Below are 55,083 nucleotides of genomic sequence, written 5' to 3'. Positions count from 1 at the left end.
TATCTCGACATGGCCGACAAGTCGGACCCGATCGGCGGTGTCGGCCCTTCTGACCTGATCACGGTGAACAACAAGTGGATCCCGGAACTCGACGTCACCTACTTCTTCACGCCGCACATCGCCACCGAACTGGTGCTGACGGTGCCGCAGAAGCAGGACGTCTACCTGGGCGGCAGCAAGATCGGCACGTTCTCGCACCTGCCGCCGAGCCTGCTGGTGCAGTACCACTTCCTGCCCGAAGGCACGTTCCGCCCGTACGTGGGCGCCGGCGTCAACGTCACGCGCATCTGGGGCGCCAACCTCGCCGGCAACACGCTCTCGCTTGACCGCTGGAGCGTCGGGCCGATCCTGCAGATCGGCATGGACTACAAGCTGACCAAGAACTGGTTCCTCAACGCCGACATCAAGAAGACCTGGATCTCGACGGACGTGAAGGCCGCCGGCGTGAAGCTCTCGAACGCGAGCCTCGATCCGTGGCTGTTCAGCATGGGCGTGGGTTACCGCTTCTGAGGCAGTCGCCAGTCCGCGCGGCACGCGCGGACGGTGGCAATGACAGTGACGGCGGCGCGCGGAACTCCGGTCCCGCGCGCCGCCTGCGCTTTGCGCCGGATTACCGGAACGCCGGCTCGTCGAAGCTGCGCAGCTTGCGCGAGTGCAGCTGCTCGGCGCCGGCCTCGCGCAGGATGCGGATCGCTTCCAGCCCGATGGTCATGTGCTGGCTCACGCGCTGACGGTAGAACGCGTTGGCCATGCCGCGCAGCTTCAGCTCGCCGTGCAGCGGCTTGTCGGACACGCACAGCAGGGTGCCGTAGGGCACGCGCAGGCGGAAGCCGTTGGCGGCCACGGTGGCGCTTTCCATGTCGATGGCGATCGCGCGCGACTGGTTGAAGCGCGCGTACAGCGACTTGGACTTGAGTTCCCAGTTGCGGTCGTCGGTGGAGACCACGGTGCCGGTGCGCATGCGCGTCTTCATCTCGTTGCCGGACAGGCCGGTGACGCGCGCCACCGCTTCCTGCAGCGCGACCTGGATCTCGGCGATGGGCGGCACCGGCACCCATGGCGGCAGGTCGTGGTCGAGCACGTGGTCGTCGCGCACGTAGGCGTGCGCCAGCACGTAGTCGCCCAGCTGCTGCGAGCGGCGCAGGCCGCCGCAGTGGCCCACCATCAGCCAGCAATGCGGGCGCAGCACGGCGAGATGGTCGGTCATGGTCTTGGCATTGGACGGGCCCACGCCGATGTTGACCAGCGTCACGCCGAGGCGGTCCTCGCGCACCAGGTGGTAGGCGGGCATCTGCGGCAGCGCGCGCGGGCGCTGGGCGTCGTCGGGCTCGGCCGCGCCGCGCGCCTGCACCACGTCGCCGGGCTCGACGAAGCGCACGTAGCCTTCGGCGCCCTCGTCGTCCGCGGCCGCCATCAGCGAGCGGCCCAGCGCGATGAACTCGTCGACGTAGCGCTGGTAGTTGGTAAACAGCACGAAGCGCTGGAAATGCTGGGGCGCGGTGCCGGTGTAGTGGTACAGCCGCTGCAGCGCCAGGTCCACGCGCTCGCCGGTAAACAGCGACAGCGGCCAGGCCTCGCCGGGCACGGGCTCGAAGGTGCCGTTGGCGATGGCGTCGTCGATGCGGCTCAGCTCGGGCAGCACGAAGGACGCTTCGAGCTCGCGCGCCTGCGTGTAGCTGATGTCGGTGGTGGAAGCCTCGATGACGAACGGCAGCGGGATCGGCCGCCGGCTCACGCCGACCACCACCGGCACGCGGTGATAGCGCAGCAGGCGCTCGATCTGGTCGCGGTAGTAATCGGCCAGCAGGTCGGGGCGCGTGACCGTGGTGCCGTACACGCCGGGGTAGGCCACCGTGCCCCACGAGGGCCGGCTGTCGGTCACCATGGTCTCGAGGTTGACCGAGATGCCGAGGTAGGGATAACAGGCATGCGCCGCGGACGGCAGCGGCTGCCCGTGCGCGAACGCATCGAAGCGCGCGCGTATCGCGCTGACCGAGGCCTCGTAGATTTCGAGGATGCGGGCGAGCGCCGCGTCGGCGTCGCTGAACTCGGCCAGCTGATCGGCCGGGTGGGCGGAAGAGAAGATCGAGGCATTCATGGCAAACATGATACCCCGGCGCAAGACGGACGCAACATGGCGGGTCCGCAAATTGACGGGCCTGCGCGCGCTCGCTACACTGCCAGCAGTCTTTGGCGGCCCCCGCGCCGCCCTCGCCTCGAGACGCCCCCCGACAGAAGGGCTGCGCCGAGTTGCCGTATGTGCTTGCATGGGAGCCCCGATGGAAATCCGCAATCTGCTGCCCGACGAAATCGAGGCGGCCAGACAATTGCTTGCGGCCAACGGCTGGGCACACCGGGTTGCCAACACCGAACGCTTCGCCCGCCTGATCGCCAATTCGCAGCGGGTGGCGGTGGCGGTCGACAACGGTGAGATCGTCGGCTTCGCGCGCGCGCTGTGCGACGACATCTCCAACGGCTACCTGTCGATGGTGGCGGTGGCGCCAAGCCACCGGCGCCGCGGCATCGGCCGCGCGCTGGTGCGCCACATCGTCGGCAACGATCCCGACATCACCTGGGTGCTGCGCGCCGGCCGCTCTTCCGAGGCGGCCTTCTTCGGCCAGCTCGGCTTCGTGCCGTCGCTGGTGGCGATGGAGCGGCGGCGCCTCTGAGCCGCGGCGCCATGTCTTCCACGGCGGGCGGCGCGCCGGAGCCCGGCTTCAGGCACTAGCGGCGGAGCATCGCGCCGCCGCCGCGCATCACCGGTCGCCGCGCACCGGCCCGTACTCCACCGGCACCCAGGCGTAACCATGGCCCTCGGCCCGCACGTGGCCGATGCCCGGGAACGGCAGATGCGCGCCGGCCACCCACAGCTTGCCGCGCGCGGCCTGCGCGAAGATCGCCTTGCGCGCTCTCACGGCCTGGCGGCTGTCCACGTCGAACTCCATCGCCACCTCCGGCCGGCGGAACTGCACCGCATGGCTGTGCACGATATCGCCCCACACCAGCATGCTCTGCTCGCCTGACTTGAACAGGTAGCCGCTGTGGCCCGGCGTGTGGCCATGCGCCGGCACCGCGCTGACGCCGGGCACCAGCGCATCGCCGGCGCCGTAGGTGCGCAGGCGGCCGGCGGCCTGGTAAGGCGCGACGGCGGCCCGCGCCATGGCGAAGGTCGCCTGCGCATCCTGCGGCGCGCGCGCGGCGGTGGCTTCGTCCAGCCAGTACGCCGCGTCGGCCTTGTCGACGTACACCGTGGCGTTGGCGAACACCGGCTTGCCATCGGCCATCAGGCCGCAGGCGTGGTCGGGATGCAGGTGAGTGAGCAGCACGGTATCGACCTGGCCGGGCTCGTAGCCCGCGGCGCGCAGGTTCTCCACCACGCGGCCCAGCGTGGGGCCGAAGCAGGCCGCCGTGCCCGTGTCGACCAGCACCAGGTTGCCGCCGGTGTGGACCAGGTAGGCATTGACCGCGGTCTGCATGCCGGGCGTGGTCGCCACGAACATGCGCGCCAGCAGGCGCTGTACCTCGCCCGGGCTGCTGTACCGGTAGATCCTGGTATCGAGGTCGACATAGCCGTCGTACAGCGCGGTCACCTCGAACTGGCCCAGCATCATGCGGTAATAGCCGGGCACCTGCGTCTTCTGCTGGGCCGGCGGCGCGGACGCCGCCGGCGTCTGGGCCAGCGCGGGCGCGCAGGCCAGGGCCAGCGCTGCGGTCAGGGAAGCCGCCGTCCGGCGGCGGCGCAGGGAAGAAAGCAGGGTCATTCAGCGCTCCAGAGAATTGGGGGCGGCAACGATCGCTGCATTATCCCCGCAAAGTGCGCTACGCGGCAGACCGCAGGTACGCCAGCACCGGCTCCAGTCCGGCCAGCGCGGGCGCGGCGGCACTGGCCTGCGCCGCCGTGCACCACGGATAGGGCAGCCGCGCCAGCCAGCCGTCGATCACCGGCAGGGCGGCATCGGCGGGCAGGACTTCCATCGCCTCGATCACGATCTCCAGCGCCTGCACGCGGCGCTCGCCGGCCGCGCCGCCAAAGGTCCAGGCATAGCTGCCGCAGCCTGCGCGCACGCCGCCGCTGGCCTTGTCGGTCATGCCGACCAGCCAGTCGCAGCGGTAGGCGTCGGCGTCCGCCGCGGGCGGCGCCCCGGCCAGGCAGAGGGTGTAGACGTTGTCATAGGTCTGGCCGAAGCGCCGCACCAGCACCTCGGTGATCGCGGCCAGGCCCTCGCTGCGCGCGGGGAAGGCGATGGCCTCGGACTTGACCGTCATCTCCAGCACCGCGCCGGGGGCGAAGGCGTGCGCCATCCGGTGCGGACGGTTTTCGTCCTTGGCCCGTATGTAGGTGCCGATCAGCGACTGCGCATCGAGGGATGGCGGGAATGCCGGAGCGGGAGAGGATTGCATGCTGTGCCTGATGTGGGTGACTTGCGGATCTGCGCGCATGGTAGCCCCTGGCGGCGGCCCGCGGCGGCGCGCCCCTGCCGGCAGCAAGGTTGCCCCGGGCACGCCGCCGGCCGCCTTCCCGCCACGCTTCGTCCTGCCCTCGCCCCGCCGCCCGGCGCCTGGATGTCTGCGCCCCGATGCTTTTCGTCACGATCACGTCATCAAGCGGACATAGATTGATGCCCTGCCGCCTGCGGCGCCAACAGCACATGGCGGGCAAGAACAACGACACGGGTGAGAGGGAACACATGATCAAGCGAAAACACTGGGCGCTGGCCGCCTGCACGCTGGCAACGATTGCGCTGACCGCCTGCGGCGGCGACGGCGACCAGGCGCAGGCAGCGCCCGGCGGCGGCAATGGCGGCAACGGGGGCAATGGCGGCGGCACGCCGACGCAGCCGGCAGCGCTGACGCCGCTGTCCGGCGGCGCGCTCTACGTGGGCGCGGTGAGCTTCGGCGACACCGTCTCGGTCGAGCTCGACAAGCCGGCCACCGGCCAGCTCACGCTGCGCTTCCTGGATTCGAGCTACGGCCTCGCGGGCGCGCTGACCGGCAGCTACACGCTCGGCGGCGGCACCTACACCGTCACCCGGCTGACCGCCGCGGGCACCGACGTGCCGGCCGGCCTGGCCAGCGCCGCCGGCGCCATCCGCTTCTCCTTCGTGCTCGATGCGGGCGTGCTGTCGGGCTCGCTGGCCCAGGTGCCCAACCTCGTCGCCGGCGGCGGCGCGCTGCTGCAAGGCTACGTCAGCGCCGCCAACAAGGGCGCGCAGCTCAGCGAGATCGCCGGCGTCTACAGCTACCTGCGCCAGGCCGGCGCCGTTTCCGCGGCCGGCCAGGTCAAGATCAATGCCGACGGCACCGTGCGCGCCTGCGCCGGCGCGGGCTACGCCGACACCTGCGCCGGCGGCGAGAGCGGCAGCCTCGCCGTGGACGCCGACCAGCAGCGCTTCCCCGGCGCCTTCTCGCTCACGCTCGGCGGCGCCAAGGTCGGCCGCGTGTTCGTGGCGCGCCAGGACGGCCAGGCCACGCTGTTCGTCGACGAAGCCGCCACCAACGCGGACAAGAGCGCGCGCAACGGCAGCTGGGTGCTCAAGAGCGCGCAGACGGTCGCCGCCGGCGCCGGCGACGGCGACTGGACCTGCGCCGAGCCCGAGCTCGACGACAGCAACGCGCCGACCGGCCGCACCCGCCACAACATCGTCTCGCTCGCCGGCACCCGGCTGGCCGCGGACAACATCCCCACCGACGTCGCGCTGAGCTACAACGTGGCCGCCAGCGGCACCGCGGCCGCCGGCCTGATCTCCGGCACCTGGCAGGACACCGCCGGCACCCAGCCGCGCGCCGCCGCGCTGGCGCTGCTGCCGGTCAGCGCCAGGCTCGCCTACCAGCTGCGCGACGTGCCCGGCACCACGCGCCGCCTGCAAGGCGTGTGCACGCCGATGGCCGCGGAAACCACCACCACCACGTACCTGAGCGCCAAGGCCGGCGACCTCGTGCAGGTGACCCTGGCCGACCTGCGCCCGACCCAGCCGGCGATCGGCTACGACCAGATCTACTACAAGCTCGGCCGCTACGCCGCCGATCCGGCCAAGAAGTTCGACGACGCCTGCGAGACCAACGGCCAGAACAAGGCCAAGACCACCAGCGGCGCCTCGCGCCTGGACGATCTCACCTCCTTCACCTGCACCAAGGAGGTCGGCAACAAGCCGGCCGACATGAAGACCATGGTGATCGGGCCGTCCGGCAAGCCGTACCTGACCGACGGACACCACACCTTCACCAGTATCTGGGAAACCCCCGACGGCGGCCCGCAGGCCAAGATGTGGATCCGCGTGCAGGACAACCTGTCCACCCAGGACCGCGCCACCTTCTTCCGCACGCTGCGCGAGCGCAAGCTGGTCTGGCTCAAGGACACCGCCAACCGCCCGACCACGCCGGCCGAACTGCCGCCTTCGCTGGGCCTGAAGAACGGCCTGGACAACGACCGCTACCGCTCGCTGGTCTACTTCACGCGCGACATCGGCTACGCGCAGCCGGCCGACGCCACCGAGTTCACGGAGTTCTACTGGGGCGACTGGCTGCGCCAGAAGGTCAACCTGGACAGCTACCAGCTCAACGACACCGCCAGCTACCTGAGCGCCGTGCGCGCGGCCGCCGGCGCGATGGTCGCGCTGCAGCCCACCGACCTCGTCAGCAACGGCAAGACCGCCGCGGCGCTGGGCGGGCTGACCGTGTTCAACGAGACCGAGTTCACCGCGCTGTCGCAGCCGGTGACCGCCGCCAAGCCGGGCAAGCTGCCGTACGCGGTGGCCTACCGGGCGACGCTGCAGCCGTAAGCAAGTCCATCCTGGCCGGCGCCGGCGATTCGAGGCCGGCGATTCGGGACCGGCCAGGGCGGAACACCGGGGCGCCAAAAAAAACTGTCCCGCCTCCCTTGCCGGGAGGCGGGACCACAGTGCAAGCCGGGCTGGCCAGCGCAACAACGCAACAGCGCAGGCCGGCAGGCCCGGCCCCTGCTCTAGAAAATCATTCCGGCTGGATATTGGCCGCCTTGATGATCTTGCCCCACTTGGCCGATTCCGCCGCCTGGAACCTGGCCAGCTCCGCGGGCGTGCTGGTGAACACGTCCGTGCCGGTGGACTGGTAGAAGCTGGCCGCGGTCTCGCTCTTCGCCGCCTTCACCAGCATCGCGTTGAGCTTGGCGACCACGGGCTGCGGCGTCCTGGCCGGCGCGTAGGCGGCGAACCAGTAGCTCATTTCGTAGCCCTTCACGCCGGCTTCGTCGATGGTCGGCACGTTGGGCGCCAGCGGCGAGCGCGTCTTGCCCGACACGCCCAGCGCCTTGAGCTTGCCGCTCTTGACCTGCGGCAGGCCGGTGGCGGTGTCGGTGATCATCATCTGGATCTGGTTGCCGAGCAGGTCGGTCACCGCGAGCGGGTTGCTCTTGTACGGCACGTGCAGCAACTGCACCTGCGCCATCTGCTGGAACAGCTCGCCGGCGATGCGCGACGAGGAGCTGCCGCTGCCGAAGCTCAGCTTGCCCGGCTCCTTCTTGGCCAGCGCGATGAAGTCGCTCACGCTGTTGACCGGCAGTTGCGGGTTCACCACCATGATCTGGCCGCCGCGGCCCAGCGCGCTCAGGGGCGCGTAGTCCTTGACCGGATCGTAGGGCAGCTTCTTGAACAGGTGCTCGTTGGCGGCGTGCGTGGTGTTGGTGGTGATGAGCACCGTGTAGCCGTCCGGGCTGGACTTGGCCACGTCGCTGGCGGCGATGAAGCCGTTGGCGCCGGGCTTGTTGTCGACCACCACCGTGACCTTGGCATCCACCGTGATGGACTGTCCGATCGCGCGCGCGAGCTGGTCGGTCGCGCTGCCCGCGGCGAACGGCACCACGAAGCGGATCGGCTTGTCCGGAAACTCCGCGTGCGCCGGCCCCGCCAGCAGCGCGAGCGCGGCGGCGGCGATGCCGGTGGCCGCCCTGAGGGCGGGAGCGGGCTTGGTGTATGCGGACATCTTCATCTCCAGTTGGAATTCTGATTCGTTGCGGGTTGTGGTTATGGATGGTGCGGCACGGATGGCGAAGCGGACCGGCCGGCGCCGGCCAGGCGCGGCGGCAGGGGAATCTGAAGCTGCAGCAGCAGGAAGGACAGCGCCTTGCCGTGCGTGTCGAGGTTGAGCGCGTCGTTGACGCCGCCGTCCAGCACGCCGTCGATGACGAAGTTCATGGCTTGCAGCGACGGCACCAGGTAGCGCCTGACCGACGCCGGCTGGCGATGGCGGAACAGCGCCGCCACCGCGTCCTCGGTGACGTGGGCCGCGAGATGATCGAAATCGCGCGGGTCGTAGGCGATCACGCTGATGTTGGAGCGGTCGCCCTTGTCGCCGGTGCGACCGTGCGCGAGCTGGTAGAGGGCGATGCTGTCGGCGGTCGTGGTGGCGGTGGCGGTGGCGGTGGCGCTGGTGTGGGCAGGGTTCATGGCAGCAAGGTATGGCTGGCGGTGACGGCGCCGCGCGGCACCAGGCAGGACATGGCGTTCAGGCGCGCGCGCAGCGCGGTGCGCACGCCGCCGCCGCCGGCGGGGCCGCAGGTGTAGAGCGCGTTGACTTCGCGCAGCAGCGCTTCGGCCACCGGCTTGTCCTCGTGCGCGAGCGCGGCGCGCAGGCGCACGTCGCGGGCCTGCGCCTCACCGGGCTGGGTCTGCTGCACCAGCTGGCCGGCGTCGTCGGCGAATACGCTGCACACGCCGATCAGGTCGAAGCGCATCGGCACGTCGTGGCCCAGCAGGCGCATGCGCTTGCGCACGATGTCCGCCGCCAGGCGCGCGCGCGCCGCGGCGTTGGGGCCGGCGTAGGAGATCTCGCCCTCGGCGATCCAGCCGCCCTCGCAGAACAGGTTGGCCTTGAGGTGCTCCGGCCGTTCGCGGCCGCGCACGTTGCGCACCGCCACGCGGTCGGGGCCGAGCTGCTCGACGGTGGCCGCGCTGATGTCGGCGACCACGTCGGGCGTGAGATAGGCGGCGGGGTCGTGCACTTCGTACAGCAGTTGTTCCTTGACGGTGCGCAGGTCCACGCAGCCGCCGGTGCCGGCGGCCTTGCCGACCTCGATGTTGCCGTCGGCATCGAGGCGCACGATCGGGTAGCCGACCGCGTGCACGTCGGGCACGTCCTTCATGCCCGGATCGGCGAAATAGCCGCCGGTGACCTGGGCCCCGCACTCGAGCAGGTGGCCGGCCATGGTGGCGCGCGCCAGGCGGTCCCAGTCCTGCCACGACCAGCCGAAATGCGCCATGGCCGGGCCCACGGCCAGCGCCGGGTCGGCCACGCGGCCGCAGACCACCACCTGGGCGCCGTCCGTCAGCGCGTCGGCAATGCCGCGCGCGCCGAGATAGGCGTTGGCGCAGACGAAGCGCGCCTCGGGAAAGCCGCCGCCGACGATCTGCCGCAGCAGCGCGCGGCCGGCATCGTGCGAGAGATCGTCGCCCTCCACCACCGCCACGCGCGGCGGCGCGAGGCCGAGTTCGGCCGCCAGCGCGCGCACGCGCCGCGCGGCGGCGCGCGGGTTGGCCGCGCCGAAATTGCCGACGATGGGAATGCCGTGGGCCAGGCACAGCCCCAGCACCGGCGCCAGCAGCGCGTCGAGCAGCGGCTCGTAGCCGTGGGCGGGGTCGGCGCGCCGCGCGAGCTGGGCCAGCGCCAGCGTGCGCTCGGCCAGCGTCTCGAACATCAGCACGGCGGGACCGCCCGCGGCGATCATGGTGCGCACCACGGGCAGCGCGGCATCCGTGCGGTCGCCGGAAAAGCCGGCGCCGGAGCCGATCTGCAGGGTGGCGCTGGCGGGTACGGAAGCGGTCATGGGATGAGGCCTGGTGAAACGGGCGCGGGCCCGCGGTGCAAGGTCGGCGCCCGAAGGCGCCCTGCGCAGATTCTAGGGCCGGAGGGCAGCGCCGAAAAACGGATAATTTGGATTAATCTATCGGCTTTCCAGATAAAAAAGCCGGCCCCGGGAATGCGCCCTCGCGCCCCGCCGCCGCCTGCCGCGATGAACCTCTCCGTCAAGCACCTGCGTGCCTTCGTGGCGCTGGTCGCGCACCGCAACTTCACGCGCGCGGCGCAGGCCTGCCACCTGTCGCAGTCGGCCTTCAGCGCGCTGATCCAGACGCTGGAGGAACAGGCCGGCACGCGCCTGTTCGAGCGCACCACGCGCCATGTGGAACTGAGCGTGGAGGGGCGCCGCTTCGAAGAGGTGGCGGTGCGCCTGCTGGCGGATTTCGAGACCGCCTTCGCGGAACTGCGCGACCACGCCGAGCGCCGCAAGGGGCGCGTGTCGATCGCCGCGCTGCCCTCGCTGGCGGCGGGCGACCTGCCGCCGCTGCTGGCCGCGTTCCACCAGCGCTATCCGGGCATTTCCATCGAGCTGTTCGACCTGCTGGCCGACGGCTGCATCGAGCTGGTCCGGCGCGGCCGCGCCGACTTCGCGCTGGCGCCGGCGCCGGCGCAGGACAGCGACCTGCGCGTGGAGCCGCTGGTGGCCGACCGCTTCCACCTGGTGTGCCCGGCGGACCATCCGCTGGCGCGGCGCCGCCGCGTGGCACCGCAGGCGCTGGCGGGGCTGCCGTTCATCCAGTTGTCGCGCAACAGCAGCGTGCGCCAGCACCTCGACGCGGCGCTGCACCCGCTCAAGCTCAACGGCGTGATGGAGGTGGAGCACCTCGCCACGGTGGCGGCGCTGGTGGCGGCGGGGCTGGGCGTGACGGTGGTGCCGGCGCTGGCGCTGTTCCAGTTCCAGCAGGACGGCCTGGCGATCCGGCCGCTGCAGTTGCCGTCGCTGGTGCGCGACATCTGCCTGGTGCGGCTCAGGGAGCGCGGCGACTCCGCCGCCGCGGCGGCGATGATCGAAGCCGTGCAGGCGCACTTCGGGCGCGCCGGGCGCCGCTGAACGGCGCGGCGGCGCTCAGAAGTGCGCCAAGTAGCCGCCGTCCACCGCGAGCACGTGGCCGGTGACGTAGGACGCGGCCGGCGAAGCGAGGAACACCGCCGCGCCCGCGACCTCCTCCGGCTGGCCCCAGCGGCCCAGCGCGGTGCGCTGGCGCAGCCATTGCGCCACGCTCTCGTCGGCCACCATCGGCTGGTTGGGCTCGGTGGCGAAGTAGCCGGGCGCGATGGCGTTGACGGTCACGCCGTCACGCCCGAGGTCCGCCGCCATCGCGCGCGTGAGCGCATCGAGCCCGCCCTTGGTGGCGGGATAGAGCACGTCGTTGGCGCGCGCCACCTGCCCCGCGATCGAACTGACATTGATGATGCGGCCGTAGCCGCCGCGGCGCATCAACCGCGCGGCATGGCGGCACAGCGCATAGGGCGCGACCAGGTTGGTCTCCAGCATCTCGCGCAGGTCGGCGGCATCGAGATGCGCCATGTTGCTGCGGTTGCGCGCGCCGGCGTTGTTGACGAGGATATCGAGGCGGCCATGGCTTGTCTCGATGTTCGCGAAGGCCGCCGCGACGGCGGCTTCATCGGTGATGTCGAGCACCAGCGGCTCGGCGCCGCCGTCAAGCCGCGCCACGGCCGCGTGCACGCGGTCGGCATTGCGGGCGGCGACGATCACGTGGGCGCCGGCCTGGCGGAGGGCGGTTGCGATGGCCAGGCCGAGGCCCTGGGCGCCGCCGGTGACCAGGGCCAGGCGGTTGGTTAGGGAGAAGGGGGAGGTAGTCATTTTGTGACTATACCTCAGGGGGGATATGGGGGGCGTGGTTGGTTTCTTATTTTTTTATTAAAATTTTAATCTCTTAATTACTTTTTTATTTTTTTAAAAAATTTAACTTCAAATTCAAAGTCAACTTCAAAGTCAAAGGCTTTCGCTCCCCCGGAGCGACCTACTTTCTTTTTTCCGAAAAGAAAGTAGGCAAAGAAAGCGGACTGCCTGGCCGGCAGGGGCAGAAACGTTGGGTTTCTGATTGTCTGGTGGTTTCGTGGTGGGGCCTGTGGTTCTGCTGGCATCCTGCCGTTACCGGTTCCACTCACCACGATCCTGCTGACGGTATTGGTTTCGGGGTCAGACCTATGATGGCGAGCGCACTGCCAGTTCGGCCATCTGCCGTTACCGACTTGGGCGGCCACGACATAGCACCCTCATGGTTTCGTGGTGGGCGTGGTGGACCGGGGCTACGTTTCAAACTGGAGCCACCGCGCCCACCACGAAACCAGTGCCAGTCCTATGACGTGGCATTCGCCCCGGTCGCGGCAGCAGCTTGAACGACCTGGGTCAACGCCATCATGCAGCGCCACCACGAATCGAACACCACCCGCGACGCCGCAGGCGAGCAAACCGGTAGCGTCAGCAGTCTTATCGAAGCCGTCGCGACCACCACGAAACCCAAATCAGATTTAAAGTCTGAGCGCCCAGCCTTCTGCAAGAATCGCTTTCTTTTGGTTACTTTTCTTTTCGAGAAAAGAAAAGTGACACTTACATGTGTGCGAATGGGCTACCAAGCCCAAGCCGCCAGGCCCACAGCGGCAAGCACACTCCAAAATACGCCAAAATAAACCAAAGCCCGAGCCGCCAAGGCCCACAACAGCCCGAACAAGAAAAAACCCACCAAGCAAACCCTTTAAGGAAAAGCCGGCACCGCCGGATCCATCCCCGCAAACCTCGCCTCCGGATGCGAAGCCTGCAACAGTGCCTCGATCTCCTCGATGCGTCCGCGCGAGACGTCGACCATCAACAGGATCTTCCCTTCTTCGATGTCTTTCTCGAACGCTTTGTGCCGGCTGTTCGGCGCCGAGCAGCCGATCATGCTCGAAGCCCATGCCCCGAACGCGGCGCCCAGCACGGCGAGCACGCCGACCAGGCCCCATTGCGGCGTGTCGCTGACGATCGGGAACAGGGCCACCAGCGCGCCGGCGATGATGCCGATGCCGCCGCCGACCATCAGGCCCATCTCGGCGGCATGCACGATGTCGGAGGTCTGGAACAGGTTGGCTTCGTGCAGGCCTGTCATGTCGGCGCCGTCGCGCGCGATGAAGTGGATGTGCTTGTTTTCGACGCGTGCCAGCAGCAGGTCGTCCATGGTGCGGCGGGCACTCTCCAGATCGGGCAACAACCAGAAGATGCGTTTGCGCATGACTGTCTCCTCGCTTCAGGTCACTCCAGGCCATTCTCGGGCCGTCCCGGCAGCGCTTTGCATGCGGAGTCGCCGTCACGCCGGCAAGGCCCGCCAGGCGAAGGTGCATCCGTATCCGCCCAGGGGACGGGTTCCTTCAGTTGTACGCCAGCCGCGTGGCCAGCGCAAGGCGGCCCCGGCCGCATGCCAGCCCGGCGTCACCCGGTGTTCCGCCATGTGCGCCACGCTGTGCGCGGCCGCGCTCAGAACGTGATCGGCAGCCGCACCGTGACGGTCAGGTTGGGGGTGTCGGCGGTCAGCCCCGCGCCGACCGAGACGTTGAGCGTGTAGCGGCTGTTGAAGCGGTACGAGTAGCCCACCAGCAAGGTGCCCTGCGTCACGCGCACGGAGCCCGCCACGGTCTGGCCGTTCTGCTTGGTCGGCCAGATGATGCTCTGGTCGTAGCCGATGCTGAACGACGCATGTTCGTTGAGCGACAGGCCGATGCCGAAATTGAAGCCGAAGATGTCGCCCGGGGCGATCTTGCCCAGGTTCTCGCGCTGGCCGTCGAGCACCAGGCGGCTGACGTCGTTGCGGGCGAAGTTGTGCAGGTAGCTGAAGGTGCCGAAGAACACCGCCGGGTCGCTCGGCAGCAGCCACGTGATGCCGGGCTGGATGGCCTGGAAGCCGGTGCCGGTGGGCAGGCCGAGCGGCAGGCCGGTGCCGGTGGTATTGCCCACGCAGCGGGTCACGCAGTCGGTCACCACGTCGAACGGGCTCTTGCCGGTGTTGGACTTGTAGCGCAGCCAGCCGACGAAGTACGGCATCTTCTCGTTGCCGTAGTTGAGCTGGTAGCGCAGTGTCGCTTCCACGTCGCCGAGGCCCTTGCCGCTGGCGTTGAAGACGTTGTCGACCGCGGTACCGGTAAACACCTCGCGGCTGACGGTGGAGCCGGAGCTCTGCACGTAGGGCACCTTGGCTTCGATTTCCAGCCGCTTGGTCAGGCCGTAGCGGAACGCCATGGTCTCGATGTAGGTCGAGGTCTTGACCTCGCGCACGTCGATCAGCCCGATCAGCAGCGCCGGGATGATGGTGTAGCCGACCAGCGCCACGCGGTCGTTGGACGAATAGCCGTACTGGAAGCTGGGCTCGACCACCAGCTTGCCCGCCGGCGTGAGCACGCCGGGCTGGTCGAAGATCGGCGCGATCGCCGGCGGCGCGGTCTTTTCCTCGGGCGGCCGGCCCACCGGCTGTTCGTCGCCGGCCTGCGCGAGCTGGGTCTGCGCGGCCTGCGCCGTGGCGGCCTGCTCCATCGCGGTGTTGCCGCCGTCCTGCGCGCCCGGCCTGGCCGGCGCGCTGGCGGCGTTGGTGGCCGCGTCCTCGCTCGTGCTGGCCGGCGCGGGGCCGGTGCCGGGCGCGCGCTGGCCGCCGCGCTTCCTGGCCAGCACGTCCGTGCCGAGCACGCTGCGCAGTTCGCGGATGGTGGCTTCCTGCTCCGCCATCGAGCGCTTCATCGCCTCGAGCACGGCGGCCTGCTCGGCCACCTCGCGCCGGAGCTGCTCCAGCTTTGCCGCGGCGGGTCCTTCGTCTGGTGGAGTCTGGCCTTGCGCCATGCTCCCGAGCAACAGCAATGTCGAGCATCCGGCCTGCCGGATGCCGCGCAGCGACCCTGTTTTCATTTCGCCTTCCTCCCCCGGTCGGCGGACTGTTTGGTGCAGGAGTCCGCAACCTGCTTACCGCATACAGCCTCTCTTCTTGCTTGTATTGCTCACTGCTTATTACCTACTGCTTATTACCTACTGCTTATTGCCTGCTGCTTGCCTGCTGCTTTTTTGCCTGCTGCCTGCTGCCTTTTCATCTGCTCCTTCTGCCATGTGCCCGCCTGTTTGCCGGCCGCCGGGCCGCCTTCACCGCAGGCCGGTGTTGCCGAGCAAGGCGTTGGTCAATGTCTGGTTGGCCACCTGCGCGCGGAATGCCTGCAAGGTGTTGACTCCCGCATTGATCGTCACCAGGTTCTGGATCGACTGGTTGTTCAGGGTGTTCTGGATCACCGTCGCCGGCGACCCGGCCAGGGCGCTGGCGGCGGCGCTGTTGCCCGCGCCGTTCTGTATCAGGCTCATGACGCCGTTGGTCGTCACGGTGGCCGCGCCCGCGGACACCATTGCCGCCGGCAGGCTGGTCATCGCGGTGCCCGCGGCGGCGGCGGCGTTGCCGCTGCTGCCGCTGCTGCCGCCGTTGCTGCCGTTGCTGCCGCCGGCGGTCGCCGGGTGGGAGGCCAGCGCGTTGTTGACCGTGGCGGCGGCCGCTGCCCCGGCCCCCGTGGCCACGCCCAGCGCCGCCGCCAGCCGCGTGGCCTGGTCGGTGGTGATGCGGCTCAGGTTGGGAATGGTCAGGCTGGTCGCCACCACCAGGTCGCCGTTGATGTACACGGCGCGCTGGATGCCGAACGAGACCTGCAGGTTGGAGCCCACGTCGAAGCCGCCGCGCAGGTCGTCGAGGCGGTCTTTCTCCACCGGCTTCCAGCTCGCCATGGTGCTGCGCGCAGCACGCACCGGCGGCGCCTGGCTCTCGGGATCGCGCGGCGCGCCGGACTGTACCGCCGCTGCCACCACGGCCTCGAGCGGGAGCGGCCGGGGTTGCGCGGCGCGCGGCGCGGGCGCTGGCGGCATCGACACCGGCACGGATGCGGCGGCATCGGGCAGGCGCGGCGCGGCGGGCGCCGGCAGCGCTTCCTGCGCCACCGCCGGCGGCGCCTCGCGCGTGTCCGCGGCGCTCGCGCTGGCGTCGTCGCCGTCCACGCCGTCGGCACCGGCCATGTCCGCGGCGTCGCGGCCGGGCTCCGGCGCCGGCGTTGCGGCTACGGTTTCCGCGGCCGCCATGGCCGGCGTGTCTTGCGGCGCCGGCGTCCGGCCGGACATGCCGTCCAGCGCCGCAGCCAGCGACGGGTTGACGGATTCCGCGGGCGCGGCGGGGCCGGCGGCATCGCTGGCGCCATGCATATCCGGCACCGGGAGCCCCGTGTTTTCGTCGGCCCGCACGTGGCCGGCGCAAGCCAGCCCGGCGCCGAGCAGCACCATCGCGGTGGCCGGACCGGCGCCACTGCGGCGGGACTGCGCGGGCTTCGAGGATGCCTGGAACATGATCGTTCCTTAGAAATCGCTACCGCCACGCGAGGGCATGACAGTGAAAAACAGACTATCCCGGTTGATACCCATGGAGTAAGGGCCGCTCGGCGCCACGCGCCAGTCGGCCGCCAGGTTGAAACGCGCGGATTCCTCGCGGTTGTGGATCACGAACAGCAACTGGCTGTCCCAGATGGATTCGAAATGCTCGCGCGAGATCGCGCGCGTGCCGAGCGCCGGATCGCCGATCAGCACGCGGTTGCCGTGGATGCCCTTGACCACCACGAAATGGTGGTAGCCGTTCTCGACCACCAGCACGATGGCCGGGATCTGGGTTTCTTCGAGCTTGGACAGGGGCAGCTCGTAGCCGTCGGCGAGAAAGCCGCGCGACTCGAGGAAGCGCTTCATGTCCAGCAGCGAGAAGCCCTCTTGCCGGATCTTGGCCTGGTCGCCGTTGACGTACATGTTGGCGAACACCACCTGCTCGGTCACCGGGTAGCCGTACTGGTAAGTAAGCAGCGTGGCCACCGCCGCCGAGCCGCAGCTGAAGTCGTACTGCTGGCGGATGGTGGTCTTGTAGCGCGCTTCCTTGAGGCTGGTGACGCGCACGCTGAAGAAATTGCTGCCGTCGGCCGGGACGATGGCATCGTCGGCGCGCGCCACCGGCGCGCCTGCCGCGGCCAGCGCGAGCGCGGCCAGCAATAGCAGCTTGCGCAGCGTCATGGCTTGAACTGGACGTTGATGATCGTGGCGTTCTGGATCAGCACGTTGGAGCCCGAGTTCTGGATCACGGTGGGCAAGCCCGCGGCGCTGGCGAAGGAGCCGTCGGCAATGCTGTTGGCGCCGCTCATGATGTGGCTCGCGCTGTTGTCGGCCACGGTGCCGGCCAGGCGCATGTCGTTGGCCACCAGTTCGGAGCCGCCGCGGATGCCGTCCAGCCGGTTGCTGGCGACCGGCTTGCCGAGGCCGGCGAACACGCCGCGCGCCGGCGCGGGGGCAACCTGATCCTGGAGCGCGGCGCCCGTGTTCATGGCGCTGGCGGCGTTTGCCGCAGGCGCTGCGGCCGAGGGCCCGGCGGGCAACGGGTCGGCCAGGGCTTGCAGGCCCGGCCAGACCAGGACGGCTGTCGCCATGACGGCGGCAGCAAAGCGGACCGATCGCATATTGGTGTCTCCTTCGGCCTCTTGCCTGCCGCCCCCATCCGGACGGGCAAGCGGGAGACGAGTGGACGCTTCGTCGAACGGGCATCCTCGCGCTGGCAACGCGCGGGGATGCCCTGAGTTGCCGGCTTGGGACCGTGCCGGCGGGGCGTGCGCGCGGGCCATCCACCCGCGCCGCGCCGCCGCCGCGCAACCGCCTTACTTGCCGACCGCCAGGTTGGCCTGGACGTTGACGCTTTGCTGCACCAGCGATGCCATACCGCTGTTCTGGTTGGCGATCATGATGCCCGCGGCCGACTGGCCGACGCTGCTCATCATGTTGGACATGTTGAAAGTGCCGGCATCGACGTAGTTGGTGCCGCCGGCGCCGCCGGCTCCACCCACCGCGCCATTGCCGACGCCGCCCGTGCCGCCATTGCCCACGCCACCAGCGCCGCCGGCGCCGGAAGTCGCGCCGAGCGCGCCCGAGCCTGCCGTCGCGCTGCCGTTGCTGGCCTGGGTCGAGGCGCCGCCGCTGCTGGCGTTGCCGCCATTGCCGCCATTGCCGGCCACGCTGTTTTGCGCGCCGCCATAGCCGCCCGTGCCGGACCCTGCGCCGCCGCTGGCCGTCGCCGCGCCGCCGTTGCCGGCACCGCCGTAGCCGCCCGTGCCGCTGCCGGCGCCGCCGGTCGGGCTGGCCGCGCCGGAGGTGGAGCTGCCGCCGTTGCCGCCGGTCGCGGTGCCGGTGCCGGCCGTGGTGGTGGTGGTGCCGGTCGAGCCTGCGCCGCCCGCGGCGGCCGTGCTGCTGCCGCTGCCGCCGCCGTTGCCGAAGAAGCCGCCGTCGCCGCCGCCGCCCGAGCGCGAGCCGCTGCTGCCGCCCAGGCCGGCTGCCAGGCCGCCGGCGCTGCCGCCGCCGGCGCCTGCGCCGCCGCCCCTGCCGGAGCCCGACAGGCTGGCGCCGAGCGCGTCGCCGCCGTAGCCCTTGCCGCTGCCGCCACCGGCGCCTACGCCCACGCTGGCGCTGAGCGCGCCGCCGCCGCTGCCCTTGGCATTGCCGCCGTCGCCGCCATTGCCCTTGGCGTCGCCGCCGCTGCCGCCATGGCCGGCGTTGGCGCTGCCGGCCGAGGCATAGCCCGCGGTGGCGCTGCCGTTGGTGGCGGAGCCGCCGCTGCCGCCGCCGCCGCCATTGCCGCTGTTGCCGCCATTGCCGCCCGAGCCGCCCTGGCCGGTCCCGCCATAGCCGGTGCCGCCCTTGCCGCCCCAGCCGCCATTGGCGCTGCCGTTGTTGGTGGCAACATTGCCGATGCCGTGGACCACGACGCCGGTGACCGCGCCCGACAGCTTGCTGATCGCGATGGCCTTGCTGCTGTTGAACGCGTTGCTGAAGTTGGCGGTGGCGGTGCTGCCGTTGTTGGCGCCGGCGTTGCCATAGCCTTCGTCGAAGGTCACCTTGCCCCGGTTGTCGGCGTTGGTCTTGTTGGTGGTCTTGTTGGAAGAGAAGCTCGAGGTCTTGCTCGAATTACTGGTGAAGTTGCTGGTCTTGTTCGATGTGCTGTTGTCCTGCCAGGCGCTGGAATTTTCGTTCGCCGAAGCGCCCCCGCCGGATTGCGTGGAGTTCGCAGTGGCCGTCTGCGTGTTGTCGCCGTTCCACTTGACGTCATTGTTGTTCGTCGGGTTGGCCATGGCCTGACCGCCGGCCCCAAGGGCTAAGGCAATCGCCGACGCAAGTAAGGTCTTTTTCATACAAAGCTCCCAGGAGGATTTCACAGCGGCTCGGCCTCTGGCCGCCGCTCGGGGAGAACAGCGGCTGGAGGTGCGGGTCCGGCCTTGCAGCCAAACCAGCCTCCCTTTCCGCATAATCGGTGCCAGCGCCATGCGGGCGCGCAGTAATCCCTTGAAATACAAGGGCTGCCAAGCATTCGCCTCAGGCCGGGAACCTTGGGCGCGCGGCCCATACACGTGCCGGCGCTGTGAGCCGCACACGACATGTCACACAGTTGTGACAGCGCGCATCGAACGTCACCGCGACCGGTTCTGCCAGGCGCAGGAATAATCACGGCCTGTCAGGCTCTTGAGGCGGTTTCTAAGGAAAACCCTTGGCGGCAAGCGCTGTATCGGGCCTGAAACAGGCGCCGCGGGCGGTGCGCTGGCCGCCGCACCGGGGACGGCGCGGGGCAAGCGGCGGCGTGCAGCGGACCGGCCGCGAAGGCCGCCGCGGAATGCTGCGGGGGCACAAACATTACGCCGACCGATTGCGGCGCACGCGGCATATGCGCTGCGTGCGCGCAACGATTGTGGCGGGTTCATGCGTGGAATCAGGCACAACTGCGGACATGACTAGGCTCTATGTCTGATTTAAAGTACATTAAGCCTATTGAAGACTTGTTACCCATACGCAAGGGAAACCATGAGTGAAGCCGTCGTTCCCCTGTATCACCAGATTTACGTGGTACTACGCCAACAGATCGTGGAAGGCCGGTTTGGCCAGGGCCCCTTGCCGGGCGAGATCGACCTCGCCAAGCAGTTTCACGCGTCGCGCGTCACCATGCGCCGCGTCTTCGACCGCCTGGTGCAGGAAGGCCTGGTGCGCCGCCATCGCGGCCTGGGCACCTTCGTCAATCCGCACCCGATCAAGCCGGTCACCGTGGGCGACCGCCCCGGCAGCCTGCTCGACAACATCATCGACATGGGGCAGAAGACCTCGGTCAAGGTGATCTCGATCGACGACGTCCACGCCACGCCGGAAGTGGCGGAGGCGCTTGGCCTGCAAGCCGGCGATCCGGTGGTCAAGGTGGTGCGGGTGCGCCACTACGGCAGCCGCCCGCTGTCCCACATCACCACCTACCTGCCGGCCGAGCTGGGCCGCGGCCTGACGCGCAAGGACCTGGAAACCACGCCGATGCTGCGCCTGCTGCAAGGCACGGGCGTGCAGCTCGGCCGCGCCAGCCAGACGTTGTCGGCCCGGCTGGCCGATGTGGTGGTGGCGCCGCTGCTGGACGTGCCCGTGGGCGGCGCGCTGCTGGCGGTGCGCCGCGTGGTGCTGGACAAGGCAGGCCGACCGGTGCAATTCCTGCTGGGCCAGTACCGCCCCGACCGCTACGAATACCGCATGGAGCTGTCCCCGGCCGGCGGCGACAGCGCCAACGTCTGGGTGGAGAGCGAGGCGCGCACGGGACTACGCGATTAGGCCGGGACGGGCGATACTGCGCGCTCCCGATCTTTCCCTGAAGGAATTCGCGATGCCAGCTCCCTCCATGGTCCGACCGCCGCTGCTCCACCGCCTCCTGCGCTTCCTGGTTTCCCCGCATTCCTCGCGTTTGCGCCGCGCGCGGCCTCCGCGCCCCACCGCGCTGCTGGCGCTGCTGGTCGCCGCCCTGGCGCTGGCGCCCGCGGCGGCAACCGCGGCGCAGATCGCCGGCGGCAAACCCATCCGCATCCTGGTCGGCGCGCCGGCCGGCGGCACCACCGATACGCTGGCGCGCACCATCGCCCAGGAAATGGCGCGCGAGCTGGACCAGAGCGTGGTGGTGGAAAACCGGCCCGGCGCGGGCGGCAACATCGCCGCCGACCTCGTCGCCAAGAGCGCGCCGGACGGCACCACCCTGCTGATGAGCTTCACCAGCCACACCATCAACGCCACGCTGTACAAGAAGCTGCCGTTCGACCCGATCGAGGACTTCACGCCGATCACGCTGGTCGCCAGCGTGCCGAGCGTGCTGGTGGCCACGCCCGGCCTGCCCGCCAACAACATCCCCGAACTGATCCGGCTGGCCAGGAGCCAGCCCGGCAAGCTGAACTTCGCCATCGGCTCGGTGGGCTCGTCGGTGCACCTGGCCGGCGACATGTTCAAGATGATGACCGGCACCTATATCGTCAATATTCCCTACAAGGGCACCGCGCCGGCCATCACCGACCTGCTCGCCGGCCAGGTGGACCTGATGTTCGCCAGCACCCTCAACGTGCTGCCCCACGTCAAGAGCGGCAAGCTCAAGGTGCTGGGCGTGACCAGCCCCGCGCCGCTGCCGCAGTTCCCGGGCGTGGCGCCGATCGGCAACACCGTCAAGGGTTTCGAGTCCAGCGCGTGGTTCGGCCTGTTCGGCCCGGCCGGGCTGCCGCCCGATGTCGTGCAGACGCTCTACCAGGCCGCCCGCAAGGGCCTGGACGCGCCCGCGGCGCGCAAGCGCCTGGAAGCGGACGGCGCGCAGCCGGTCGGCAGCACGCCGCAGGCCTTCGCGGCGTTCGTGCGCGAGGACGTCAAGCGCTGGGCCAGGGTGGTCAAGTACTCGGGAGCCACGCCCGAATGAAAACGCTCGCCGGGCCCGCCCCCGCGCCGGCCACGCTGGCCCAGAAACTGGTGGCGCGGGCCGCCGGGCTGGACGCGGTCACGCCGGGCACGGTGGTGACCTGCAAGGTGGACCTGGCCATGTCGCACGACTCCAGCGGCCCGCGCCGCGTGGCGCCGCTGCTGCGCGAGCTGGGCGCCAAGGTGTGGGACCCCGAGCGCTACGTGGTGGTGACCGACCACTACGTGCCCGCCGCGGATCCCGAGGCCGAGGCGATCGTGCGCTTCACGCGCGACTGGGTGCGCGAAGCGCGCCTGCCTCACTTCATCGACGGCAAGGGCATCTGCCACGTGGTGCTGCCCGAGCACGGCCATGTGCTGCCCGGGCGCTTCATCGTCGGCGGCGACAGCCACAGCCCCACCGGCGGCGCCTTCGGCGCCTACATGTTCGGCATCGGCGCCACCGAGATGGCGGGGGTGCTGGCCACCGGCGAGATCTGGCTGCGCGTGCCGCACACCATCCGCCTGCAGTGGGACGGCAGGCTCGGCGCGGGCGTCTGCGCCAAGGACATGATGCTGTTCCTGTGCGCCCGCCTGGGCCTGGGCGGCGGCCGCTACGAGGCCATCGAATTCGCCGGCGAGGCAGTCGCCGCGCTGCCGATGCAGGAACGCATGACGCTGTCCAACATGAGTGCCGAGCTGGGCGCGCAGACCGGCCTGATCGCGCCGGACGCCACCACCATGGCATGGCTGGCCGGGGCCGGCGTGCCGGGCGCCACGCTGGACGCCATCGCGCCGGCGCACTGGCGCACCGACCCCGGCGCCGCGCTGCTGGAGAGCCAGCGCTTCGACGCGGCCACGCTGGCGCCGCAGGTGGCCGCGCCCCATTCGCCGGCCAATACCGGCCCGGTGGGCGACGCGGCCGGCCAGGCGGTGGACATCGCCTACCTGGGCGCCTGCACGGGCGCCAAGCTCGAAGACCTGCGCATGGCGGCGAGCGTGCTGCGCGGGCGCCGCGTGGCGCCGGGCGTGAGCCTGCAGGTGGCGCCGGCCTCGCTGCGCGACCAGCAGCAGGCCGAGCGCGAGGGCACGCTGGCGGCCTTGCTGGACGCCGGCGCGCACCTGCTGCCCAACGCCTGCAACGCCTGCGCCGGCTACGGCGCGTCGCGCTTCGCCGCCGGCAGCCGCGCCATCGCCTCCACCGCGCGCAACTTCGCCGGCCGCATGGGCGACGGCGGCAGCGCCGTCTGGCTGGCGTCGCCGCTGACCGTGGCGGCTTCCGCCGTGGCCGGCCGGATCACCGACCCGCGCGAGATGCTGGCATGAACCCGGTCCCGCCCCCACTTCCGCCCGGCGGCCGCATCTGGCGCTTCGGCGACAACGTCGACACCGACCAGATGGCGCCGGGCGCCCATATGAAGGGCGGCATCGAGGAGATCGCGCGCCATTGCCTGGCCGCGCTGCGCCCGGAGTTTCCCGCCGCCGTGCGGCCGGGCGACTTCGTCGTGGCGGGGCGCAATTTCGGGGTCGGCTCGTCGCGCGAGCAGGCGCCGCAGGCGCTGCTCCAGCTCGGCGTGGCCGCCGTGATCGCGCCCTCCTTCGCCGGGCTGTTCTACCGCAACGCCATCAACCTCGGCCTGCCGGTGCTGACCTGCGCCGATACCTCGCGCCTGGCCGACGGCGGCCACGCCCGGCTCGACCTCGGCCAGCCCGCGCTGTTGCTGCCCGACGGCAGCCCGGTTGCCTGCGATCCGATTCCCGCGTTCCTGCGCGCCCTGCTGCAGGCCGGCGGGCTGGTGCCGCACCTGAAGGCCCGGCTGGCCGCGCAGCAGGGCTAGTGCCCGCGCGGGGCCGCGGTCACGCCGGCCGCCCGCACCCGCTCTCGCGCAGCAAGGCCGTGACCTCCTCGTCGGTGGTCTGGCGGAAATCCAGGTAGAAGGCGCCCACCGCGCCGAAGCTCGCCGGCACGTTGAGGCAGATCACCTGGTCCGCCGCCGTGCGCAGGCTGGCCTGCCCCTCCACCGAAGCCACCGGCACGGCCGCCACCACGGTGCGCGCGCCGGCGCCGCGCACGCCTTCCAGCGCGGCGCGCATGGTGGCGCCGGTCGCCACGCCATCGTCCACCACGATCACGGTGCGCCCCGCCATGGCCGGCACCGGCGCGCCGCCGCGGTAGCGCTGCTGGCGGCGCGCGATCTCGTCGAGCTGGCGGCCGCGCTCCGCGTCGAAAGCGCCGCTGTCGAGCGCGCGCCGGGTCCACGGGTCGTCATTGGTCACGGTATGCGGGCCGCCGCCGGCGGCGTCGCCCTCCACCACCGCGCCCAGCGCCAGCTCGGGATAACCGGGCGCGCCGATCTTGCGCACCAGCAGGATGTCCAGCCGGCCTTCGAGCAGCCGCGCCACCTCGAAAGCCACCGGCACGCCGCCGCGCGGCAGCGCCAGCACCAGCGGCGCCTCGCCCAGCGCCGCGGCGCCGTAGCCGAGCCCGGCCAGGTGCCGGCCAAGATAGACCCCCGCCTCGCGGCGATCGGCAAAGCACGGCGGCAACGGCATCGGGCGGGACATGGCCTGACCTCCGGGTTCGGTGGCGCGCGGTGGACCGCGGTGATGAACGACAGCGTGAGACGAGGAACTGCGCGGACAAGGCCAAATATAGGCGCCGCGGGCACGCGAATGAAGGCGGGTTTGCACGCGCCGGCCACGCGGGCGCGGAAATAAGCGTGCGGCGGCGGCTGCACGGCGCGGTCATGGCAGGCATTTCAGGTGATGCCTGCTGCGCGGATGGCCGCGATTGAATGCAATCCTGCAACAGTGTGTTTTGCCGGAGCTGGATTTTCTTTCCGGCGTAGTTGGCTACCATGGCCCGTACCGATGGCAGCCACACCGACACGCTGCCGTCTCCACGGCGCGGCCTTCCTCGATCAGGGCGGCGCGCAGGCATGACAGGCTTTTCGGCAGTGTCATGCGAAACACACAGCGAGAACCACCATGAGCACGCATCACAAATCCGCGCACGAAACCCAACGCACCGACGGCGCCGCGACCGACGCGAACAGCCTGGGCCTCGACATCCCGTTCGGCTCGCTCGAATCCGCCGCGCTGGCCGAGCTGCCGTACACCTTCCGCCCCGTCGGCACCTGCACGCGCTACTACAACGAGTGCTTCAGCTAAGCAAGCCAGGCAGCCCGGGCACGAACGGCAACGCCGCATGAAGTGCACCTGCCCAGGCGGCAGGCGCACTGCATGCGGCGTCTTGTTTTTGTTCTCTCTTCTTTTACTGGCTGTACTGGCTTCCTGCCGGGTCCGGCGCGCTCAGCGGGTCCGCTTGGCGTCTTCCCGGGCGTCCCCGTACGCGGCCTGGGTCTTGCCCGCGATCTGCTGTGCCTTGCCCTTGACCTCGGTGCTGGCGCGGCCGCTGACCTTGCCAGCCACTTCCTTCACCTTGCCCTTGGCTTCCTCGATACGGCCCTTGACCTGGTCCTTGTTCATGGTGTGCTCCGGTTGGCGGCGGTACAGGATGAACCGCCTTCTTGCGGCGGGCCGCGGCAAGCTGCCGTGCCCCGCGCCGCGCCCATCTGCATGAGCGGGAAGGCGCTGGAACCAGCTTAGGACGCGGCCCGGCCCGCCTCTGTCAGGCAGCGGCTGTAAGGCGTGTAGGACGGATGCCCGCCGGGCTGCGATGCCGGCGCCCAGGCCGGCGCGCAGGGAGTGGAAAACGAAAACCGGGGGAACAATGAAAAGAGCGCCTCGCGTTTAGTCACGAGGCGCTGGCCGGCAAGGGGATTCCCGGCAGGGAGTCGTATAGCCCGACGGGGAAGCAAGGCTATGGCTCGAATTCTATATCATTTTTTTCACTTCTGAATAGGGCGAGAATTTCATATTTACGTATCGAGCACCGCTTCGCGCGACGGGTCGTGCGGCTTGTGACTGCGCCATGACGGCACCGGCGGAGCGGGGGGAAGCGGCTCGAGGCGGGAGGGCAGCCATTCGCGCAGCGCATCCATCGTCATCGGGCGGGCAAAGAGGTAGCCCTGGCCCAGGCGCACGCCCTTGTCCGCCAGCGACGCGCGCTGCCGTTCGCATTCGATGCCTTCCGCCACCACCGCGAGATCCAGCGCCTGCGCAAAGCTGAGCGTGGCCTCGACGATCTGCTCGCTGACCTTGTCGCCGGGCTCGGCCTGCACGAACAGGCGGTCGAGCTTGAGGAAATCCACTTCGAAGCGCTTGAAATACGCCAGGCCGCAATAGCCGGTGCCGAAGTCGTCCACGGCCAGCTTGATGCCGCGCGCCTTGGCGCGCTGGATCGCGCTGCGCTGGTGCTCGGCCAGCGTGACCGCATCGCGCTCGGTGATTTCCAGCACCGGCGTCACGTTGGCCTGCAGCAGCGCGAACAGCGCCGAGTCGTCGGCCCAGAAGGCGGCGTCGTCGAAGTGCTCGGCGGTGATGTTCAGGGCGATGTGGAAAGCCGGCGCCAGCGTCAGCGAGGCGAACTCGCGCAGCACCTGCGGGATCAGGCACCGCGTCAGCGCCACCGCGAGGCGCTGGCGCTCGATCGCGGGGATGAACGCCTCCGGCGCGAGCAGCCCGCGCCGCGGATGATGCCAGCGCGCCAGCACCTCCACGCCCATGCACAGTCCGCTGTCGAGATCGACCAGCGGCTGGTAGTACGGCACGAATTCGCCCTGGCGCAGGCCGCGCCGCAGTTCCGCCGCGAACGAGCGGCGCGCGGCGCGGCGCGACTGCCACGCGCAGGCCGCCAGCGCGGCCAGCAAGCCGGCCAGCGGCGGCAGCAACAGGTACTTGAGGCCTTCGTGGAGGATCACGCTGCGGGGCGCGCTGGCGATCACGGCGATCGGATGCCCGGCCAGCTGGCGCACGTCGACGATCCCGCCCGTGCCGTGCCACACGGTGTCGCGCGGGATCAGCGCGGGCACGCCGGGCGCGCCGCCGGCGGCAAGCATGAAGCGCGCGCCGGCCACCTCGAGGCCGATGTCCGGAAAGCCCAGCCGGCCGGCGGACTGCACCATGTCGGCCAGGTAGCGGCCGTCCACCCACACCAGCACGCCGTGGCCGGGCGTGGTCCCGGAGAACACCGCCAGCGCCGTGCCCTTGCCGGGCCCGGCCGGCGCCAGCCGGTATTGCAGGCCGGGCCGCCAGGGCAGCAGGTCGTCCAGCGGCAGCGCTATGTCGCCGCGCACGGCCGAGCAATAGCGCATGCCGCGCGCGACCAGTTCCACGTCGAACACATAGGCGGTGTAGGCGCCCTGCTCCTGCAGCTGGCGCGCCACGCCGCGGCACGGCGCGCCGGCCAGCGCGCGGTCCTGGTGGGCAATGCCGAGCGTGTCGGCCAGCGCCAGCTCGAGGTTGTCGCGCAGCGCCGTCGAAGTTCTCTCCACCCGCGCGCGCGCATCGTGCGCGGCCATCAGCAGAACCAGCCACAGCGCCAGGCAGACACCCAGCAATGCCGCCGACGGGGCCAGCGGCCGCGCGCCATCCTGGCCCGGCATCTCGCGCCAGCAGCGCATCATGCGGCCGCCGCCGGCAGGCTGAGCGTCACCACGGTGCCCTTGCCGATCTCGCTGACCAGCGCGATCTGGCCCTGGTGCACCGCCACGATCTCCCGCACGATCGCCAGCCCCAGGCCATTGCCCTTGGCATTGCCGCGGCGGTTGGCCCGGTAAAAATTGTCGAACGCCATGCCTGCTTCTTCCTTCGTCATGCCGATACCTCGGTCCTCTACCCGCACCGACACCTTGTCGGGCTCTTGCTGCGGCACCGATACAGTCACGGTGACCTCATCCTTGCCGTCAGAGTACTTGAGCGCGTTTTCCACCAGATTGCGCACCGCCTGCGCCAGTTGCGCGCGGTCTCCCGACACGTACAGCGGCGCCTGCGCCACGCTCACGCGCACCCGCGCCTGCTCGGCGAAATCGCCGGCCACGGTGTCGCGCACCAGCGCGGCCATGTCCACGCGCTGGCGCTCGAGCGCGCCGCTGCTGCGCGCCTCGATGCGGGCCAGGTCGAGCATGTCGGAGAGCAGCTCGTTGAGTTGCCGGGCGCGCGCGTGGATGGCGTGATAGATGCCGCGGCGGCGCTCGGGCGGCACCACGTCCGCGCCGAGCAGCTCGGCATAGCCGGCGATGCCGGCCACGGGGGCCTTGAGCTCATGCGCGGCGGCCGAGACGAAATGCGATTTCATGCGGTCATGGCGCAGTTGCGAGGTGATGTCGCGCAGCACCAGCACCAGCCCGCCGCCGCTGGCGGCATGCACGATGCGCACCTCGTAGGCCGGCGACACCGCCATGTCGAACTCGATGATGCCGGCGAACTCCGCGCCCGCCTCCGCGCGGTCCAGCTCGGCCAGCAGCTGCTCGGCGCGGCAGGCCTGGCGCGCGGGCTGGCGGCCGCGGTAGAGCCAGTGGACGAACTCGCGCTGGGTGGCGCCGCGCAGACGCTGCAGCGACACGCCGAGCAGCTCGCACAGCGCGATGTTGGTCTCGTCGATCACGCGGTCGGCGCCGAACACCGCCACGCCATCCGGCATGGCCAGGAACAGCCCGCGCAGGTGCTGCTTTTTCTCGGCGAGGATGTCGCGCACCACGCGCTCGCGGTCGGCCAGCGCGGCCAGCTCGCGCAGCGCCGCGAGCTGGCGCGCCTGGAAGAACAGCACCAGCACCGTGACCAGCGCGGCGATGCCGACCGCCGCGCACAGGCGCTTGTGGTAGCTGGCCATCGCCGCGCGGCGGCTCACCCCCGCCAGCACGGCGAGGTTGCGCCCCGGCAGGCTCTGGATGGCGTAGATGCGCGCGCCGCCATCGTCCGCGCCGCCGCCGGCCACGCGGTCGCGCGCGCCGTCGGCGCCGATGCCGGCGACGGTGTTCTCGGGCGTGGCGGCCAGCGCGCGGCGCAGCGCGGAGCCGGGCATCAGCAACTGGCCCGGCTGGCGGCTCTGCTCGCTCCAGCGCGCGCGCACCACGAAGTCGTCGGTGCCGGCCAGCAGCACGGCGCCGGACGCCCCCAGCCCGGCACGCGCGTAGGCATCCGACAGGTAGCCCGGATCGAGCGCCACCACCACCACGCCGAGAAAGCGGCCGGTGCTTCTGGACACGATGCCCCTGGAAAGCTGGATCGACCACTGCCCGCTGGCCTGGCCGGCCATCGGCACGCCCACGTAAAGCGCGGGCGGCACGCGCTTGCCGTGCACGTCGAAGAAGCGGCGGTCGCCGAAGTCCGGCGGCGCGGCGCCGGCGCTGGTCGATGCCCGCAGGATGCCGGCATGGTCGAACACGGAGACGTCGAGAAAGGGCTCGACCACCAGGGTGCCGCTGCGTGCCCACTGCGCCAGCGGCGGCGCGGGGCCGCGCTCGGCCACGGCGGCGCCGACCCGCGATGCGAGGTGATCGGCTTCGGCCAGCGTGCGCTCGGTCTGTTCGCCCAGCATGGCGGCAACGCGCGCCAGGCTGGCATGGACATGGCGCATCTCGGTGGCGCGGTCCCACAGCGCCCAGGCGGCCAGCGAGGCCCAGACGCCGATGACGATGACAACACCTGACCAGAACGGATGTCGCGCGGATCGATATGGGCCTGCCAATGCCTGTCGGTAGATTTCCAGGCTCATGGGAAAGCTACCAAAAAACCAGAATATTATTCGTCACAGCCGTGAATCCCAGCCTTCGATACGCGCGTGCGCCGGACAACCGGCGCCGGCTCGCGCCATTCCTATGACCCTGCGCACCTATCCTCGCGCGGTGGTGGGCCGCGCGCGCTCCCCGGTGCAGCTGCCCTTGGGCGTGCCGGGCAGTCTCTCCTTATGGCAAAGCTTCACAGTATGATCCATCGGGCGGCGCCGGCAAGCGCGCCGGAGCCGGCATGCCAGGCCGGGCGGCGGCGCCGGCCCGGTGCTCCGCGCGGCATTTCCACCGACCCCGAATTTAGCGATGCCTTATCATCGTTGCGCGTTTTTCTGGCATTAAGTTGCGTTTTGGCAGCTTTCCGAAGAATAATGAAAAAAATACGATATGCAACGCCGCACCTTTGCCCCGTGCATGCTGCGGCAGTTGAAGAGGCTCTATGACCGATCTGCGCTTTTATTCCACCAAGACCGCGGCCGAGATGCTTGGCGTCTCCCTGCGCACGGTCCAGCTGTGGGTCGAGAACGGCCGGCTGCCCGCGTGGAAGACCGACGGCGGGCATCGCAGGATCCCGGCCGACGCGGTGGACCGCATGGTGGCGGAGCAGCGCCACCAGTCCGCGCCCGCGCGCAGGGCATCGGCGCCGCCCGCCCGGCCATTCCGCGTGCTGTTGGTGGAGGACGACGAACATCTGCTGCAGATCTACCGCATGGCGCTCGAGACCCTCGATCCCCCGGTCGAGATCCTCGAAGCCACCAACGGCTATGACGGCCTGCTGCTGATCGGCAGCAGCAAGCCCGACCTGGTCGTGCTGGACCTGATCATGCCCGGCATCGACGGCTTCCGCCTGTGCCGCACCCTCGACGCGCAGCAGGAATTCGCCGCCACCCGCATCGCGGTGGTCACCTCGCTGGACAAGCACGCGATCGCCGATCGCGGGGGCGTCCCGCCGCATATCCGGGTGTTCTCGAAGCCGATACCGATGTCGGTGCTGCAATCGCTGGTCGTGACCTTGCAGGTCAGCCCGGGCACGCCTGCGTAGCGCCGGCGCGCCGGAGGGAATCAGCGCGGGTATTGTATATCATTTTTTTCATCTAGCCGCCAGCACGCATTTTCATATTTACGCAATTCGTGCTGCCCCGGTACTGCCCCGATACTGCCGCGGCATATCCCTGGAAATACCTCAGGACAGCGAGCGTACCCGTTTCTGCGGGAGCGAAACGTGCGTGCATACCCGTTTCTGCGTCGCCCATCAAGGCCCGGTCCGCCCGGGAAAACGCTCCGCCGCGGCGATTTCCCACCGTTCCGAAGCTTCCGCCAGTGCGGCAGGCAAGCCAAACCCGGTAAAAAGAGCGAATGCCTCCCCGCCCCGGCAGCGGGATGCGTACCCATTTCTGCGCAGGCGTACCCGTTTCTGCGCGATGCGCCGCCACCCGCGGCGCATCGCCCGCCGGCCGCTCAGTAGGTCTTGTAGGGCAGGAACTTGCCCGACATCTCGATGCGCACGCGGTCGCCGTTGGGATCTGGCTCGCGCTGCAGGTCCATGCGGAAATCGATCGCGCTCATGATGCCGTCGCCGAACTCCTCGTGGATCAGGGCCTTGAAGGTGGTGCCGTATACGCTGATCAGCTCGTAGAAGCGGTAGATCAGCGGATCGGTCGGCACCGCCGTGGGCAAGGAGCCCTTGTATGGCACCGCGCGCAGCCAGGGCTCGGCCTCGGGCGGCAGGCCGAAGATTTCCATCACCGCCTGCGCGCCCGGGCCGTCGAAGGCCATCTGGCCGAGGCAGGCGGCGGTCGTCCACTCCTTGCTCTTGCCGACTTTCGCGGCCACGTCGGCCCAGCGGATGCCTTTGGTGACCTTGGCTTCGATGATCAGGTCGGTTACGTCGCTACGGTTCATTTCACAGGCCTCCTGTCGGTTGGAATGAGGTCAGGGCAGCCCGCCCGGCCCGGCGCTGGCGGCCAGGCGCGCACTGTCGTAGCGCGCGATCGCGGCAAACGTGGTGGCGCCCGGCACCAGGGCGGCCTGCAGCGCGAGTACGAGGAGGAGGATGGGCATGGCGTTCTCCCGTGACGAAGCGCACCGCGCAAGGTTCATGCCATTGGGCGGCATGGCGCGCAAGGCGCCGGCGCACTGCCGCAGGGAACGGCGGCGCCCGGCACGCACCCGCGGCCCGACGCCGCGCCCTCAAGCAGTGCAGCGCGACCGTCGGGCAGCCCGCGAATGGCCGCGCTGCACACGCAAAACCTTGCGTGAATTATTTCCGATGTAACGCCACATTACGCCTATCCGGGACTTTGCGCTGGCGCCGCGGGTGGCGGACGCGATACGCGGAAATGTCCGCGCGGCCAATGCCGGCAAGGCCTGGCGAGCCGGCACAGGAAGTGCGCCGGAGCGTTTCGCGCGCCTCGCGCGGTCCCGCGCAAATGTGAACACCCCTTACAAGTGCAAGCACACCGGCGCCATGCCGCTGGCTACAGTGAAGCCGTGTTCAACACCAAGCCAGCCACGGAGCCCCCGAACATGAAACGCGCCATCTCCCTCGTCGTCCTCCTCTGCACCGCGTCCGCGCTGCTGTCCGCCTGCATCGTGGTGCCGCCGCGCGGCGGCCCGCCGCCATACCGCTATCACGACCGCTACTGAGCGCGGCCAGGCATGAACGCAGGCTGCCAGCACAGGCAGCACCGCACCACCGTACCAACCGTCTCGACCGTACCAACCGCATCACTGGGAGCTGAATCATGAAACGCCAACTGCTGCTCGCCCTCACTACCCTCGCCGCCGGCGCCGCGCTTGGCATCATCTCGCCGGCACAGGCCCAGCCCTATCCTCCGGGCTACCACGGCGGGCCCGCCTACGTACGCCCGGCCCCGCCGCCGCCGCGCTACGAGCCGCGCCCGGCCGCCCGTCCCGGCCAGGCCTGGGTGCCCGGCCACTGGGTCGCCGCCGGCAACCGCTACGACTGGCGCGGCGGCTACTGGACCCGTGCCCGGCCGGGCCAGCGCTACGTGCCCGAACGCTGGGTGCAGGGCCCGCGCGGCTGGGTGATGCGGCCCGGCTACTGGGCGCGCTGAAGGTTCGCGGAAGGTCCGCCCGCCTGCGCGTGCGCTGAGGCACGCGCTGCACCGAACGTCCCCGCCCCGGCGGGGACGTTGCATTTGGCGGGCCGCGCGGCGCGGCGGCGCGGCGGCCCCCCCCTGTGTGTGTTAGCCAACAGTCCCCGCCGCGGGCGCGGCATACAGTCACTTCACTACCCGTCACCCGGGCCCGCCCTGCGCGAGCCAGGCCTCGTGCTGCGTGAAGGAGGCGTGCCATGCCAGACGACAACCAGATCGTACCGGTCATCCTGTGCGGCGGCGCTGGCTCGCGCTTGTGGCCCCTGTCGCGCGACGGCTATCCCAAACAGTTCCTGCGCCTGCTCGGGCGCGACTCGCTGCTGCAGGACACGCTGCTGCGCCTGCGCGAGATTCCCGGCGCGCGCGCGCCCATCCTCGTCAGCAACGAAGCGCACCGCTTCGTGGTGGCGGAGCAGGCGCGCGAGGCCGGCTGCGAGCTGTCCGCCATCATGCTCGAGCCGTGCCCGCGCAATACCGCGCCGGCCGCGGCCGTGGCCGCGCTGCAGGCGCGCGGCGGCGGCGCCGACCCGGTGCTGCTGGTGCTGCCCTCCGACCACCTGATCCACGACCGCGCCGCGTTCGCGCGCACCGTGTGCGAGGCCAGCGCGGTGGCCGCCGCGGGCGCTGTGGTCACGCTCGGCGTGGTGCCCACCTTTGCCGCCACCGGCTACGGCTACATCAAGGCCGTGCCCAGCAATGCCGCCACGCTGCTGGCGGTCACGCGCTTCGTCGAGAAGCCTTCGCTGGACGTCGCCACGGCTTACCTGCAGGAAGGCAACTGCTTCTGGAACAGCGGCATCTTCCTGTTCCGCGCCTCGACCTATCTCGCCGCGCTCGAGCAGTTCGCGCCGGACATCCTGCTGGCCGCGCAGGAGGCGATGGTGCGCGGCCAGCGCGACCTCGACTTCTTCAGGCTCGACGCCGAATCGTTCGCCGCCTGCCGCGCCGACTCCATCGACTACGCCGTGATGGAACACCTGCGCGACGCGCAGATGGCGCCGCTGTCCTCCGACTGGAGCGACGTCGGCTCCTGGGACGCGGTATGGCAGGCCGCGGAGAAGACCGCCGACGGCAACGTGGCGATCGGCGACGTGGTCACGCATCGCGCGCAGGGCTGCCTGGTGCATGCCTCGCACCGGCTGGTGACGGTGGCGGGGCTGGACAACGTGATGGTGGTGGAGACGCCGGACGTGGTGCTGGTGGTGCACAAGGACCACTGCCAGGACGTCAAGCAACTGGTCGAGCTGGTGCGCGGCCAGGGCCGCCCCGAGGCTACCCAGCACCGGCAGGTGTACCGCCCGTGGGGATCGTACGACGCGGTGGACCACGGCGCGCGCTACCAGGTCAAGCGCATCTCGGTCAAGCCTGGCGCCAAGCTCTCGCTGCAGATGCATCACCACCGCGCCGAGCACTGGGTGGTGGTGTCGGGCACGGCGCGCGTGCGGCGCGGCGACGTGGAATACCTGCTGACCGAGGACCAGTCCACCTATATCCCGATCGGCGAGACCCACAGCCTCGAAAACCCCGGCCGGATCCCGCTCGAGCTGATCGAGATCCAGTCCGGCTCCTACCTCGGCGAAGACGACATCATCCGGATGGCAGATATCTATGGGCGCACATGAACTCGACCCCCTCGGCCGGCTCGCGGCGCGCGAGCACCAGCCCGGGCAACAGCCCGGGCAACAGCGCGAGCCCGCCACCGGCACGCCGCCACGCGCGCGGCGCGCGCTGATCACCGGCGTCACCGGCCAGGACGGCGCCTACCTGTGCGAACTGCTGCTCGCCAAGGGCTACGAGGTGCACGGCGTCAAGCGCCGCAGTTCGCTGTTCAACACCGAGCGCATCGACCACCTGTACCAGGACCCGCAGGCACCCGGGCGCAGCCTGATCCTGCACCATGGCGACATGACCGACACCGCCAGCCTGGTGCGCGTGGTGCAGCAGTCGCAGCCCGACGAGATCTACAACCTGGCCGCGCAAAGCCACGTGCAGGTGTCGTTCGAGGAGCCGGAGTACACCGCCAACACCGATGCGCTGGGCACGCTGCGCCTGCTCGAGGCGGTGCGCATCCTCGGCATGGAAAAGCAGGCGCGCTTCTACCAGGCGTCCACCTCCGAGCTGTACGGCCTGGTGCAGGAAATCCCGCAGAAGGAAACCACGCCCTTCTATCCGCGCAGCCCCTACGCCGCGGCCAAGCTGTACGCCTACTGGATCACGGTGAACTACCGCGAGGCCTACGGCATGTTCGCCTGCAACGGCATCCTGTTCAACCATGAAAGCCCCGAGCGCGGCGAGACCTTCGTCACGCGCAAGATCACGCGCGCCGTGGCGCGCATCGCACTGGGGCTGCAGGACACGCTGTACCTGGGCAACCTGTCGGCGCTGCGCGACTGGGGCCATGCGCGCGACTACGTGGAAATGCAGTGGCTGATGCTGCAGCAGGCCGCGCCCGAGGACTACGTGATCGCCAGCGGCGAGCAGCACAGCGTGCGCGAATTCGTGCAGTGCGCGGCGGCCGAGCTGGGCATCGCGGTGCGCTTCGAGGGCGAAGGCGAGAACGAGACCGGCGTGGTGGCCGCCATCGACCGCCACGCGGCGCCGGTGACGGCACGCTGCAAGGTGGGCGACGTGATCGTGCGCGTGGACCCGCGCTACTTCCGTCCCACCGAAGTGCAGACCCTGCTGGGCGACGCCGGCAAGGCCCGCGCGCAGCTCGGCTGGGCGCCGCGTACGAGCTTTGCCGAACTGGTGCGCGAGATGGTGCAGGCCGACTTCGCCGCCGCGCGCCGCGACGCCTTCGTCAAGCTGGCCGGCTTCCGCGCCTACGACCATCATGAGTGAGCACGCCGCCCGCCCGCGCGGCCCCGCGCGGCGCCCCCGCGTCTTGGTCGCGGGCCACCGCGGCATGGCCGGCTCGGCCATCGTGCGCGCGCTGCAGGCCCGCGCGCTGGCCGACACCGTCACGCGCGCGCATGCCGAACTCGACCTGACCGACCAGCAGCAGGTGCGCGCCTTCTTCGCCACGGAGGCCATCGACGAGGTCTACCTGGCGGCGGCGCGCGTGGGCGGCATCCATGCCAACCACACCTATCCGGCCGAGTTCATCCAGCAGAACCTGATGATCGCGGCCAACGTCATCCACGAGGCCTGGCGCGCCGGCGTGACGCGCCTGCTGTTCCTCGGCTCGAGCTGCATCTATCCGAAGTTCGCGCCGCAGCCGATCGGCGAGTCCGCGCTGCTGACCGGACCGCTCGAGCCCACCAACGCGCCCTACGCGCTGGCCAAGATCGCCGGCATCGCGCTGTGCGAAAGCTACAACCGCCAGTACGGCACCGACTACCGCTGCGTGATGCCGACCAACCTGTACGGGCCCGGCGACAACTACCACCCCGACAACAGCCACGTGATCCCGGGCCTGCTGCGGCGCTTCCACGAAGCCGGCATGGCGCACGCGGAGCACGTGGCGGTGTGGGGCAGCGGCGCGCCGCTGCGCGAATTCCTCTATGCCGACGATCTCGCCGCGGCCTGCCTGCACGTGATGGCGCTGCCGCAGGACGTGTACCGCCAGACCGCGCCGGCCGGCTTCCTCAACGTGGGCAGCAGCGAGGAGGTGAGCATCCGCGAACTGGCGGGGCTGGTGGCGCAGACCGTGAGCTTTCGCGGCGGCATCGTCTTCGACCGCCGCAAGCCCGACGGCACGCCGCGCAAGCGGCTGGACTGCACGGCGCTCGCCGCCACCGGCTGGCAGCCGGCCGTGACGCTGCGCGACGGCCTGCGGCTGGCCTACCTGGATGCATTGCAGAGCGGGAGGCTGCCACACGGCACCGCCCCCGCACAACGCGTGGAGGCCTGACATGAAGCCGCTGTTCCGCAACCTCGGCAAACCGGCGCGCCCGCGCGCCGGCGCAGCGCCCGCGGCCCAGGGCGGCGCGGCGCCCGCCGGCAGCCTGTGGCCGGGCCAGATCGTCTTTCCCGCCGGCGCGGCGGGCGCGGGCCTGTGGCGGCGCTGCCTGCAGCAGGTGCGCGCCATCGCGCTGAGCCCCGGCGCGCTGGTGATCCTGGCCGGGCAGACGCGGCTGGAGAACTGGACCATGCTGCTGGCCAGCATGGCGATGCAGCGGCGGCGCGCGGCCTTCTTCCACGGCGCGGCCTTCGCCAGCATGCCCGGGCGCCTCGGCGCGTTCGCCGACGCGGTGCTGCTGCGCCACTGCCACGGCGTGTTCGTCGGCACCGACCGCGGCTGCGCGCGCGCCATTGCCGCCGACGTGCCGCCGCGCAAGATCTTTGCGTGCCGCCCGCCCGCGGTGCTGCCCGACGGCTTCGACGCCGCCGCCGAACTGCGCGCGCGCGCCGAGCTGGCGCCGCCGCCGCACGCTCCGCACTACCTGTACGTGGGCCCGCTCGCGCACGGCGCCGCCATGACGCTGCTGCTGCGCGCCTTTGCCGGCGCGCGCGCGCACTGGCCCGCGGCCACGCTGTCCCTGGTCGGCGAGGGCGCCGGCTACGGCGCGCTGCGCGCGGCCGCCAACGCGCTCGGGCTGGGCACCTCGGTGCGCTTTCTCGGCGCGATGCCGCCCGACGACGTCGCGGTCGAATACCGCAAGGCAAGCTGCCTGGTGCTGCCCGACGCGGACCAGCGCTGGCACCCGCTGGTGCGCGAGGCGCTGAGCTACGGCTGCCCGGTGGTGGTGAGCGTCAACAACGACGATGCCGGCGAGCTGGTGCGCGACGGCGTCACCGGCCTCTACTTCAAGCCCGGCGACGCCGGCTCGCTGGCCAGGCGCCTGGCGCAGGTGCCCGCGCGCTTCGGCGACGCCGCCGCCAGCGCCGCGCGCTGCCAGGCCGCCGCGCTGGCGCACTCGCCCACCGCGGCCGGCCGCGCCATCGCCGCCGGCTGCGTGCGGATCATGGCCGCCGGAGCAGCCCGCCCATGAAGATACTGATGTACTGCCTCAACTACGCGCCCGAGCTGACCGGCATCGGCAAGTACACCTGCGAGCAGGCGGAGTGGCTGGCCGCGCGCGGCCACGAAGTGCGCGTGGTCACCGCGCCGCCCTACTACCCCGCCTGGCGCGTGGCCGAAGGCTACCGCGCCTGGCAGTACCGGCGCGAGCGCCGCCGCTGGGTGGAAGTCTTCCGCGCCCCGCTGTGGGTGCCGGGCCGGCCCACCGGCGCCGCGCGCCTGCTGCACCTGGCCAGCTTCGCCGTGTCCAGCCTGCCCAGCCTGATGCTGCAGCTGCGCTGGCGTCCCGACGTGCTGTTCGTGGTGGAGCCGCCGCTGATGTGCGCGCCGGCCGCGCTGCTGTTCGCGCGCTGGAGCGGCTGCAAGACCTGGCTGCACGTGCAGGACTACGAGGTCGATGCCGCCTTCGCGCTCGGGCTGCTGCGCCGGCCCTGGCTGCAGCGCCTGGCGCAGCGCGTGGAGCAGCGGCTGATGTCGCGCTTCGACCGGGTCTCGTCGATCTCGCAGGCGATGGTCGCGCTGGCGCGCGGCAAGGGCACCGAGGCGCATCGCGCCGCGCTGCTGCCCAACTGGGTCAACCTGCGCGAGGTCGGAAGTGGCGGAGGTGGCGCAGGCAATGCCGACGCCACGCTGGCGCGGCGCATGCTCGAGCTGCCGCCCGGCGCCGTGCTGGCCCTCTACGCCGGCAACATGGGCGCCAAGCAGGGGCTCGACGTCATGGCCGAGGCGGCGCGCCTGCTGCAAGGCCACGAGACGCTGCACTTCGTCTTCTGCGGCGACGGCGCCGGGCGCGACGCGCTGGCGGCGGCCTGCGCCGGACTGCCGCGCGTGCGCCTGCTGCCGCTGCAGCCCGCCGACCGCTTCGCCGCGCTGCTGTGCGCCGCCGACATCCACCTGCTGCCGCAGCGCGCCGGCGCCGCCGACCTCGTCATGCCGTCGAAGCTGACCGGCATGCTGGCCAGCGCGCGGCCCGTCGTCGCCACCGCGATGCCGGGCACGGAGCTGGGCCGGGTGGTGGCGCAGTGCGGCGTGCTGGTGCCGCCCGGCGACGCGCAGGCACTCGCCGGCGCCATCGGAACGCTGGCCGCGCAGCCGGCCCTGCGCGCGCATCTCGGCGCCGCCGGGCGCCGCTGGGCGGAGCAGCACCTGGACCGCGACATGGTGCTTGGCGAGCTGGAGAGGATGTTGTTCGCGCTGGCGCGGCCACCATTGCAGGCCGCGGCGGCGACCGCGGGGGCGGGGGGCGAATAGGCGGGGCGACCGGGCTGCCGCTTGTGTCCCCCTCCCTCTCCTGCGGGCGGGAGAAGAGAAGGAGCAAACCCCCGGTAATCGAAAGCCTGTCGCGGAGGAAGTCCGGCGGCAACCGGGCACCGCCGGCACGCACAAGTCCGCTCACCGCTCAGGCGTCCACCGACACGCGCCCTTCCACCGACGCCGCGGCCAGCACGCCCTGGTAGATGCTCTCGTACTGGTCCAGCGCCTTGTCGGTCGAGAAGTTCCTGGCCCAGGCGATGGAGCGCGCGGCCACCTCGGCGCGCCGCTCGGCCGGCCAGGCCAGCATGCCGGCCAGTACCTGCGCGCCGCGCTCCGCCCAGCCGTCCATGTCGCTTTCCACCAGCGGTTCGAGCAGTTGCGCGAGGCCGCCGCTGATCTCGGTCATGGGCGCGCGGTTGGTGGTGAGCACCGGCGCGCCGCAGGCCATCGCCTCGATGATGGGCCAGCCGAAGCCTTCCTCCATGCTCGGGAACAGCAGCACCGCGGCCAGCGAGTAGGCCGCCTGCACGGCCTGCGTCGGCAGGCCGGTGAGAAAGCGCACGCTGCCGCCCAGCGCGATCGCGCGCGCGGCCGCCTCGCGCATTTCCACGCTCGGCTCGCCACCGATCATCCACAAGGCGCGCGGCGCCGCGGGGCATTGCCGGCAGTAGGCGGCGTAGAGCGCCAGCACGCCTTCGCGGTTCTTGTACCACTGGTTGCCGCCGATGTGCAGCAGCATGCCGGGGGCGTCGCCGCCCGTCACGCCCGCGCTCCGCAGGCACGCCAGCGCCTGCGCGGTGCCCTCGCGGCGGAACGGGTAGTTCATGCCGTTGTACACCACCCAGGCCGCCTCGGGCGGGCAGGGATGCAGCCGCCGCAGGTCGCGCATGGTCTTGTTGGAAACCGTGACGAAGGCCTTGCCCTGGGTCAGGCCCCAGCGGATCAGCGACTGGTAGGTGCGCCCGCTGGGCGAAAGCCCGTGCTCCGGAAACTCGCCGGCGAGCGAGCGCAGCGCGATGAAATCATGGCAATGCACCACATGCGGGCGGTTGCGCAGCAGCGGCATCCAGATACCCAGCGCATGGTCGGCCAGCACCAGCAGCACGTCCTTGTCCACCCGGCGCAGGCGCCACAGGGCCACCAGCGGGAACAGGATGTACTGGTCCACATAACCCAGCCACTTGGACAGGCCGTCGCGCGCCGGCAGGCGGCTCATCACGGCGGCCGGCCGCCACAGCTCGGCCTGGTGGCCGCGCGCCTGCATGCCCTCGACGATCATGGCGGCGAAGCGGTCCATGCTGTGGCTGCCGAAGAAGGAGGGGTGACCCAACAGGATGATCTTCATGGCGTTCCGGTATTGTTCTTGGATGAATTGCCGTGGTGCCGGGCGGGTGGCGCGGCCGCCGGTCATCGAGCACGGTCCAGGCGCTCGCATGCCTGCCGCGTTGCCGCCAGCGTGATCCCGGCAAAGACGAAGCTGAGCGCATTGGCGGTCAGTTGCCCCACCACCGCCCACGAGGTCAGCCCGAAGATCGCGATGGCCCACATCAGGATGAGAAAGCAGTCGCCGGTGCGGCGTGCCACGCGCATGGCGCGCCGCATGCCGATGAAGAAGATCAGGAACTTCAGCGCGAGGCCGACATAGCCGACTAGGCCCATCTCGCCGATCACGCGGCCGGTTTCCGTTTCGCTGATGACGAACAGCAGCCCGGTCTGCAGGAAGTAATTGGCGAGATTGCTGCCCAGCCCGAGCCCGCTGCCGAGCAGGGTCTGCTGCTTGGTGGCATCGTCGCCCACGCTGAAGAACATCGAGCCCAGCCGCGCTCCGAGGTCCTCGGAATCCGCCGCCGAGCTGAAGCGCTCCATGGTGGCATCCACCGCCGAGCTCACGGTCAGCACCAAGAACAGGGCCATGAGGAGGGAGGCGATGCCCCACGACAGGGCCGCCCGGCGCCGCGCGCCGTTGCCGTAGCGCAGGTTGGCGAGCATGCCGATACTGAAGATGATCGGCAGCAGCATGATGGCCGCGCGCGAACCGCTCACCAGCGAGCCGACCAGCAGGCAGCCCATCGCCACGAGCGCGCGCAGCTTGCCCGCCAGGCCCGGCTTGCGGGCTCCGAGCACCTCGTTGAGCGCCATCGGCGAGACGATGGCGAGGAACAGCGTGTAGCCCATGGCGAAGGAGAACGTGCCGGTGGTGCGTACCACGTCGCCCGAGACGCGGAACACCAGGTCGGGGTCGCCTTCGATCTGGCGGTTGAGGAAGTGCTCGGGCGGCAGGAAATGCTGCACCAGCGCAAGCGGCGCCATGAAGGCCAGCAGCAGCAGCGAAACCTTGTAAATGGCGACGAGGTCCTGTTCCTCAAGCACTTCGGCGGCGGCGAAGGCGAACCACAGGTAAAGCAGCCAGAAACGCACGCCGATCAGGAACACGCCGAAACTGTTGAGGCCCGCGACGAGCTGCAGCAGGCCCCAGAAGCAGACGATGGCAGACCACAGCAGCAGCAGGCGCACGCTGCGGCGCGCGGTGGTGAAGCCGCAATGCCGCGCAGCGTGGAACAGGCCATAGAGCACCAGCAGGTCGCGCAGCAGGATCAGCGGCATGGTGAGCGAGTCCGACACCCACTTGCGCGCGGCCCCCTCGAACACGGCGATCACGAAGACCAGGATAAAGACCCTGCCGAAGACGGAGACATGCGCCCGCCCGGCGCGCGCGGCGGAGGCCGCAAAGAGAAGAGGTGCGCTCAGCATAGCGTGGCTACCGTGTCGGCTGCGGCCTGGCGGTACCGGGCCCAGGTGTATTTTTGCCCGGCCACCCGGGCCGGCCCGCGTGCGCGCGCCAGCCCGGCGCGGTCGGCGGACAGGGCGAGCATGCGCTGGTACAGGGCTTCGGCGTCGAGTGGCACCACCCAGCCGGCCTGCGGGAATTCATCGATGATTTCCTTCGCGCCGACGCGCTCGGACAGCAGCACCGGCGTGCCGCAGGCCAGCGCCTCGGCCACCACCATGCCGAAGGAATCGAAGCGCGACGGCAGCACGAAGCAGTCGGCGTCGGCAAATACCTGGAACAGCGCCGCCTGCGGCAGCGCACCGACATGGGTCACGCCCGGCATGCCGGCCAGGCGCGTGCCCAGGGCCGCTTCCACCAAGGCACCGGCGAGCACCAGTTCGGTCTGCGGCAAGCGTTCGTGCAGCCGCGCGAACGCGTCGAGCAGCAGGTCCACGCCCTTGCCAACGCGCAGTGCCCCGGCGAACACGAAGCGCACATTGTCCGCCGCGCGGTGGCGCACCACGTTGTCCGGCAGCGTGGCGCCTAGCAGGATCGGCCTGAGCCTGGCGCACGGTACGCCGGCTTCGGCGTAGGTCTGCGCGGCGAAATCCGAACAGGTGATGATGAGATCGGCCAGCGCGATCTCGGCATCCTTCTGCGCATTGATCTGCGCGAGGTAGGCACGGTCCGTGACCGGCACCATGCGCGCGGCAGCTTGGTGGTGCACAGCTGGCGCTTCCAGCACGCACCTGGCGCCAACCCGACGCGCCGCCTCGAATGTGCGCAGCGCGGAATTCTCGTAGGCCACCACTACATCCGGGCGGACCGCTTCCACGCGGGCCGCGGCCCACTGGTCGAACAAGTGGAAGATGCGATGGGCATAGGCCGAGGAAGAGCGGCCCACGTAGCGGTTGAGGCCAAGCTTGAGCACGCCCGCGAAGAACACTGGGTGGCAGCGCAGCGCGCGCGGTATCGACACCTCGCGCAGCCGGGCGCGATAGCCCGGCGGCAGCCACCAGGGCGGGATCTCGCCCGGCGCGCGCACCGGTACACCGGACCAGTACTGCTTGAGCATGCCGCGCTCATAGAGGGCCTGCGCCATCTGGTGCGAATGCTGCAGGCCCGGATGCGTGACGAGGGCTTTCATGCTTCGCCCTCCCGTGGCGCGGCGCCGAGCACCGCGCCGCCGGATGCGGCCACGCGGCCGGCGCCAGGCGGACGGCCAGGCCGGCCCGGCGGCTGCGCGCGCAGCGTGCGCGCCAGCCGGCACCCCGCGAGGAAACCGCCCCAGCCACCCAGCAACTGGCCAGGCAGGCAGCGCGGGCGCTTGAGCAGGCTGTGCACCAGGTAGTAGGCGCCCGGGCAGTTGCGCGAGCCGATCAGCAGCTGGAACAGCACCAGCCGCAGGCGCATGCCCGGCGGCGCGTAGGCCAGCGAGATCGCCGTGATGTTGCAGGCTTCCTCGAAACAGCGCTGACGCGCAAAGCTCTGGCGCCCGTAGTCGGAGCGCGCAGCCGGGTAGTGATCGACGATGGCGGCGGGATCCAGCACCAGTTGCCAGCCCGCGTGCCGCAGCACCTGGCACATCCAGGCCTCGTTGCCGGGCTGCGCGCCTTGGCCGTGCAGGCGCTCGTCGAAACGTGCCGTGCCCAGCGCGGTGCGGCGCAGGATCCAGTTGCAGCCCTTGAGCGTTTCCACCGCGCGCGGCGGACCGCTGACCCGGTGCGTGTTGCCGACGATCCGGCCCCAGCCATCGCGATAGCCTGCCAGCGGCACCTCCGGCAGCGGCAGCGGCAAGCCGTCTTCTTCGCGGTAGACCACGTCGCGCCCGCCCGCGCCGCCCACCGCGGGATCGGCGAAATGCGGCAGCAGGCGCGCCAGCCAGTCGGGGCGCGGCAGGGCGTCGTCGTCCAGGATCGCCAGCAGTTCGCCGGTGACGTGGGGCAGGCCCGCATTCATGGCGGCCACCACGCCGGGCTCGGCCACCATGACCGTCCGCAGGCGGGGATAGCGCCGCGGGGCCTCGTGCGCCAGCCAGGCGGCGGTGTCCGCATCCGCCGCGCCGCGGCAGACCACGATCCACTGCGCTGGCGCCGGCGCCAGCGCGCTGGCCGCGTGCAGGCAGCGCTGCAGCATGTCGAGGCGGCGGTAGGTCGGGATCATCAGCGTGACGCTGGGCGCAGCGCTCATGGCGTGCCTCCTCCGTTGGCGGCAAGGCGTTCGTCGGCCGGCAGCAAGCGTCCGGCGCGCACGGCGCCCGCGATTTCGCAGACGATGGATGCGGCCAGACCCGACGACAGCCCGACCTGAAACCACAGCACACCATCCAGCGTGGCGAGATCGAGCAGGCGCGGCGCGAGGGCGCACCACGCCACCACCACCGGTACCTGCACGAAGGCAAAATGGTTCAGTCCGCGGTTGGCCAGCAGTTGCCAGGCGGTGCCCACCACGCTGGCCAGGCCGGTGCCCAGGCAGGCCACCACCAGCTCGGCGTGCAGTGTGGCGTAGTTGGGTCCCACCAGCCACAGCAGCAGGCCCGGCCACGCCAGCGCCAGCACGACCAGCGCGGCGGCAGGCAGGCAGGCCAGCACCACCCATCCCGCGAAGCGCCGCAGCACGCCCTCGCGCGCCTGCGCGAAGCGCGGGATGACATAGGCCGCCACCACCGCCCCGACCGGCACCAGCAATTGCCCGATGCGCGACAGCGCGCCCAGCGCCGCGGTCTGCCCGACTGCGCCGTGGAATGCGACGATGCCGAACACCAGTTGGCCCTGCAGGCAATAGAAGGCGTCCAGCGGCAATTGCCGGCGCACCACGCTACCGATGAACCGGGCATCGGCGGCGCTGCGTGCGGTGTGCGCCGGCTGGTCCGCACCCTGTATGGGAATCTCGCGCGCGATCCAGCACCGCACCACCGGCACTCGCAAGCCCGCGCACAACGCACTGACGAGCGTGGCGCCCAGCACACCCAGCAGCCCCAGCGCATAAAGCGCCGACGACAGCGCCAGGCGCGCCCCCGACAGCGCGGTATCGAGCGCCTGCAGCGCCGGTGCGCGGTTGGCGAACAGCAGTACCTGGTCCACTACGTGCGACTGCATGTCGAAGTACCAGGAAGCCAGCAACAGGGCCAGCAGTAGCGCGATCAGCACCACCCCGGCATGGTTGCGGTATAGCAGCCAGACGGCGATAGCCAGCACCACGGGCAGCAACCACGCGGAGAGCCTCCTGCGCTGCCCCATGGCCGCGTGCACCAACTCGGCGGCGCGCTCGCGGTCGGGCCAGCTCTTGCCGAGCAGCGCGTTGAGCCCGAGCTGGATGCCGCCCTTGGTGACCACCGAGATGGCGCCCATGATGAGGCCGATCACGGTGTAGATGGCGTAGTCGCCCACGTTCAGCCAGCGCGCCAGCAGCAGGCCGGTGATGGCCCCGATGCCTTGCGACAGCACGGCATACACGAGGAAGTGGAGCAGCTTCACGGCGTGCCCCTAGCCCGCGGGCGCGTGCCGCACGGGCTGCGCCGCGTCCGCGCCGGCCGGCGCGCCGACGTGCGGGCCGATGATGTCGAGCAGCCGCTGCGCCGCCTGGTCGGCGCGGTAGCGCCGCGCGAAGCATTGCCGCGCCGCCGCGCGCATGCGCGCCTGTGCCGCGCCGTCCATGCGCAGCCATTGCTGCAGGCTGCCGGCGGTGCCGCGCGCGGTGTCGGGCGCGGCCAGGCCCGCGCCGTCCTCGACGATCTCGCGCCAGATGTTGACCTTGTCGGAGATCAGCACGGGCACGCCGCAGCCGAGCGCCTCGGCCACCGCCACGCCGAAGTTCTCCTGGTGCGAAGGCAGGCAGAAAACCTCCGCCGCATGGAACGCACCCCATTTGAGGTCGCCGGCGAGCATGCCGGTCCAGGTCACGTGCGCGGCCAGACCGCGCGCGTCGATGCGCTGCGCCAGCGCCGCGCGCAGGGCCGGGTCTGCCGGGCCGGCCATCACCAGGTGCAGCGCCGGATGCGGCGTCGAATACTGCCCGGCCGCGCCGGCGAACGCGTCGACCAGCAGGTCGCAGCCCTTCTTCTCGTGGATGCGGCCGAGAAACAGCACGTTGCGCTTGCCGCGCGCGGCGGGAAAGGCGGCGAAGAACGCCGCGCGCAGCCGCGCGGCGTCCTGCGGCGGCTGCGCTGTGCCATAAGTGGCCACCACTTCATGGCAGCGGTAGGGCCAGAAGGCGCCGCTGGCGCGCAGCCGTTCCTCGCTGCAGGTAAACAGCACGCCGCGCGCGCCGCGCAACACCCAGTAGTCGCCCAGCAGCCAGTACAGGCTCTTCTTGAGATGCTTGAGCGGGTAGTGCTGGCGGAACCACGGGTCCAGCATGCCGTGCGTGAAGACGAAGTACGGCACCCGCTTGCCGCGCAGCGCCAGGCACACGGCCAGCGCGTGGAACTGCCACATTCCTTCCACCACTACCGCGTCGTAGTCCTCGGCGTGCGCGCGCAGCCAGGCCACCATGCGGCGGTTGAAGCCGTACTTCAGCGAGGAAGGCCCCAGCGCGATCACCTCCAGCTCGCTGTCGCGCACGTACGCGGCGCCGGGCGCGTCGCCGCAGCACACGTGCACCTGCACGCCGCGCTCGCGCAGCGGCGCGCGCAGCTGGCGCACGCCTTCGATGGGGCCGCCGCCGCCGGGGTCGATCGAGGAGATGACGTGCAGGATCTTCATGGCGCGCTCACTGCCGCGCGGCGCCGGCCGCCTTGCGCGCGATGAAGTGGAACCAGTAGATGCCGGCCAGGTCCTGGCCGGCGCGCAGCGGTGCCTCGTCCACGTTGCCGAACACCGCTTCGGTGTGCAGGCCGAGCTGCGCCAGCGTGCGGCGCTGCGCCTCGAGCTCGGTGTAGACGATCACGATGCCGAACTTGTGCGCGGCGCACACGCGGATCGCGTAGCCGTCGAACTCGCGGTTCAGGCGCGAATGGCGCAGGTAGTTGAAGGTGGCCAGCGGCAGGTTGCACAGCACCCGCGCGGTGTCGATGCCCACCGCGACGGGATTGGCCGACAGGCGCGGCAGGCGCAGGAACATCGAGAGATTCTCGCGGTAGCTGGGGCCGCGGATGTTGTGGCTGGAGAACAGCACCAGCCCGCCGGGGCGCAGCACGCGCGCGAACTCGCGCAGGATGGCCTGGCGGCCCGCGTAGTCCACCGCGTCGATGCCGTTGAAGCTGAACATCACCAGCGCGAAGTGGTTGTCGGGCAGTTGCGACATGTCGCGCGCGTCCATCTGCTCGACGCGCACGCCCGGATGGTTGCGCCGGCAGATCTCGACCATCTCCGGCATGTAGTCGACCGCGGTGTAGTCGTTGCTGAGCGCGCGCAGCATCGGCACCGTGCGCCCGCCGCCCACGCCCACGTCGAGGATCGGCTGTCCGCGCACCTGCGCGGCTACCCAGGCGATGGCGGCGCCCTCGCCGGGATCGGTCCACTCGCTGGCGGTGCCGAACCACCGCCGCGCGCCCCAGCTGCGCCAGGCATGCTGGTTGATGCGATCCTGCGCCGTGTCTGATGCCATGGGGAACCTCGCCGAGAAAAGCCCGCGAACGGATGCGCCGCGCCGCACCTGCCGGCGGCAGGGAAGCGGCCTGCGTTGCATCGAGGATGCCGAGGCGGGGGAGTGGGTTCTGTTCGTTGGCACACACGCTCGGCGCCGCATGCCGCAATGCAACGCGGGTACCGGCGGCGGCGCATGCGGGCGCGGCGGCGAACGTGGCGGAGGCGGCGCGGCGGAAGTTCAGGGCGGCGGCTCTCCCCTCATCCTGATGGCTGAGATGGCTCTCATCCGTCTGTCGCGCGGCGGACGGATGCGCGGACGCTGCGGCGCGGCGCGAATGCGCCAATCTCCACCCGGGGGACAAGTTTCAAAACTGTGTCAGGCCATTGCCGCGCCGGTGCCGCGCACATTGAAAAACCTGAATCACCGGCCTTTCGGTTACAGCGGTGAAACATAATCGGAAAATTACTGTTTCACCGCTGATACTTAATCTTTTGAAATACGACTCACCCATTCGGGTACCCCGCCATCCGGCTCCCATCAAGGCTTTCCGGATGATGAAAGGGAACCCCTCCAACCCTGTCCGGGCGCCGGCAACGCAACTTGATTTCGTGCAGACCAGACCATAAGATGACCTTAATTCGTTTTAAGACGAATGGCATTTGGGGTGGGTTCAGGGGGTCAGCCTTCCGGCATGCGGTCAGTTCCCGACAATAAGACGAGCGGGACCGGCCTGGCGGTAGTACGGGGATAAATCGGGGCGGCGCAAGTCAGCGAACTTGGGTCGTACAGGTCATTATTCCGCTGCGTTCAACCTGTTTCCTGCCGCAATCAAACGGGGGAATAAGAACATGAACGCACTGCTCATCGAGGGTCACCCTCTGTTGCGTCTGGGCCTGCTGCAGATGCTCGAGCGCATCCACGGCGTGGACCACGTCATCACGGTCGATCCGGCCGACGTTGCCCTGCTCGACGGCAACCACTGCGACCTCCTCGTCTTCGGCATGCCGGCCGATCCCGATACCGGCTGGCAACTCCTCAACAAAGTGCGGTCCGTGCTCAGCGCCGAGCGCCTGCTGCTGCTCGCCGACGTCCTGCCTCTGCAGATCCCCGCGCTGGCCATGGCGCAGGGCATCTGCGGCTGCCTGCCCAAGTCCGCTTCGCTGGCCGTGCTGGAAGCCGGCATCCGGCTGGCGATGGTGGGCGGCCAGCACGTGCGCGGCGCGAACGGCCGCCAGCACGGCGCGGCCGGCGGCTATCCGCTGGGCGGCCGCGTGCCGGTGCTGGCGCCGCTGGCCGAAGGCGCGGCCTGCGGCCCGTCGGGCGGACGCATCCTGGGCACGCCTTCCTCGCGTGATTCGCTGGCCACCGTGGCACGCCAGGAGGCCGTGGCCGGCGACGCCGGCGGCGCCAGCCACGGCGAAACCGCCTACGACGAAGCCGAGATGCTGCAGATCACGCCGCGCCAGTACGAAGTGCTGGTGCTGCTCGCGCGCGGCCATCCGATCAAGACTGTCAGCCGCATGCTCAATATCTCGGTGGCCACGGTAAAGAGCCATGCCTGCACGCTGTACCAGCGGCTCAAGGTGCGCAACAAGGGCGAGGCGGTCTACGCCGCGCTGCAGCGCGGCGCCTCGCTGGAGTGGGTCAGCGGCGACGACGCGGCGCCCCGCACTTCGGTGCGCGCCTCCGCCGAGTACGGCGCCGGCGCCTCGGCGGCGATGCGCTAGGGCCGCGGCCCGCCGCGGGCGGCTTGTGCGGGAAGCGTAGCCGGGCCTGTCCGGAGACGCTTCCCGTTGTGCTTTTCTTCGTCGCCATTCTGTCGTCGCGAGCCGCCAATCCATCGTCGCCAGCGGCCCGCCGGCACCCCTCCGCGCGACCCGCCAGGCCTTGCCTGGCGCCGCTTTGCGCCGGGCCTCCGAGCCCCTGCCAATGTGGGACAGCGCACCGATGGGAGGTGCTGGGCGTCCTAGGATGACAACACGGGAGACTGTCGCAGTCGTTGCGCCGGGCCCGTCACAGCGGGGAGGCTGCCGTGAACGAGACCATCGACCTGGAAGCGCAACGCACGGACGAACGGCAGGACGCACGGCGGCACGGCCGGCGCCGCGCGCACGGCCCCCTGGCCGCACTCGCCATGCTGTGCGCGGCCCTGCTGGTGGGCGCGTGCGCCGGCTCGCCGGGCATGCACTTCGATCCCAAGGCGCCGGTCGCCGCGGTGGGGCCCGACGCCATGCCGGACATTACCCCCATCACGCTGGATCTGGTGCGCAGCCAGCACAACGTGGCCCAGCGCGAGCTGGACAAGATCGACGAACTGTTCGGCACGCCCGAGCCCTACCGCATCGGCCCCGGCGACATCGTCTCGGTGGTGGTGTGGGACCATCCCGAGCTGGTCTTCCCGAACCAGACCTACAGCATCGGCGCGGCCTACGAGATTCCTGCGGTGGGCGGCGGCGCCAACGTGCCCGGCTACGTGGTCAGCGCCCAGGGCGACATCCAGTTCCCCTACGCCGGCGTGATGAAGGTCGCCGGCAAGACCTCCAACGAAGTGCGCGACCAGATCGCGCGCGTGCTCTCGCGCGTGGTGCGCGATCCGCAGATGACGGTGCGCGTGCTGGCCTTCCGCAGCCAGCGCGTCTACGTCGACGGCGAAGTGCGCACGCCCGGCATGCTGCCCATCGACGACGCGCCGATGACGCTGATCGAGGCGCTCAACCGCGCCGGCGGCGTGGTCAACCTGACCGGCGACAACAGCCGCATCCGCCTGACGCGCGGCGAACGCAGCTGGCGCATCAACATCCCGGCACTGCTGGCGCGCGGCGTCGACCCGTCGCGCATCATGCTCAAGAACGGCGACATCGTGCGCGTGGAGCAGCGCGAGGACAGCAAGATCTTCGTCACCGGCGAAGTGGTGCGCCCCACCACGCTGCTCATGCGCAACGGCCGCATGACCCTCAACGAGGCGCTCGGCGACGCCGGCGGCGTCAACCCGGGCTCGGCCAACGCCGAGCAGATCTTCGTGATCCGCAAGGCGGCCGACAGCCAGCCCAAGGTCTACCACCTCGACGGCACCTCGCCGGTGGCGCTGGCCATCGCCGAAGGCTTCGAGCTGGAAGCCAAGGACGTGGTGTACGTGGACGCGCGCGAGCTGGTGCGCTGGAGCCGCGTGATGAACCTGCTGATTCCGTCGACGGGCCCGGTCATCGGCTCGGCGACGGCCATCAAATAGACGCCATGATCCGCTCGATCCTGGTCGTGTGCATCGGCAACACCTGCCGCAGCCCGATGGCGCAGTACCTGCTGCGCAATGCGCTGCCCGGCTGCGCGATCGCATCGGCCGGCCTGGCGCCGCTCGCGGGCGCCGCCGCCGATCCGCATACGGTGCGGCTGCTCGCCGAAGAGGGGCTGGACCTGTCCGCCCACCGCGCGCGCGTGCTGGACGGCAACATGGTCAACAGCGCCGACCTGGTGCTGGTGATGGACACAGAACAAAGAGAGGCGCTGGAGCGCCAGTTTCCGCAGGCGCGCGGCAAGATCTACCGGCTTTGCGAGTTCATGCACGCTGACGTACCCGATCCCCATGGCTGTTCGCAGAACATGTTCCGGATCGTGCTCGGACTCGTCAGGCAGGGCGTCGACACATGGTCGGAGCGGATTCGCACCCTTGCACGGGATCCTTATCACGGGGAGGTAGCATGAACACCATCAATCCGCACGACATACTCCCGGGTTCGCAGCGCCCGGCCCGGGAGAAAGGGATGGACCTGACCGGCTATCTCGACATCCTGGTGCGCTACCGCTGGACCTTCTTCGCGGTGGCCGGCACGATCTTCCTGCTGGGCGCGACCTACGCGTTCTTCACCAAGTCGGTCTACCGCACCGACATCGTGGTGCAGGTGGAGGACACCGGCGGCAGCAGCAACACCAGCAAGCTCGCCGGCAGCGTGGCGCCGGTATTCGACGTCAAGCCGGCCGCCGCCGCGGAGATCGAGCTGCTGCATTCGCGCATGGTGGTAGGCAAGGCGGTGGACAACCTGCGCCTGTTCATCGAGGCCAGGCCGCGCTACTTCCCGCTCGTCGGCCAGCCGCTGGCGCGCTACAACCCGGGGCTGTCCGAGCCCGGGCTGTTCGGCTGGGGCGGCTTCGTGTGGGGCGACGAACATATCGCGGTGACGCGGCTCGACGTGCCGGCGCGCCTGGAGGGCAAACGCATGCGGGTCACGGCGCTGGACGACAAGCGCTACCGCCTGGCCATCGACGGCGAGAGCGAGGCCGCCACCGGCACCGTGGGCCAGCCGCTGCTGGTGCCGACCGCGCGCGGCAACGTCGAGATCGTGGTGGGCGAGCTCGACGCGCGGCCGGGCGCCGAATTCACGGTGACGCGGGTGCCGCGCGCCAACGCGATCGCCCAGTTGCAGCAGAACCTGCAGATCACCGAGCGCGGCAAGTCCAGCGGCGTGATCGGCATCACGCTCGAAGGCGCCGACCCCGACCTGATCGCCGCCACGCTCAACGAGATCGGCGCCGAGTATGTCGACCAGAACGTGCGCCGCCGCGCCGAGGAGGCCGAGAAATCGCTGGCCTTCCTCGAGCAGCAGCTGCCGCAGGTCAAGCAACAGGTGGAGACTGCCGAGACGCGCTACAACGCGCTGCGCAACCAGCGCGGCACCATCGACCTGAACGAGGAGTCGCGCCTGATCCTGTCGCAGTCGGTGCAGATCCAGACCCGCCTGCAGGAGCTGCGCCAGAAGCGCCAGGAACTGGTGACGCGCTTCACCGGCAACCATCCGAGCATCGGCATCATCGACGAGCAGATCGGCAGCCTGAACACCGCGCTGGCCGCCGTGACCGCGCGCATCCAGAAACTGCCCGAGGTGGAGCAGAACGTGGTGCGGCTGATGCGCGACGTGAAGGTCAGCACGGAGATGTACCAGTCCTTGCTCAACGACGCTCAGCAACTGCGCCTGACCAAGGCCAGCAAGGTCGGCACCGCGCGCCTGGTGGATCCGGCCGAGGTGCCGCTGGAACCGGTGCGGCCCGACCGCAAGCTGCTGGTGGTGTTCGCCGCGCTGCTCGGCACGGTGGGCGCGCTGATCGTGGTGTTCCTGCGCCACCTGCTCGACGGCGCCGTGTCCGAGGCCGACGACATCGAAAGCCAGACCGGCTTCACGGTCTACTCCACGATTCCCTTCAGCCCCGAGCAGTCGCGCCTGGCGGCGCAGGGCGGGCCCAATGCGCTGCTGGCGTGCCGCATGCCGGAGGACCCTGCCATGGAGAGCCTGCGCAGCTTCCGCACCGCCTTGCAGTTCTCGCTGCTGGGCACGCATCATCCGGTGGTGCTGGTGACCGGCCCGGCGCCGGGCGTGGGCAAGTCCTTCATCTGCGCCAACTTCGCCGCGGTGCTGGCGGCCGGCGGCAAGCGCGTGGTGCTGATCGACGCGGACCTGCGCCGCGGCAATCTCAACCACCGCTTCGACACCGCGCGCGGCCCCGGGCTGACCGAGCTGCTGCACGGCGCGCCGGTGGAAGACACGGTGCGCAGGCAGGTGGTGCCCGGGCTGGACTTCATTCCCACCGGCACGCTGCCGGCGAATTCCGCGGACCTGCTGCTCAGCCCGATGATGGACTCGCTGCTTGCCGCGCTGAAGTCTAACTACGACGTGGTGCTGATCGACACGCCGCCGGTGCTGGCCGCCTCCGACACCGGCATCCTGGCCACCAAGGCCGACGCCGTGTTCATGGTGGCGCGCGCGGACTCCACCACGATGGACGAACTCGAGGCGGCCGGCAAGGCGATCCGGCAGGCCGGCGGCGAGGTCAAGGGGGTGTTGTTCAACGGCCTGAACGTGCAGGGCCGCTGGTACCGGGCGCACTACAACTTCGGCAAGTACCGGTACCTGAGCTACCGCTACCAGGACGTGGCGGTGGTGGAGAGCCGGTGAGCGCGGGGCATGGCCTGCATGCCCCGGCCGGTGCCCCGGGGCTCAGGCCTTGCGGGTCGCCCTCATCGGAAAGCTTCCGAACAGGCCGGCGGCGATCGTGCCTTCCATGGTGTCGCCCGCCAGCACGGCCTCGACCTTGAGCGTCAGCGGCAGGGGTTTCGTGAGCTTCATCCGGAAGCTCACGCGGTCGCCGTCCAGCTCGCCGTCGGTGACATCGACGCAGCCCGCCTGGCCCGCGTTGGTGCCGCTGAAGCCGCCGGCCGGCCCGGGGTTGATGGTGAGCACCGAGTGCTGTTCGCCGTTCGGCGTCTGCGAGACGCAGTCCCACTGGCCACTGATTTCTGCCGTCATAGACAATTCCTGCTGCTTTGAGTCAACGTGAAAACGGTACCGATGCCCGGTACCGGCGCCCGCCCCCGGCTTCGCCGAAGGCGGAGGGCACCTCTGGACCGACGCGCCGCGCGGCGGGCCGGCGGCATTGCTGCCGGGCCCGCCGCTGGCGTTCCGGTACGTGATGATCGCATAGCGGCCGGGCGGACGGCGCGGCGCGAGAGGGCGGCGTGATTCCGGCGGCGTGATTCCGCGCCCGGGCCGCCGGCCCCGGGCGCGGCACCGGGTCAGGCCCCGGCGCTGCCCGCCACGGCGTCTCCCATTTCCACGCGCTCGCCGCTGCCGGCCACCTCCTCGCTGCGCGCGGCCTGCTGCTCGAGGTAGCGCACCAGGTAGGCGCCGAGCGCGGCCCGGCTTTCGGCAAGGAACAGGGAATGGTCGAACTTCGGCAGGGTCCGCACGCGGATGTGCTCGAGCCCCTGCAGGGCTTCGAGGTTGCCGCCGAAGCGGTCCTTGGCCTCTTCCAGGCCGATGTCGCTCATGCCGAACAGGAAGTCCGTCTGCACGCCGCGCCGGTCCAGCTCGCGCATGGCGGCGCGCGCGAAGCCGGTCACGGTGGCGGTGTCCTCGCCACCGCGCCAGCGCGCCAGCGCGGACGCGCCGCGCTGGCCCAGGCGGCGCCCGACGCGGCGCACGAAGCCGTACAGGATCGGCCCGACCTTGACCTTGCCGCGCAGCAGCCGCTGCCAGTTCTCGGCGCGGCGCACCGCCGCGGCGTAGCCGCGCATGGACTGCACGCGCTCGTTGACGGCGGCCGCGTCGGCCTCGTCCCAGCGGAACTTGGCGAGGTTGGCCAGCACCACGCCGGACACGGCCGGGTTGCGCAGCGCCACGTGCAGGCTGATGTAGGCGCCCGAGCATACGCCCGAGACCACGATGCGGCGAAAGCCCTGCGCGCGCAGCCAGTCCACCGCGGCGCTGGCGTCTTCGCAGGCGCACGGATCGTATACGGCGGGGATGCTCATCTGGCGCGCCGGCGCGGGGCTGTCGCCGAGCGCCGACAGGTCCAGGCGCAGCGCGGTCACGCCGTGGCGCGCCAGCTCGCGCGACAGCGTGACGAATAGCCGCCCGTCGCCGACATGGTGGTTGCCGCCGGTGTTCGGGAACAGGATGGCCACGCCGTTGGGCGCGCGCCGGGCCGGCTGGCACAGGATGCCGAACTGACGGCCGCGGTCCAGCCAGACCCGCTGCTCGCGCACGCCGTCCACCTCGCACTCCAGCGCCAGGTGACGCTCCGGCGCTGCCGGGGCCGCGGCCCTGGCGGCGGGCGCGGGACGCAGCCAGGCCAGCACGGCTTGCCAGGCGGCCTCGGGCACCCTGGCGTACTCGGCCGCCTGCATCATGCCCGGGTACTCGGCAAAGCCGTCCAGCGTGACCTCGGCCCCCGAATCCCGGTAAAGCGTACCCATTTCTGCGACCGGCGACGCGGCCCCGGGCCAGGCGTCGAGCAGCAGCACGCGCGGCGCCGGGCAGCCCTTGCGGCGCGCCAGGCGCAGCCCCTCGAGCGCCGCCACGGTGTCGGGCTGAAAGCGGTAGGCCAGCACGTCGAGGGAGCCGTCGGTGGGCGGCGCCGGCGCGATGTCGGGGATGACGTTGTTGATCCAGCCGGTATGCAGGGCGCGCAGCTCGCGCAGATAGGCACGCCCGCTCGCCACCGGCGCCAGCAGGACCAGCCCCGCCACCACGGCGGGATCGCGCGCGGCCAGCGCCTCGGCCGCGAGCACCGCCAGCGCGGCGCCCAGGCGCAGGCCGCACAGCACCACGCGGGTCACGCCGCCCTGCTCGCGCAGCGTGTCCACGGCGGCCAGGATGCCGTGCACGCACCAGGCGATGTGTTCCTCCTCGGCGCCGGTGCCGGCGGAGTCGCCGGTGCCGGGATAGTCGAAGCGCAGCGCCGGCAGC

49 protein-coding genes (2 of these 49 only partly in view) are annotated in these 55,083 nt (G+C 70.5%); 21 read left to right on the top strand and 28 right to left on the bottom strand.

Annotated elements, in window-relative coordinates; all coding sequences use genetic code 11:
* On the top strand, positions 1 to 510 hold the 3' portion of the coding sequence (locus ACKI2N_RS20380; protein ID WP_420997463.1) for an OmpW/AlkL family protein. 141 nt of this gene lie to the left of the window's left edge; 510 of the gene's 651 nt are visible here — the last part of the coding sequence; its start codon lies off the left edge, out of view; the stop codon is at positions 508 to 510.
* 100 nt (positions 511 to 610) lie between these two features.
* Here ACKI2N_RS20380 and ACKI2N_RS20375 read toward each other — a convergent pair whose 3' ends face one another.
* On the bottom strand, positions 611 to 2,107 hold the full coding sequence (locus ACKI2N_RS20375; protein ID WP_420997465.1) for an AMP nucleosidase: 1,497 nt from the start codon (positions 2,105 to 2,107) through the stop codon (positions 611 to 613).
* A 172-nt stretch (positions 2,108 to 2,279) separates the two neighbouring features.
* Here ACKI2N_RS20375 and ACKI2N_RS20370 point away from each other — a divergent pair, with 172 nt between their 5' ends.
* Entirely contained in the window at positions 2,280 to 2,669 is a 390-nt protein-coding gene (locus tag ACKI2N_RS20370; RefSeq protein WP_420997467.1) for a GNAT family N-acetyltransferase, read from the top strand.
* 87 nt (positions 2,670 to 2,756) lie between these two features.
* Here ACKI2N_RS20370 and ACKI2N_RS20365 read toward each other — a convergent pair whose 3' ends face one another.
* The gene (locus ACKI2N_RS20365) at positions 2,757 to 3,761 is read right to left on the bottom strand and encodes an MBL fold metallo-hydrolase (protein WP_420997468.1); all 1,005 of its coding nucleotides are present in this window, start codon (positions 3,759 to 3,761) and stop codon (positions 2,757 to 2,759) included.
* Between the two features lie 58 nt (positions 3,762 to 3,819).
* Positions 3,820 to 4,401: a hypothetical protein gene (locus tag ACKI2N_RS20360; protein ID WP_420997469.1), complete on the bottom strand. Its 582-nt coding sequence runs from the start codon at positions 4,399 to 4,401 to the stop codon at positions 3,820 to 3,822.
* Positions 4,402 to 4,688: 287 nt separating this feature from the next.
* Here ACKI2N_RS20360 and ACKI2N_RS20355 point away from each other — a divergent pair, with 287 nt between their 5' ends.
* Positions 4,689 to 6,779 carry a ParB/Srx family N-terminal domain-containing protein gene (locus ACKI2N_RS20355; RefSeq protein WP_420997471.1) on the top strand — a complete coding sequence of 697 codons (2,091 nt, stop codon included), beginning with the start codon at positions 4,689 to 4,691 and terminating at the stop codon, positions 6,777 to 6,779.
* 190 nt (positions 6,780 to 6,969) lie between these two features.
* Here the strand turns inward: ACKI2N_RS20355 and ACKI2N_RS20350 are convergent, their stop codons facing one another.
* From ACKI2N_RS20350 to ACKI2N_RS20340, 3 genes are read right to left on the bottom strand one after another with little or no spacing between them, the layout of a single operon-like run.
* Positions 6,970 to 7,956: a Bug family tripartite tricarboxylate transporter substrate binding protein gene (locus ACKI2N_RS20350; protein WP_420997472.1), complete on the bottom strand. Its 987-nt coding sequence runs from the start codon at positions 7,954 to 7,956 to the stop codon at positions 6,970 to 6,972.
* A 41-nt stretch (positions 7,957 to 7,997) separates the two neighbouring features.
* The gene (locus ACKI2N_RS20345; protein WP_420997474.1) at positions 7,998 to 8,420 is read right to left on the bottom strand and encodes an AtuA-related protein; all 423 of its coding nucleotides are present in this window, start codon (positions 8,418 to 8,420) and stop codon (positions 7,998 to 8,000) included.
* Positions 8,417 to 9,796, bottom strand: a complete 1,380-nt coding sequence (locus ACKI2N_RS20340) for an acyclic terpene utilization AtuA family protein (RefSeq protein WP_420997476.1) — start codon at positions 9,794 to 9,796, stop codon at positions 8,417 to 8,419. The genes ACKI2N_RS20345 and ACKI2N_RS20340 overlap by 4 nt, the downstream gene beginning before the upstream one ends.
* Before the next feature lie 186 nt (positions 9,797 to 9,982).
* Between ACKI2N_RS20340 and ACKI2N_RS20335 the strand changes: the two genes are divergently transcribed.
* Complete coding sequence (locus ACKI2N_RS20335) at positions 9,983 to 10,879, top strand: LysR family transcriptional regulator (protein WP_420997478.1); 897 nt, start codon at positions 9,983 to 9,985, stop codon at positions 10,877 to 10,879.
* A 15-nt stretch (positions 10,880 to 10,894) separates the two neighbouring features.
* On the opposite strand, the gene ACKI2N_RS20330 is transcribed toward ACKI2N_RS20335, so the two are convergent.
* The 7 genes from ACKI2N_RS20330 to ACKI2N_RS20300 form a co-directional block, all read right to left on the bottom strand.
* Positions 10,895 to 11,653, bottom strand: a complete 759-nt coding sequence (locus ACKI2N_RS20330; RefSeq protein WP_420997479.1) for an SDR family oxidoreductase — start codon at positions 11,651 to 11,653, stop codon at positions 10,895 to 10,897.
* 895 nt (positions 11,654 to 12,548) lie between these two features.
* Entirely contained in the window at positions 12,549 to 13,061 is a 513-nt protein-coding gene (locus tag ACKI2N_RS20325) for a DUF1269 domain-containing protein (protein WP_420997480.1), read from the bottom strand.
* A 242-nt stretch (positions 13,062 to 13,303) separates the two neighbouring features.
* Complete coding sequence (locus tag ACKI2N_RS20320) at positions 13,304 to 14,719, bottom strand: acetate kinase (RefSeq protein WP_426990922.1); 1,416 nt, start codon at positions 14,717 to 14,719, stop codon at positions 13,304 to 13,306.
* A gap of 228 nt (positions 14,720 to 14,947) precedes the next feature.
* Entirely contained in the window at positions 14,948 to 16,180 is a 1,233-nt protein-coding gene (locus tag ACKI2N_RS20315) for a hypothetical protein (protein ID WP_420997483.1), read from the bottom strand.
* 9 nt (positions 16,181 to 16,189) lie between these two features.
* Positions 16,190 to 16,885 (bottom strand): C39 family peptidase, encoded by a 696-nt coding sequence (locus ACKI2N_RS20310; RefSeq protein ID WP_420997485.1) that lies wholly within the window; start codon positions 16,883 to 16,885, stop codon positions 16,190 to 16,192.
* Positions 16,882 to 17,325 (bottom strand): hypothetical protein, encoded by a 444-nt coding sequence (locus tag ACKI2N_RS20305; protein ID WP_420997486.1) that lies wholly within the window; start codon positions 17,323 to 17,325, stop codon positions 16,882 to 16,884. Before ACKI2N_RS20305 ends, ACKI2N_RS20310 begins: the two co-directional genes overlap by 4 nt.
* A 195-nt stretch (positions 17,326 to 17,520) precedes the next feature.
* Complete coding sequence (locus ACKI2N_RS20300; protein ID WP_420997487.1) at positions 17,521 to 19,044, bottom strand: hypothetical protein; 1,524 nt, start codon at positions 19,042 to 19,044, stop codon at positions 17,521 to 17,523.
* A gap of 664 nt (positions 19,045 to 19,708) precedes the next feature.
* Here ACKI2N_RS20300 and ACKI2N_RS20295 point away from each other — a divergent pair.
* Genes ACKI2N_RS20295 through ACKI2N_RS20280 form a run of 4 tightly spaced genes read left to right on the top strand, consistent with a single transcriptional unit; the run spans position 19,709 to position 23,421 of the window.
* Positions 19,709 to 20,488, top strand: a complete 780-nt coding sequence (locus ACKI2N_RS20295; protein ID WP_420997489.1) for a GntR family transcriptional regulator — start codon at positions 19,709 to 19,711, stop codon at positions 20,486 to 20,488.
* 52 nt (positions 20,489 to 20,540) lie between these two features.
* Positions 20,541 to 21,605: a tripartite tricarboxylate transporter substrate binding protein gene (locus tag ACKI2N_RS20290; protein ID WP_420997491.1), complete on the top strand. Its 1,065-nt coding sequence runs from the start codon at positions 20,541 to 20,543 to the stop codon at positions 21,603 to 21,605.
* Positions 21,602 to 22,909 carry a 3-isopropylmalate dehydratase large subunit gene (locus ACKI2N_RS20285; RefSeq protein WP_420997492.1) on the top strand — a complete coding sequence of 436 codons (1,308 nt, stop codon included), beginning with the start codon at positions 21,602 to 21,604 and terminating at the stop codon, positions 22,907 to 22,909. The genes ACKI2N_RS20290 and ACKI2N_RS20285 overlap by 4 nt, the downstream gene beginning before the upstream one ends.
* Complete coding sequence (locus ACKI2N_RS20280; protein ID WP_420997493.1) at positions 22,906 to 23,421, top strand: 3-isopropylmalate dehydratase; 516 nt, start codon at positions 22,906 to 22,908, stop codon at positions 23,419 to 23,421. The genes ACKI2N_RS20285 and ACKI2N_RS20280 overlap by 4 nt, the downstream gene beginning before the upstream one ends.
* A gap of 19 nt (positions 23,422 to 23,440) precedes the next feature.
* Here the strand turns inward: ACKI2N_RS20280 and ACKI2N_RS20275 are convergent, their stop codons facing one another.
* Positions 23,441 to 24,136: a phosphoribosyltransferase gene (locus ACKI2N_RS20275; protein ID WP_420997540.1), complete on the bottom strand. Its 696-nt coding sequence runs from the start codon at positions 24,134 to 24,136 to the stop codon at positions 23,441 to 23,443.
* A gap of 435 nt (positions 24,137 to 24,571) precedes the next feature.
* On the opposite strand from ACKI2N_RS20275, the gene ACKI2N_RS20270 reads away from it, so the two are divergent.
* Positions 24,572 to 24,754: a hypothetical protein gene (locus tag ACKI2N_RS20270; protein WP_420997494.1), complete on the top strand. Its 183-nt coding sequence runs from the start codon at positions 24,572 to 24,574 to the stop codon at positions 24,752 to 24,754.
* A gap of 141 nt (positions 24,755 to 24,895) precedes the next feature.
* Here the strand turns inward: ACKI2N_RS20270 and ACKI2N_RS20265 are convergent, their stop codons facing one another.
* The 3 genes from ACKI2N_RS20265 to ACKI2N_RS20255 all read right to left on the bottom strand — a co-directional run bounded on the left by ACKI2N_RS20265 (position 24,896) and on the right by ACKI2N_RS20255 (position 29,201).
* Positions 24,896 to 25,072 carry a CsbD family protein gene (locus tag ACKI2N_RS20265; protein ID WP_420997496.1) on the bottom strand — a complete coding sequence of 59 codons (177 nt, stop codon included), beginning with the start codon at positions 25,070 to 25,072 and terminating at the stop codon, positions 24,896 to 24,898.
* A gap of 392 nt (positions 25,073 to 25,464) precedes the next feature.
* On the bottom strand, positions 25,465 to 27,111 hold the full coding sequence (locus ACKI2N_RS20260) for an EAL domain-containing protein (protein WP_420997497.1): 1,647 nt from the start codon (positions 27,109 to 27,111) through the stop codon (positions 25,465 to 25,467).
* Positions 27,108 to 29,201, bottom strand: a complete 2,094-nt coding sequence (locus ACKI2N_RS20255; RefSeq protein ID WP_420997499.1) for an ATP-binding protein — start codon at positions 29,199 to 29,201, stop codon at positions 27,108 to 27,110. The genes ACKI2N_RS20260 and ACKI2N_RS20255 overlap by 4 nt, the downstream gene beginning before the upstream one ends.
* Before the next feature lie 452 nt (positions 29,202 to 29,653).
* On the opposite strand from ACKI2N_RS20255, the gene ACKI2N_RS20250 reads away from it, so the two are divergent.
* Positions 29,654 to 30,256: a response regulator gene (locus tag ACKI2N_RS20250; protein ID WP_420997500.1), complete on the top strand. Its 603-nt coding sequence runs from the start codon at positions 29,654 to 29,656 to the stop codon at positions 30,254 to 30,256.
* Between the two features lie 416 nt (positions 30,257 to 30,672).
* Here the strand turns inward: ACKI2N_RS20250 and cynS are convergent, their stop codons facing one another.
* Complete coding sequence (gene cynS, locus ACKI2N_RS20245; RefSeq protein ID WP_420997501.1) at positions 30,673 to 31,116, bottom strand: cyanase; 444 nt, start codon at positions 31,114 to 31,116, stop codon at positions 30,673 to 30,675.
* 30 nt (positions 31,117 to 31,146) lie between these two features.
* Positions 31,147 to 31,275, bottom strand: a complete 129-nt coding sequence (locus tag ACKI2N_RS20240) for a hypothetical protein (protein ID WP_420997503.1) — start codon at positions 31,273 to 31,275, stop codon at positions 31,147 to 31,149.
* Between the two features lie 683 nt (positions 31,276 to 31,958).
* Here ACKI2N_RS20240 and ACKI2N_RS20235 point away from each other — a divergent pair.
* The 6 genes from ACKI2N_RS20235 to ACKI2N_RS20210 all read left to right on the top strand — a co-directional run bounded on the left by ACKI2N_RS20235 (position 31,959) and on the right by ACKI2N_RS20210 (position 38,547).
* On the top strand, positions 31,959 to 32,291 hold the full coding sequence (locus tag ACKI2N_RS20235; protein WP_420997504.1) for a hypothetical protein: 333 nt from the start codon (positions 31,959 to 31,961) through the stop codon (positions 32,289 to 32,291).
* Positions 32,292 to 32,530: 239 nt separating this feature from the next.
* Positions 32,531 to 33,955, top strand: coding sequence for a mannose-1-phosphate guanylyltransferase/mannose-6-phosphate isomerase (locus tag ACKI2N_RS20230; protein WP_420997506.1), 1,425 nt, complete (start codon positions 32,531 to 32,533; stop codon positions 33,953 to 33,955).
* Positions 33,942 to 35,174 (top strand): GDP-mannose 4,6-dehydratase, encoded by a 1,233-nt coding sequence (gmd, locus tag ACKI2N_RS20225; protein ID WP_420997507.1) that lies wholly within the window; start codon positions 33,942 to 33,944, stop codon positions 35,172 to 35,174. The genes ACKI2N_RS20230 and gmd overlap by 14 nt, the downstream gene beginning before the upstream one ends.
* Positions 35,167 to 36,186, top strand: coding sequence for a GDP-L-fucose synthase family protein (locus tag ACKI2N_RS20220; protein ID WP_420997508.1), 1,020 nt, complete (start codon positions 35,167 to 35,169; stop codon positions 36,184 to 36,186). The genes gmd and ACKI2N_RS20220 overlap by 8 nt, the downstream gene beginning before the upstream one ends.
* 1 nt (position 36,187) lies before the next feature.
* A complete protein-coding gene (locus tag ACKI2N_RS20215; protein WP_420997509.1) occupies positions 36,188 to 37,267 on the top strand; it encodes a glycosyltransferase in 1,080 nt (359 codons plus the stop codon).
* Entirely contained in the window at positions 37,264 to 38,547 is a 1,284-nt protein-coding gene (locus tag ACKI2N_RS20210; RefSeq protein ID WP_420997510.1) for a glycosyltransferase WbuB, read from the top strand. The genes ACKI2N_RS20215 and ACKI2N_RS20210 overlap by 4 nt, the downstream gene beginning before the upstream one ends.
* A gap of 148 nt (positions 38,548 to 38,695) precedes the next feature.
* Here the strand turns inward: ACKI2N_RS20210 and ACKI2N_RS20205 are convergent, their stop codons facing one another.
* The 7 genes from ACKI2N_RS20205 to ACKI2N_RS20175 form a co-directional block, all read right to left on the bottom strand.
* A complete protein-coding gene (locus ACKI2N_RS20205) occupies positions 38,696 to 39,895 on the bottom strand; it encodes a glycosyltransferase (protein WP_420997511.1) in 1,200 nt (399 codons plus the stop codon).
* A gap of 62 nt (positions 39,896 to 39,957) precedes the next feature.
* A complete protein-coding gene (locus tag ACKI2N_RS20200) occupies positions 39,958 to 41,301 on the bottom strand; it encodes a hypothetical protein (RefSeq protein WP_420997512.1) in 1,344 nt (447 codons plus the stop codon).
* Positions 41,295 to 42,467, bottom strand: a complete 1,173-nt coding sequence (locus ACKI2N_RS20195; RefSeq protein WP_420997513.1) for a glycosyltransferase family 4 protein — start codon at positions 42,465 to 42,467, stop codon at positions 41,295 to 41,297. Before ACKI2N_RS20195 ends, ACKI2N_RS20200 begins: the two co-directional genes overlap by 7 nt.
* Positions 42,464 to 43,510, bottom strand: coding sequence for a glycosyltransferase family 2 protein (locus tag ACKI2N_RS20190; protein ID WP_420997514.1), 1,047 nt, complete (start codon positions 43,508 to 43,510; stop codon positions 42,464 to 42,466). The genes ACKI2N_RS20195 and ACKI2N_RS20190 overlap by 4 nt, the downstream gene beginning before the upstream one ends.
* Positions 43,507 to 44,796, bottom strand: coding sequence for a hypothetical protein (locus tag ACKI2N_RS20185; protein WP_420997515.1), 1,290 nt, complete (start codon positions 44,794 to 44,796; stop codon positions 43,507 to 43,509). Before ACKI2N_RS20185 ends, ACKI2N_RS20190 begins: the two co-directional genes overlap by 4 nt.
* Before the next feature lie 9 nt (positions 44,797 to 44,805).
* Entirely contained in the window at positions 44,806 to 46,023 is a 1,218-nt protein-coding gene (locus tag ACKI2N_RS20180; RefSeq protein WP_420997516.1) for a glycosyltransferase, read from the bottom strand.
* 7 nt (positions 46,024 to 46,030) lie between these two features.
* A complete protein-coding gene (locus ACKI2N_RS20175; protein WP_420997517.1) occupies positions 46,031 to 46,867 on the bottom strand; it encodes a class I SAM-dependent methyltransferase in 837 nt (278 codons plus the stop codon).
* On the opposite strand from ACKI2N_RS20175, the gene ACKI2N_RS20170 reads away from it, so the two are divergent.
* The 5 genes from ACKI2N_RS20170 to ACKI2N_RS20150 all read left to right on the top strand — a co-directional run bounded on the left by ACKI2N_RS20170 (position 46,866) and on the right by ACKI2N_RS20150 (position 52,791).
* Positions 46,866 to 47,303: a hypothetical protein gene (locus tag ACKI2N_RS20170; RefSeq protein ID WP_420997518.1), complete on the top strand. Its 438-nt coding sequence runs from the start codon at positions 46,866 to 46,868 to the stop codon at positions 47,301 to 47,303. The genes ACKI2N_RS20175 and ACKI2N_RS20170 overlap by 2 nt on opposite strands.
* Positions 47,304 to 47,697: 394 nt before the next feature.
* A complete protein-coding gene (locus ACKI2N_RS20165) occupies positions 47,698 to 48,576 on the top strand; it encodes a response regulator transcription factor (protein ID WP_420997519.1) in 879 nt (292 codons plus the stop codon).
* A gap of 407 nt (positions 48,577 to 48,983) precedes the next feature.
* On the top strand, positions 48,984 to 50,078 hold the full coding sequence (locus tag ACKI2N_RS20160; RefSeq protein ID WP_420997541.1) for a polysaccharide biosynthesis/export family protein: 1,095 nt from the start codon (positions 48,984 to 48,986) through the stop codon (positions 50,076 to 50,078).
* A gap of 5 nt (positions 50,079 to 50,083) precedes the next feature.
* Positions 50,084 to 50,548, top strand: a complete 465-nt coding sequence (locus tag ACKI2N_RS20155; RefSeq protein ID WP_420997520.1) for a low molecular weight phosphotyrosine protein phosphatase — start codon at positions 50,084 to 50,086, stop codon at positions 50,546 to 50,548.
* Positions 50,545 to 52,791, top strand: coding sequence for a polysaccharide biosynthesis tyrosine autokinase (locus tag ACKI2N_RS20150; RefSeq protein WP_420997521.1), 2,247 nt, complete (start codon positions 50,545 to 50,547; stop codon positions 52,789 to 52,791). The genes ACKI2N_RS20155 and ACKI2N_RS20150 overlap by 4 nt, the downstream gene beginning before the upstream one ends.
* 42 nt (positions 52,792 to 52,833) lie before the next feature.
* Here the strand turns inward: ACKI2N_RS20150 and ACKI2N_RS20145 are convergent, their stop codons facing one another.
* The gene (locus tag ACKI2N_RS20145) at positions 52,834 to 53,142 is read right to left on the bottom strand and encodes a hypothetical protein (RefSeq protein WP_420997522.1); all 309 of its coding nucleotides are present in this window, start codon (positions 53,140 to 53,142) and stop codon (positions 52,834 to 52,836) included.
* 266 nt (positions 53,143 to 53,408) lie between these two features.
* Positions 53,409 to 55,083, bottom strand: the 3' portion of a protein-coding gene (locus tag ACKI2N_RS20140) for an alpha/beta fold hydrolase (RefSeq protein WP_420997523.1). The gene runs 149 nt beyond the window's last position; only the last 1,675 of its 1,824 coding nucleotides appear in the window; its start codon lies beyond the right edge, outside the window; the stop codon is at positions 53,409 to 53,411.

This window comes from Cupriavidus sp. 30B13, assembly GCF_049059565.2.
In the GTDB taxonomy this organism is placed as follows: Bacteria; Pseudomonadota; Gammaproteobacteria; order Burkholderiales; family Burkholderiaceae; genus Cupriavidus.
Note: the sequence above shows the minus strand (reverse complement) of the source record. Positions and strands in the feature narration are given on the sequence as shown.

What these genes read in the sequence shown, in the direction of transcription:
- ACKI2N_RS20375 (WP_420997465.1), bottom strand. Translation starts at nt 2,107, where the DNA reads ATGTTTGCCATGAATGCCTCGATCTTCTCTTCCGCCCACCCGGCCGAT.
- ACKI2N_RS20370 (WP_420997467.1), top strand. Translation starts at nt 2,280, where the DNA reads ATGGAAATCCGCAATCTGCTGCCCGACGAAATCGAGGCGGCCAGACAA.
- ACKI2N_RS20365 (WP_420997468.1), bottom strand. Translation starts at nt 3,761, where the DNA reads ATGACCCTGCTTTCTTCCCTGCGCCGCCGCCGGACGGCGGCTTCCCTG.
- ACKI2N_RS20360 (WP_420997469.1), bottom strand. Translation starts at nt 4,401, where the DNA reads ATGCAATCCTCTCCCGCTCCGGCATTCCCGCCATCCCTCGATGCGCAG.
- ACKI2N_RS20355 (WP_420997471.1), top strand. Translation starts at nt 4,689, where the DNA reads ATGATCAAGCGAAAACACTGGGCGCTGGCCGCCTGCACGCTGGCAACG.
- ACKI2N_RS20350 (WP_420997472.1), bottom strand. Translation starts at nt 7,956, where the DNA reads ATGTCCGCATACACCAAGCCCGCTCCCGCCCTCAGGGCGGCCACCGGC.
- ACKI2N_RS20345 (WP_420997474.1), bottom strand. Translation starts at nt 8,420, where the DNA reads ATGAACCCTGCCCACACCAGCGCCACCGCCACCGCCACCGCCACCACG.
- ACKI2N_RS20340 (WP_420997476.1), bottom strand. Translation starts at nt 9,796, where the DNA reads ATGACCGCTTCCGTACCCGCCAGCGCCACCCTGCAGATCGGCTCCGGC.
- ACKI2N_RS20335 (WP_420997478.1), top strand. Translation starts at nt 9,983, where the DNA reads ATGAACCTCTCCGTCAAGCACCTGCGTGCCTTCGTGGCGCTGGTCGCG.
- ACKI2N_RS20330 (WP_420997479.1), bottom strand. Translation starts at nt 11,653, where the DNA reads ATGACTACCTCCCCCTTCTCCCTAACCAACCGCCTGGCCCTGGTCACC.
- ACKI2N_RS20325 (WP_420997480.1), bottom strand. Translation starts at nt 13,061, where the DNA reads ATGCGCAAACGCATCTTCTGGTTGTTGCCCGATCTGGAGAGTGCCCGC.
- ACKI2N_RS20320 (WP_426990922.1), bottom strand. Translation starts at nt 14,719, where the DNA reads ATGAAAACAGGGTCGCTGCGCGGCATCCGGCAGGCCGGATGCTCGACA.
- ACKI2N_RS20315 (WP_420997483.1), bottom strand. Translation starts at nt 16,180, where the DNA reads ATGTTCCAGGCATCCTCGAAGCCCGCGCAGTCCCGCCGCAGTGGCGCC.
- ACKI2N_RS20310 (WP_420997485.1), bottom strand. Translation starts at nt 16,885, where the DNA reads ATGACGCTGCGCAAGCTGCTATTGCTGGCCGCGCTCGCGCTGGCCGCG.
- ACKI2N_RS20305 (WP_420997486.1), bottom strand. Translation starts at nt 17,325, where the DNA reads ATGCGATCGGTCCGCTTTGCTGCCGCCGTCATGGCGACAGCCGTCCTG.
- ACKI2N_RS20300 (WP_420997487.1), bottom strand. Translation starts at nt 19,044, where the DNA reads ATGAAAAAGACCTTACTTGCGTCGGCGATTGCCTTAGCCCTTGGGGCC.
- ACKI2N_RS20295 (WP_420997489.1), top strand. Translation starts at nt 19,709, where the DNA reads ATGAGTGAAGCCGTCGTTCCCCTGTATCACCAGATTTACGTGGTACTA.
- ACKI2N_RS20290 (WP_420997491.1), top strand. Translation starts at nt 20,541, where the DNA reads ATGCCAGCTCCCTCCATGGTCCGACCGCCGCTGCTCCACCGCCTCCTG.
- ACKI2N_RS20285 (WP_420997492.1), top strand. Translation starts at nt 21,602, where the DNA reads ATGAAAACGCTCGCCGGGCCCGCCCCCGCGCCGGCCACGCTGGCCCAG.
- ACKI2N_RS20280 (WP_420997493.1), top strand. Translation starts at nt 22,906, where the DNA reads ATGAACCCGGTCCCGCCCCCACTTCCGCCCGGCGGCCGCATCTGGCGC.
- ACKI2N_RS20275 (WP_420997540.1), bottom strand. Translation starts at nt 24,136, where the DNA reads ATGCCGTTGCCGCCGTGCTTTGCCGATCGCCGCGAGGCGGGGGTCTAT.
- ACKI2N_RS20270 (WP_420997494.1), top strand. Translation starts at nt 24,572, where the DNA reads ATGAGCACGCATCACAAATCCGCGCACGAAACCCAACGCACCGACGGC.
- ACKI2N_RS20265 (WP_420997496.1), bottom strand. Translation starts at nt 25,072, where the DNA reads ATGAACAAGGACCAGGTCAAGGGCCGTATCGAGGAAGCCAAGGGCAAG.
- ACKI2N_RS20260 (WP_420997497.1), bottom strand. Translation starts at nt 27,111, where the DNA reads ATGATGCGCTGCTGGCGCGAGATGCCGGGCCAGGATGGCGCGCGGCCG.
- ACKI2N_RS20255 (WP_420997499.1), bottom strand. Translation starts at nt 29,201, where the DNA reads ATGAGCCTGGAAATCTACCGACAGGCATTGGCAGGCCCATATCGATCC.
- ACKI2N_RS20250 (WP_420997500.1), top strand. Translation starts at nt 29,654, where the DNA reads ATGACCGATCTGCGCTTTTATTCCACCAAGACCGCGGCCGAGATGCTT.
- cynS (WP_420997501.1), bottom strand. Translation starts at nt 31,116, where the DNA reads ATGAACCGTAGCGACGTAACCGACCTGATCATCGAAGCCAAGGTCACC.
- ACKI2N_RS20240 (WP_420997503.1), bottom strand. Translation starts at nt 31,275, where the DNA reads ATGCCCATCCTCCTCCTCGTACTCGCGCTGCAGGCCGCCCTGGTGCCG.
- ACKI2N_RS20235 (WP_420997504.1), top strand. Translation starts at nt 31,959, where the DNA reads ATGAAACGCCAACTGCTGCTCGCCCTCACTACCCTCGCCGCCGGCGCC.
- ACKI2N_RS20230 (WP_420997506.1), top strand. Translation starts at nt 32,531, where the DNA reads ATGCCAGACGACAACCAGATCGTACCGGTCATCCTGTGCGGCGGCGCT.
- gmd (WP_420997507.1), top strand. Translation starts at nt 33,942, where the DNA reads ATGGGCGCACATGAACTCGACCCCCTCGGCCGGCTCGCGGCGCGCGAG.
- ACKI2N_RS20220 (WP_420997508.1), top strand. Translation starts at nt 35,167, where the DNA reads ATGAGTGAGCACGCCGCCCGCCCGCGCGGCCCCGCGCGGCGCCCCCGC.
- ACKI2N_RS20215 (WP_420997509.1), top strand. Translation starts at nt 36,188, where the DNA reads ATGAAGCCGCTGTTCCGCAACCTCGGCAAACCGGCGCGCCCGCGCGCC.
- ACKI2N_RS20210 (WP_420997510.1), top strand. Translation starts at nt 37,264, where the DNA reads ATGAAGATACTGATGTACTGCCTCAACTACGCGCCCGAGCTGACCGGC.
- ACKI2N_RS20205 (WP_420997511.1), bottom strand. Translation starts at nt 39,895, where the DNA reads ATGAAGATCATCCTGTTGGGTCACCCCTCCTTCTTCGGCAGCCACAGC.
- ACKI2N_RS20200 (WP_420997512.1), bottom strand. Translation starts at nt 41,301, where the DNA reads ATGCTGAGCGCACCTCTTCTCTTTGCGGCCTCCGCCGCGCGCGCCGGG.
- ACKI2N_RS20195 (WP_420997513.1), bottom strand. Translation starts at nt 42,467, where the DNA reads ATGAAAGCCCTCGTCACGCATCCGGGCCTGCAGCATTCGCACCAGATG.
- ACKI2N_RS20190 (WP_420997514.1), bottom strand. Translation starts at nt 43,510, where the DNA reads ATGAGCGCTGCGCCCAGCGTCACGCTGATGATCCCGACCTACCGCCGC.
- ACKI2N_RS20180 (WP_420997516.1), bottom strand. Translation starts at nt 46,023, where the DNA reads ATGAAGATCCTGCACGTCATCTCCTCGATCGACCCCGGCGGCGGCGGC.
- ACKI2N_RS20170 (WP_420997518.1), top strand. Translation starts at nt 46,866, where the DNA reads ATGGGGAACCTCGCCGAGAAAAGCCCGCGAACGGATGCGCCGCGCCGC.
- ACKI2N_RS20175 (WP_420997517.1), bottom strand. Translation starts at nt 46,867, where the DNA reads ATGGCATCAGACACGGCGCAGGATCGCATCAACCAGCATGCCTGGCGC.
- ACKI2N_RS20165 (WP_420997519.1), top strand. Translation starts at nt 47,698, where the DNA reads ATGAACGCACTGCTCATCGAGGGTCACCCTCTGTTGCGTCTGGGCCTG.
- ACKI2N_RS20160 (WP_420997541.1), top strand. Translation starts at nt 48,984, where the DNA reads ATGCTGTGCGCGGCCCTGCTGGTGGGCGCGTGCGCCGGCTCGCCGGGC.
- ACKI2N_RS20155 (WP_420997520.1), top strand. Translation starts at nt 50,084, where the DNA reads ATGATCCGCTCGATCCTGGTCGTGTGCATCGGCAACACCTGCCGCAGC.
- ACKI2N_RS20150 (WP_420997521.1), top strand. Translation starts at nt 50,545, where the DNA reads ATGAACACCATCAATCCGCACGACATACTCCCGGGTTCGCAGCGCCCG.
- ACKI2N_RS20145 (WP_420997522.1), bottom strand. Translation starts at nt 53,142, where the DNA reads ATGACGGCAGAAATCAGTGGCCAGTGGGACTGCGTCTCGCAGACGCCG.